General features: G+C 60.2%; 52 protein-coding genes (1 of these 52 running past the window's edge). 21 read left to right on the top strand and 31 right to left on the bottom strand.

Annotated elements, in window-relative coordinates; translation table 11 throughout:
* Positions 1 to 265 precede the first annotated feature (265 nt).
* The gene (locus tag M5J09_RS09570) at positions 266 to 1,744 is read right to left on the bottom strand and encodes an RNA-binding domain-containing protein (RefSeq protein WP_257157689.1); all 1,479 of its coding nucleotides are present in this window, start codon (positions 1,742 to 1,744) and stop codon (positions 266 to 268) included.
* Between the two features lie 179 nt (positions 1,745 to 1,923).
* Positions 1,924 to 4,107, bottom strand: coding sequence for an NADP-dependent isocitrate dehydrogenase (locus M5J09_RS09575; RefSeq protein ID WP_257157690.1), 2,184 nt, complete (start codon positions 4,105 to 4,107; stop codon positions 1,924 to 1,926).
* Positions 4,108 to 4,289: 182 nt separating this feature from the next.
* On the opposite strand from M5J09_RS09575, the gene M5J09_RS09580 reads away from it, so the two are divergent.
* Genes M5J09_RS09580 through M5J09_RS09605 form a run of 6 tightly spaced genes read left to right on the top strand, consistent with a single transcriptional unit; the run spans position 4,290 to position 9,664 of the window.
* A complete protein-coding gene (locus tag M5J09_RS09580; RefSeq protein ID WP_257157768.1) occupies positions 4,290 to 5,531 on the top strand; it encodes an MFS transporter in 1,242 nt (413 codons plus the stop codon).
* Between the two features lie 10 nt (positions 5,532 to 5,541).
* Positions 5,542 to 6,441, top strand: a complete 900-nt coding sequence (locus M5J09_RS09585; RefSeq protein WP_257157691.1) for an exodeoxyribonuclease III — start codon at positions 5,542 to 5,544, stop codon at positions 6,439 to 6,441.
* A 51-nt stretch (positions 6,442 to 6,492) separates the two neighbouring features.
* Positions 6,493 to 6,684 carry a hypothetical protein gene (locus tag M5J09_RS09590; protein WP_042529526.1) on the top strand — a complete coding sequence of 64 codons (192 nt, stop codon included), beginning with the start codon at positions 6,493 to 6,495 and terminating at the stop codon, positions 6,682 to 6,684.
* A 46-nt stretch (positions 6,685 to 6,730) separates the two neighbouring features.
* Positions 6,731 to 7,765, top strand: a complete 1,035-nt coding sequence (gene trpS, locus M5J09_RS09595; RefSeq protein ID WP_257157692.1) for a tryptophan--tRNA ligase — start codon at positions 6,731 to 6,733, stop codon at positions 7,763 to 7,765.
* 53 nt (positions 7,766 to 7,818) lie between these two features.
* Positions 7,819 to 8,901 carry a YhjD/YihY/BrkB family envelope integrity protein gene (locus M5J09_RS09600; protein WP_042529530.1) on the top strand — a complete coding sequence of 361 codons (1,083 nt, stop codon included), beginning with the start codon at positions 7,819 to 7,821 and terminating at the stop codon, positions 8,899 to 8,901.
* Between the two features lie 4 nt (positions 8,902 to 8,905).
* Positions 8,906 to 9,664: an RDD family protein gene (locus M5J09_RS09605; protein WP_257157693.1), complete on the top strand. Its 759-nt coding sequence runs from the start codon at positions 8,906 to 8,908 to the stop codon at positions 9,662 to 9,664.
* Here M5J09_RS09605 and M5J09_RS09610 read toward each other — a convergent pair.
* Positions 9,633 to 10,859: a D-alanyl-D-alanine carboxypeptidase family protein gene (locus M5J09_RS09610; protein ID WP_257157694.1), complete on the bottom strand. Its 1,227-nt coding sequence runs from the start codon at positions 10,857 to 10,859 to the stop codon at positions 9,633 to 9,635. The genes M5J09_RS09605 and M5J09_RS09610 overlap by 32 nt on opposite strands.
* 39 nt (positions 10,860 to 10,898) lie before the next feature.
* Between M5J09_RS09610 and M5J09_RS09615 the strand changes: the two genes are divergently transcribed.
* Positions 10,899 to 11,741 (top strand): adenosine deaminase, encoded by an 843-nt coding sequence (locus M5J09_RS09615; RefSeq protein ID WP_257157695.1) that lies wholly within the window; start codon positions 10,899 to 10,901, stop codon positions 11,739 to 11,741.
* Here M5J09_RS09615 and M5J09_RS09620 read toward each other — a convergent pair.
* The 3 genes from M5J09_RS09620 to M5J09_RS09630 are packed head-to-tail and all read right to left on the bottom strand — an operon-like array spanning position 11,738 to position 14,147.
* Entirely contained in the window at positions 11,738 to 12,976 is a 1,239-nt protein-coding gene (locus M5J09_RS09620) for a hypothetical protein (protein ID WP_070537844.1), read from the bottom strand. The genes M5J09_RS09615 and M5J09_RS09620 overlap by 4 nt on opposite strands.
* Positions 12,977 to 12,987: 11 nt before the next feature.
* Entirely contained in the window at positions 12,988 to 13,863 is an 876-nt protein-coding gene (locus M5J09_RS09625) for a C40 family peptidase (RefSeq protein WP_257157696.1), read from the bottom strand.
* The gene (locus M5J09_RS09630; protein WP_257157697.1) at positions 13,863 to 14,147 is read right to left on the bottom strand and encodes a hypothetical protein; all 285 of its coding nucleotides are present in this window, start codon (positions 14,145 to 14,147) and stop codon (positions 13,863 to 13,865) included. Before M5J09_RS09630 ends, M5J09_RS09625 begins: the two co-directional genes overlap by 1 nt.
* Before the next feature lie 61 nt (positions 14,148 to 14,208).
* Here M5J09_RS09630 and upp point away from each other — a divergent pair, with 61 nt between their 5' ends.
* The 3 genes from upp (at position 14,209) to M5J09_RS09645 (ending at position 17,627) form a co-directional block, all read left to right on the top strand.
* Complete coding sequence (gene upp / locus M5J09_RS09635) at positions 14,209 to 14,844, top strand: uracil phosphoribosyltransferase (RefSeq protein ID WP_042529542.1); 636 nt, start codon at positions 14,209 to 14,211, stop codon at positions 14,842 to 14,844.
* 118 nt (positions 14,845 to 14,962) lie between these two features.
* The gene (locus M5J09_RS09640; RefSeq protein ID WP_070537882.1) at positions 14,963 to 16,144 is read left to right on the top strand and encodes an amidohydrolase; all 1,182 of its coding nucleotides are present in this window, start codon (positions 14,963 to 14,965) and stop codon (positions 16,142 to 16,144) included.
* 58 nt (positions 16,145 to 16,202) lie between these two features.
* A complete protein-coding gene (locus M5J09_RS09645) occupies positions 16,203 to 17,627 on the top strand; it encodes an NAD(P)H-quinone dehydrogenase (protein ID WP_239180117.1) in 1,425 nt (474 codons plus the stop codon).
* A 47-nt stretch (positions 17,628 to 17,674) separates the two neighbouring features.
* On the opposite strand, the gene M5J09_RS09650 is transcribed toward M5J09_RS09645, so the two are convergent.
* Positions 17,675 to 18,982 (bottom strand): short-chain fatty acyl-CoA regulator family protein, encoded by a 1,308-nt coding sequence (locus M5J09_RS09650; protein ID WP_257157698.1) that lies wholly within the window; start codon positions 18,980 to 18,982, stop codon positions 17,675 to 17,677.
* 169 nt (positions 18,983 to 19,151) lie between these two features.
* On the opposite strand from M5J09_RS09650, the gene prpD reads away from it, so the two are divergent.
* The 3 genes from prpD to M5J09_RS09665 are packed head-to-tail and all read left to right on the top strand — an operon-like array spanning position 19,152 to position 22,772.
* Positions 19,152 to 20,663 carry a 2-methylcitrate dehydratase PrpD gene (gene prpD / locus M5J09_RS09655; RefSeq protein WP_257157769.1) on the top strand — a complete coding sequence of 504 codons (1,512 nt, stop codon included), beginning with the start codon at positions 19,152 to 19,154 and terminating at the stop codon, positions 20,661 to 20,663.
* Positions 20,664 to 21,596 (top strand): methylisocitrate lyase, encoded by a 933-nt coding sequence (gene prpB, locus M5J09_RS09660; protein ID WP_257157699.1) that lies wholly within the window; start codon positions 20,664 to 20,666, stop codon positions 21,594 to 21,596.
* Positions 21,597 to 21,623: 27 nt separating this feature from the next.
* Positions 21,624 to 22,772 (top strand): bifunctional 2-methylcitrate synthase/citrate synthase, encoded by a 1,149-nt coding sequence (locus M5J09_RS09665; protein ID WP_042529550.1) that lies wholly within the window; start codon positions 21,624 to 21,626, stop codon positions 22,770 to 22,772.
* Here the strand turns inward: M5J09_RS09665 and M5J09_RS09670 are convergent.
* Together M5J09_RS09670 and M5J09_RS09675 are read right to left on the bottom strand one after the other, a co-directional pair.
* Positions 22,769 to 25,204: a hypothetical protein gene (locus M5J09_RS09670; RefSeq protein WP_257157700.1), complete on the bottom strand. Its 2,436-nt coding sequence runs from the start codon at positions 25,202 to 25,204 to the stop codon at positions 22,769 to 22,771. The two genes, M5J09_RS09665 and M5J09_RS09670, sit on opposite strands and share 4 nt — an antisense overlap.
* Entirely contained in the window at positions 25,194 to 25,880 is a 687-nt protein-coding gene (locus M5J09_RS09675; RefSeq protein WP_257157701.1) for an ABC transporter ATP-binding protein, read from the bottom strand. Before M5J09_RS09675 ends, M5J09_RS09670 begins: the two co-directional genes overlap by 11 nt.
* Before the next feature lie 392 nt (positions 25,881 to 26,272).
* On the opposite strand from M5J09_RS09675, the gene M5J09_RS09680 reads away from it, so the two are divergent.
* On the top strand, positions 26,273 to 29,704 hold the full coding sequence (locus M5J09_RS09680) for a pyruvate carboxylase (RefSeq protein WP_257157702.1): 3,432 nt from the start codon (positions 26,273 to 26,275) through the stop codon (positions 29,702 to 29,704).
* 62 nt (positions 29,705 to 29,766) lie between these two features.
* On the opposite strand, the gene M5J09_RS09685 is transcribed toward M5J09_RS09680, so the two are convergent.
* The 4 genes from M5J09_RS09685 to M5J09_RS09700 form a co-directional block, all read right to left on the bottom strand.
* A complete protein-coding gene (locus M5J09_RS09685; protein ID WP_257157703.1) occupies positions 29,767 to 30,990 on the bottom strand; it encodes an ATP-binding protein in 1,224 nt (407 codons plus the stop codon).
* Positions 30,991 to 31,070: 80 nt separating this feature from the next.
* Entirely contained in the window at positions 31,071 to 31,628 is a 558-nt protein-coding gene (locus M5J09_RS09690; RefSeq protein ID WP_257157704.1) for an N-acetyltransferase, read from the bottom strand.
* A 464-nt stretch (positions 31,629 to 32,092) separates the two neighbouring features.
* Entirely contained in the window at positions 32,093 to 33,865 is a 1,773-nt protein-coding gene (locus M5J09_RS09695) for a biotin carboxylase N-terminal domain-containing protein (RefSeq protein ID WP_257157705.1), read from the bottom strand.
* Positions 33,866 to 34,006: 141 nt separating this feature from the next.
* Positions 34,007 to 34,867, bottom strand: a complete 861-nt coding sequence (locus tag M5J09_RS09700) for a sulfurtransferase (protein WP_257157706.1) — start codon at positions 34,865 to 34,867, stop codon at positions 34,007 to 34,009.
* A 279-nt stretch (positions 34,868 to 35,146) separates the two neighbouring features.
* Here M5J09_RS09700 and M5J09_RS09705 point away from each other — a divergent pair, with 279 nt between their 5' ends.
* Positions 35,147 to 36,205, top strand: coding sequence for a Cj0069 family protein (locus M5J09_RS09705; protein WP_042529559.1), 1,059 nt, complete (start codon positions 35,147 to 35,149; stop codon positions 36,203 to 36,205).
* Between the two features lie 179 nt (positions 36,206 to 36,384).
* A complete protein-coding gene (locus M5J09_RS09710) occupies positions 36,385 to 37,644 on the top strand; it encodes a DUF4282 domain-containing protein (protein WP_257157707.1) in 1,260 nt (419 codons plus the stop codon).
* Positions 37,645 to 37,724: 80 nt separating this feature from the next.
* Here the strand turns inward: M5J09_RS09710 and M5J09_RS09715 are convergent, their stop codons facing one another.
* The 14 genes from M5J09_RS09715 to M5J09_RS09780 form a co-directional block, all read right to left on the bottom strand.
* The gene (locus tag M5J09_RS09715; RefSeq protein WP_257157708.1) at positions 37,725 to 38,141 is read right to left on the bottom strand and encodes a DUF3151 domain-containing protein; all 417 of its coding nucleotides are present in this window, start codon (positions 38,139 to 38,141) and stop codon (positions 37,725 to 37,727) included.
* Positions 38,142 to 38,228: 87 nt separating this feature from the next.
* Positions 38,229 to 38,825, bottom strand: coding sequence for a nucleoside triphosphate pyrophosphatase (locus M5J09_RS09720; protein ID WP_257157709.1), 597 nt, complete (start codon positions 38,823 to 38,825; stop codon positions 38,229 to 38,231).
* 5 nt (positions 38,826 to 38,830) lie between these two features.
* Positions 38,831 to 39,025: an acyl-CoA carboxylase subunit epsilon gene (locus tag M5J09_RS09725; protein ID WP_257157710.1), complete on the bottom strand. Its 195-nt coding sequence runs from the start codon at positions 39,023 to 39,025 to the stop codon at positions 38,831 to 38,833.
* A gap of 8 nt (positions 39,026 to 39,033) precedes the next feature.
* Entirely contained in the window at positions 39,034 to 40,365 is a 1,332-nt protein-coding gene (locus tag M5J09_RS09730) for a carboxyl transferase domain-containing protein (protein WP_239180087.1), read from the bottom strand.
* Between the two features lie 48 nt (positions 40,366 to 40,413).
* Positions 40,414 to 42,027, bottom strand: a complete 1,614-nt coding sequence (locus M5J09_RS09735) for an acyl-CoA carboxylase subunit beta (protein ID WP_070537818.1) — start codon at positions 42,025 to 42,027, stop codon at positions 40,414 to 40,416.
* Positions 42,028 to 42,270: 243 nt separating this feature from the next.
* Positions 42,271 to 42,522: a hypothetical protein gene (locus M5J09_RS09740; RefSeq protein ID WP_257157711.1), complete on the bottom strand. Its 252-nt coding sequence runs from the start codon at positions 42,520 to 42,522 to the stop codon at positions 42,271 to 42,273.
* Positions 42,523 to 42,746: 224 nt separating this feature from the next.
* The gene (locus M5J09_RS09745) at positions 42,747 to 43,049 is read right to left on the bottom strand and encodes a hypothetical protein (RefSeq protein ID WP_042529573.1); all 303 of its coding nucleotides are present in this window, start codon (positions 43,047 to 43,049) and stop codon (positions 42,747 to 42,749) included.
* A gap of 11 nt (positions 43,050 to 43,060) precedes the next feature.
* Positions 43,061 to 44,350, bottom strand: coding sequence for an inorganic phosphate transporter (locus tag M5J09_RS09750; RefSeq protein ID WP_042529574.1), 1,290 nt, complete (start codon positions 44,348 to 44,350; stop codon positions 43,061 to 43,063).
* Between the two features lie 274 nt (positions 44,351 to 44,624).
* A complete protein-coding gene (treS, locus tag M5J09_RS09755; RefSeq protein WP_257157712.1) occupies positions 44,625 to 46,127 on the bottom strand; it encodes a maltose alpha-D-glucosyltransferase in 1,503 nt (500 codons plus the stop codon).
* Positions 46,124 to 46,309: a hypothetical protein gene (locus M5J09_RS09760; RefSeq protein WP_042529578.1), complete on the bottom strand. Its 186-nt coding sequence runs from the start codon at positions 46,307 to 46,309 to the stop codon at positions 46,124 to 46,126. The genes treS and M5J09_RS09760 overlap by 4 nt, the downstream gene beginning before the upstream one ends.
* Entirely contained in the window at positions 46,309 to 47,130 is an 822-nt protein-coding gene (locus M5J09_RS09765) for a carbohydrate ABC transporter permease (protein ID WP_042529580.1), read from the bottom strand. Before M5J09_RS09765 ends, M5J09_RS09760 begins: the two co-directional genes overlap by 1 nt.
* Before the next feature lie 4 nt (positions 47,131 to 47,134).
* Positions 47,135 to 48,109, bottom strand: a complete 975-nt coding sequence (locus M5J09_RS09770; protein WP_042529582.1) for a carbohydrate ABC transporter permease — start codon at positions 48,107 to 48,109, stop codon at positions 47,135 to 47,137.
* Between the two features lie 173 nt (positions 48,110 to 48,282).
* Complete coding sequence (locus tag M5J09_RS09775) at positions 48,283 to 49,575, bottom strand: ABC transporter substrate-binding protein (protein WP_257157713.1); 1,293 nt, start codon at positions 49,573 to 49,575, stop codon at positions 48,283 to 48,285.
* Positions 49,576 to 49,689: 114 nt separating this feature from the next.
* Entirely contained in the window at positions 49,690 to 50,679 is a 990-nt protein-coding gene (locus tag M5J09_RS09780) for an ABC transporter ATP-binding protein (protein WP_239180079.1), read from the bottom strand.
* 75 nt (positions 50,680 to 50,754) lie between these two features.
* On the opposite strand from M5J09_RS09780, the gene M5J09_RS09785 reads away from it, so the two are divergent.
* Together M5J09_RS09785 and M5J09_RS09790 are read left to right on the top strand one after the other, a co-directional pair.
* Positions 50,755 to 51,615: a biotin--[acetyl-CoA-carboxylase] ligase gene (locus M5J09_RS09785; protein ID WP_257157714.1), complete on the top strand. Its 861-nt coding sequence runs from the start codon at positions 50,755 to 50,757 to the stop codon at positions 51,613 to 51,615.
* Positions 51,616 to 51,901: 286 nt separating this feature from the next.
* The gene (locus M5J09_RS09790) at positions 51,902 to 52,345 is read left to right on the top strand and encodes a hypothetical protein (protein WP_257157770.1); all 444 of its coding nucleotides are present in this window, start codon (positions 51,902 to 51,904) and stop codon (positions 52,343 to 52,345) included.
* On the opposite strand, the gene budA is transcribed toward M5J09_RS09790, so the two are convergent.
* Complete coding sequence (gene budA / locus M5J09_RS09795) at positions 52,342 to 53,061, bottom strand: acetolactate decarboxylase (protein ID WP_257157715.1); 720 nt, start codon at positions 53,059 to 53,061, stop codon at positions 52,342 to 52,344. The two genes, M5J09_RS09790 and budA, sit on opposite strands and share 4 nt — an antisense overlap.
* Between budA and M5J09_RS09800 the strand changes: the two genes are divergently transcribed.
* Positions 53,047 to 54,324: a 5-(carboxyamino)imidazole ribonucleotide synthase gene (locus M5J09_RS09800; protein WP_257157716.1), complete on the top strand. Its 1,278-nt coding sequence runs from the start codon at positions 53,047 to 53,049 to the stop codon at positions 54,322 to 54,324. The two genes, budA and M5J09_RS09800, sit on opposite strands and share 15 nt — an antisense overlap.
* A 12-nt stretch (positions 54,325 to 54,336) precedes the next feature.
* Positions 54,337 to 54,837 carry a 5-(carboxyamino)imidazole ribonucleotide mutase gene (purE, locus tag M5J09_RS09805; RefSeq protein ID WP_070537803.1) on the top strand — a complete coding sequence of 167 codons (501 nt, stop codon included), beginning with the start codon at positions 54,337 to 54,339 and terminating at the stop codon, positions 54,835 to 54,837.
* Here purE and M5J09_RS09810 read toward each other — a convergent pair whose 3' ends face one another.
* The gene (locus M5J09_RS09810) at positions 54,838 to 55,728 is read right to left on the bottom strand and encodes a ribokinase (RefSeq protein WP_257157717.1); all 891 of its coding nucleotides are present in this window, start codon (positions 55,726 to 55,728) and stop codon (positions 54,838 to 54,840) included.
* A gap of 31 nt (positions 55,729 to 55,759) precedes the next feature.
* Here M5J09_RS09810 and M5J09_RS09815 point away from each other — a divergent pair, with 31 nt between their 5' ends.
* On the top strand, positions 55,760 to 56,233 hold the full coding sequence (locus M5J09_RS09815; RefSeq protein ID WP_257157718.1) for a YdcF family protein: 474 nt from the start codon (positions 55,760 to 55,762) through the stop codon (positions 56,231 to 56,233).
* Here M5J09_RS09815 and M5J09_RS09820 read toward each other — a convergent pair.
* Entirely contained in the window at positions 56,220 to 56,642 is a 423-nt protein-coding gene (locus tag M5J09_RS09820) for a hypothetical protein (protein WP_257157719.1), read from the bottom strand. The genes M5J09_RS09815 and M5J09_RS09820 overlap by 14 nt on opposite strands.
* Positions 56,643 to 56,680: 38 nt before the next feature.
* A protein-coding gene (locus M5J09_RS09825) for a ribonuclease HI (RefSeq protein ID WP_042529599.1) crosses the window boundary here: on the bottom strand, positions 56,681 to 57,671 show its 3' portion. The gene runs 50 nt beyond the window's last position; only the last 991 of its 1,041 coding nucleotides appear in the window; its start codon lies beyond the right edge, outside the window; the stop codon is at positions 56,681 to 56,683.

Consider the following 57,671-nt stretch of genomic DNA (forward strand, 5'->3'; position numbering starts at 1 on the left):
CGCGCCGACACAAGTTGTGCCAACGCCACCTATACAATGACCGAAAACAGAGAGCCCTACCACCTATCCGGAAAACCCCGACCAACTACGCGGATTGCCCCTACCAACTACGCCGAAACGGCATTCAAAGGATGAAAACGCGCGAAGTAAGGAGCGAGAAGCAAGAAACAGTCTAGAAAAAGTTCTCGCAGCTCAATGGGTAAAAATAGCGCCCACATGTGGTGTTGAGAGCCGGTTTGTGGCTAATGAAGCAAGAAAGCGGTTCCTAATTGCTCCAGAACGGAACATAACGCAATGACCGCGGGCCTGCGCTGGGATCGTAAGGGTGGATGAGGCCTTCCTCGACGGTGGCAGCAAGCAGGCGAGTGGCCTGAGCCGCTTGCGAGTCTCTCAGCCCGAAGCGCTGACGGATCGACGAATTGTTAACGGGAAGGTTCTCGAGGAAGCGAAGGCAAGCATGTTGATATACGGCTTGGGTCTTTTCCTCCATAGTCATCAGCGCGAATGGGCGGTAGGCGCTGAGGGACACTGTGGTACTTCCGTTGGCGCGGATGAGAGCAGGTGGGAAATGCTCCGCTTCGAGTGAAGAAACGATCTTGTCCCAGCCACTTCCGCGTTGTTCGACGAAGTGTGCCAGGCGCAAAGCCTCGCCAAGATAGGTATTGCGGGTGGTGGAAGCCGAGTCAATGAACCTTTGGGGATCGATGAGAGGGGTACCAGGGTTGGTTACTGCGACTCGATCGCTGAAAATCTCTACGGTCAAGAATCGGCCACGTTGCTCGAGATCCTGGTGCATGAGCGCATTTGCTAGGACCTCGCGGAAGGCTACCGTTGGTAGCAGTGGAGTTGCCACGCGCTTGCCGCTGGAATCAATATGTTCGCCGCCTGGGCGAATGGTGTTGAAAAGCGTGACTATGTGAGTGAAGGAAGATGCGTATCCTTCAGTGAATTCCCATTCACGTTCTACATCGGTGCGCGAGGTGCCTTTGAAATGCATGACGCGGGGAGCACGCTCGCGCAGCTCTGGAAAGTCCTGAAGGGAACGTGCGTACATGAGCGCGGACCATGCCGGAATATGCCAGCCTTGCTCGTGTGAGTAGGAGATGGCCTTAGCGGTTCGTAGCGTATCGATCAGGGCATCGCCGGTCGTGCGAGGGAGCTCTGGTCGGTTGAGGAAGAAGGCTTCGGGATCAAGAAGTTCGGTGATTGATTCGGGCTCAAGGTTCTCAGCAACTACAGTGTTTTCAAATTCGAACTGGTTGAGTTTCTGCCAGAGCTGACGTTCTTCATTGGGAAAATCCATGAGATTCTTGACATAGCTGCCCTTGCGAAAATAACGCTTTTCGCCGAAAGAATACGGGGAAGACAAGGCAGCTGGTATACGCAGAAGTACAACAAGGTGCCCATCAACCGTTACCTCGTCGAAGGTCAGATCAGGTGCTGGACTAATGACGCGGTTGAGCCAGGGGAGTAGGTCTTCGTTGCCTTTCCCTTTTGCGCGTTGCCAGTTAAACGACGTCCCAACGACTTCGTGGTCATCGTTTACTCCCCATATGAGGTATCCCGCTGGTTCATCGTGCAGACGCGCCGAGTTGCCTAAAGCGCAGGCATACTTTGCAATCTCCGAGCCAGAGGAAAGCCCGTTTACCTTGAATTCGAGCCACGGTAGCTCAGCAGGAAGTGCTGTAAACCGTTTTATGCGGGCAACAAGCTGTTCCTCGGGCGCAGAATTGATGGGAGTCATGCTTAGAGTATGCGCGAGAAGCAAGAAACAGTCAAGAAAAAGTTCTCGCAGCTCAACGGGTAAAAATAGCGCCCGAATCTGTGGTTTCGGGCCGGTTTGCGGCTAATGAAGCAAGAAAAGACCGCCTCGAACTCCAGGGAGGAGACGAAGCGGTCTTTTGTTAAGCGCCTAGCGCCGAATTACTTCTTCAGGCCGTCAATGATCTCGTTGAAGGCAGCGACCGGGCGCATGACCTCGGCCAGCTTCTCCTCGTTCGGGGCGTAGTAGCCGCCGAGGTCGACGGGGGAGCCTTGGACGTCGAGAAGCGCTTGCTCAATCTCGCCAGCCTTGGCCTCAAGCGCCTCAGCGACCGGCTTGAAGGCCTCGGCCAGCTCGGCGTCGTCAGTCTGCGCAGCCAGCTCCTTGGCCCAGTTGAGGGTCAGGAAGAAGTGGGAGCCGCGGTTGTCGTTCTCGCCGACCTTGCGGGACGGGGACTTGCCCTCATCCAGCAGGGTCTCGGTGGCCTTGTCCAGGGCAGCTGCCAGGACGCCGGCCTTGGCGTTGCCGTTGGTGTTGTGCTCGTGGCGGAAGGACTCAGCCAGGGCCAGGAACTCACCGAGGGAATCCCAGCGCAGGTGATTCTCCTCCTGGACCTGCTGGACGTGCTTCGGGGCCGAGCCGCCGGCACCGGTCTCGAACAGGCCGCCGCCCGCCATGAGCGGGACCACGGACAGCATCTTGGCAGAGGTACCCAGCTCGAGGATGGGGAAGAGGTCGGTGTTGTAGTCACGCAGAACGTTACCGGTGACGGAGATGGTGTCCTCGCCCTTGCGGATGCGCTCGATAGAGGTCTTGGTAGCGGTGACCGGGTCCTCGATGGAGATGTCCAGGCCCTCGGTGTCGTGGTCAGCCAGGTACTTCTTGACCAGCTCGATGAGATTGGCGTCGTGGCCGCGCTCCGGGTCGAGCCAGAAGATGGTCTTCATGCCGGACAGGCGGGCGCGGTTGACAGCCAGCTTGACCCAATCCTGGATCGGGGCGTCCTTGGTCTGGCATGCGCGCCAGATGTCGCCCTCCTCGACGTCGTGGGAGATAAGGGCCTCGCCCTTGGAGTTGCGGACCTCAACGGTGCCGGCTGCCGGGATCTTGAATGTCTTGTTGTGGGAGCCGTACTCCTCAGCCTTCTGTGCCATGAGGCCGACGTTCGGGACGGTACCCATGGTGGTCGGGTCAAAAGCGCCGTTGGCCTTGCAATCCTCAATAACAGCCTGGTACACGCCGGCGTAGGAGGAATCCGGGATGACGGCGAGGGTGTCCTGCTCCTCATCGTTCTTGTTCCACATGTGGCCGGAGGTGCGGATCATGGCCGGCATGGAGGCGTCAATGATGACGTCGGACGGCACGTGCAGGTTGGTGATTCCCTTGTGGGAGTTGACCATGGCGAGGTCGGGGCCGTCGGCAAGCGCAGCGTCGAACGCAGCCTTGATCTCAGCACCGTTGTCGAGCTTCTCCAGGCCCTCATAAATAGCGCCGAGGCCGTTCTCACCGTTGAGGCCAGCAGCCTCGAGCTCCTCGCCGTACTTCTCAAAGACGTCAGCGAAGAAGGCGCGAACAACGTGGCCGAAGATAATCGGGTCGGAGACCTTCATCATGGTGGCCTTGAGGTGAGCGGAGAAAAGAACGCCCTCCTCCTTAGCGCGGGCAACCTGCGCCTTGAGGAACTCATCAAGAGCCTTGGCAGACATGAAGGTGCCGTCGATGACCTCGCCGGCAAGGACCGGCAGCTTCTCCAGCAGGGTCTGCTCGCCCTCAGCGGTCTTCAGAACGATAGAGAGGGTGTCCTCCTCCGGCATAATGACGGACTTCTCGTTGTGGCGGAAGTCATCTGCCTTCATGGTCGCTACGTTGGTCTTGGACTCAGCGGACCATGCGCCCATCTTGTGCGGGTTCTTCTTGGCAAAGTTCTTGACCGCAATCGGGGCGCGGCGATCGGAGTTACCCTCACGCAGAACCGGGTTCACGGCGGAGCCCTTCACGGCGTCGTATTTCTCCTGCGCCTCTTCGTACTCCGGGAGGTCGAAGCCAGCGGCCTGCAGCTCAGCAATGGCCTTCTTCAGCTGCACGAGGGAAGCGGAGATGTTCGGCAGCTTAATGATGTTCGCTTCCGGGGTCTTGGCCAGGTCACCCAGCTCAGCTAGGGCATCAGACACCTTCTTGTCGCCCAAGCGCTCCGGGAACTGGGCCAAGATGCGGCCAGCCAGGGAGATGTCGCGGGTTTCCACCTCAATGCCCGCGGTGGAGGCGAAGGCCTCCACGACCGGCTTGAAAGAGTAGGTCGCCAGCAGCGGCGCCTCGTCGGTGCGGGTCCAAATGATCTTAGCCATGGTTCTCCTCTATACGTTGAAAACTGTTCAACCTCACAGGATACCTGTCTTGTTATCCCCGCGTGGCGGCCCCCCTGTGACTCGTGCCACCCGTGGGGGAGAGCTGTGTGCTTTGCACGGCCACCCCGTCTGGGCTTACCGCCCCAGCGGGGAAAGGACTAAGGTCTGCCCACGTGAAACCGATGAAGCCCGCCACGCGTATACAGCGCCGCCCCGTGCCCCGACAAACAGAGATCTCGTCCTCGCGCCGCACCATCGTCATGATTGCTATGGCTTTGGGTGCCTTCGCCATCGGCACAACGGAATTCACGTCGATGGGCCTGCTGCCGCTCATTGCGGATGACTTCGGGATTACGGAAGATAGGGCGTCGGTAGTCATCTCCGTCTACGCCCTCGGCGTCGTCGTAGGCGCACCGGTCATCGCAGCGTTGACGGGCAAACTTCCGCGCCGTCGCCTGATTATCCTGCTCATCGGCTTCCTTCTCGTGGGAAACCTGCTCACCGCGGTTGCCCCGAATTACGGCGTACTTCTCGCGGCCCGTTTCATTGCTGGTTTGCCGCATGGAGCGTACTTTTCCGTGGCAAATCTGGCGGCGGTGTCGATGGCGCCGCCCGGCCGTCAAGGTTTTGCCATGTCGATGGTGGGCATGGGCCTTTCCGTGGCCACCGTGATCGGTGTGCCCGCAGCCCAAGCACTAGGCCAGGGGATGGGCTGGCACGCGGCGTACTTCCTTGTCGTGGCCATCGCGGCGCTGACGATGGTGCTGCTGTTCTTCCTCTTCCCGCACATGACGCGCATGCCGCAGACGGACATGTTTACGGAGCTGGGCGCGCTGAAGAACAGTCAGGTCCTGCTCACCGTGTTCCTTGGCACCGTGGGCTTTGGTGGCATGTTTGCTGTCTACACCTACATCACGTGGACCATGACGGAGGTCGCCGGCATGGATCCGAACCTCACGTGGATAGTGCTTATGGCTTATGGCATCGGCATGACCACCGGAAACGTCGCCGGTGGCTGGTTGGCGGACCGCAACCTAGAATTCGGTATCATCTTCGCCCTCATCTGCATGGTCGGGGTATCGGTGACCTTCTATTTCGTGGCGCACAACGCGTGGGCCGGCACGATTGTCTTCGGCATCCTCGCCTTCTTCGGCTCGATTCTTGTGCCGTCGTTGCAGCTGCGCTTGGTCAACGTGGCGGGTGACGCCCAGACCTTGGCCGCGGCGCTCAACCAGTCCGCCCTCAACATTGCGAATGCGGCGGGTGCGGCTATTGGAGGCGTCGTCGTCGGCGCGGGATACTCCTATAACTCCACTGCACTCGCGAGTGCTGGTCTGGCTGTCGCGGGATGTCTGACCTGGTTCGTTACCCAGTGGGACAAGCGCCGGCTAGCCCCTTCCGTGAAGATTATTGAACACAGTTAGACTGACCTGCATGAGTTTCACCATCGCCTCCGTCAACGTCAACGGCATCCGCGCGGCCTGCAAACAGCGCAACGAGGACAATCTCGGTATGAATGCGTGGCTTGAGACCACGCCCGCAGACGTCGTCCTCATGCAGGAGGTGCGCGCCACCCCAGAGCAGACGCAGAAGGCCCTCGCCCCGGCGCTGGAGGCAGGATGGAACCTGGTCCAGGCCGAATCCGCCGCCAAGGGGCGTGCGGGCGTGGGCATCCTATCGAAGCATGCGCTTGGCGACGTCTCCGTGGGCTTCGGCTCCTTCGCCGAATCCGGCCGCTTCATCGCCGCGACTGTGGAAGGCGTGCGCGTGGCGTCGCTGTACCTGCCCTCCGGCGACACCGATTCCCCGAAGCAGGACGAAAAATACCTCTTTCTGGATGAGTTCTCCGAGGTGCTCGATGAGATGGCCGCGGCTCACGCCGAGGCCGTCATTGGTGGTGACTGGAATATCTGCCACCGCGCCCAGGACTTGAAGAACAACAAGCCCAACGAGAAGAAGTCCGGGCACCTTCCGGAGGAACGTGCTTTCATGGACCGCGTCTTCGGCTCCTTCCCAGATGATGAGCCACAGGAAAAGAAGGGGCTCGGGGACTGGCTCGGCGTGGTGGACTATGAGGCGAAGACCGCCTGGGAGGCGGCGGCGGACCCGCAGTGGTTTGACGTCGCCAGGCGCCTGCACCCAGAAGCAGAGGGGCCCTACACCTGGTGGACGTACCGTGGCCAGGCTTTTAATAACGATGCAGGCTGGCGCATCGATTACCAGGCGGCCACGAAGGCCATGCTTGAGCGCGCTCAGCGCACCTGGGTGGAAAAGGCTCCGACGGTGGAACAGCGCTGGTCCGATCATTCCCCGCTCATGGTCGAATACAAGTAGTGGTACGATAATTCCGAATTAAGACAGCTTTCTATTTCGCAGGAGATGCTCATGACCCGCGCACTCATCTACTTCGTCCTCGGCGCTATTCTGCTCGCCCTGGGTATCTGGTGGTGGACCATCGTTGGCCCGTCCTTCGCGTTCCTCGGCCCGATCATCGTTCAGGGCATCGGTGGCGCGTTCATCGTGGCTGGCTTCGCCACCGTGATGGACATTGTGAGCCCGACCTCCCGCAAGATTTAAGGCCGCAACGCCGCGCGGAGGCGGCGGCAGAGTAGAGTGGTCAACCATGACTGACTCCACTTCTGCATCGTCCTCCGCATCCCGAGTCCTTTCGGGCATCCAGCCCACGGCGGATTCCTACCACCTGGGCAATTACCTCGGAGCTCTCAAGCAGTGGATTGACCTGCAGGAGAGCTACGAGGCTTTTTATTTCATCCCGGACCTGCACGCCATCACGGTGGAGCAGAACCCGGAAGAGCTGCGCCACCGCACCATTGCGGGTGCCGCACAGCTCATCGCCCTAGGCATTGACCCGGCGAAATCCACCCTTTTTGTCCAATCCCACGTGCCCGCGCACACGGAGCTGACCTGGGTGCTGCAGTGTCTGACTGGTTTCGGTGAGGCCTCCCGCATGACCCAGTTCAAGGACAAGTCCGCCAAGCAGGGCCAGGACCGCACCACGGTGGGGCTGTTTACTTATCCCATGCTTATGGCCGCGGATATTCTTCTTTACTCCCCACACTATGTGCCGGTGGGCGAGGATCAGCGCCAGCACCTGGAGCTCACCCGTAACCTGGCGGAGCGCTTCAACAACAAGTACGGTGAAGTTTTTCGCGTTCCAGAGCCCTTCATTCCCGAGGGCTCGGCCAAGATCTACGACCTGCAGGAGCCGACCTCCAAGATGTCGAAGTCGGGCGCGAACCCGAAGGGCATTGTCAATCTTCTCGATGCACCGAAGACCTCCGCCAAGCGCATCAAGTCCGCGGTGACCGATGACCTGGGCGTCGTGGCCTTTGACCGTGAGAAGCAGCCGGGAGTGTCCAACCTGCTGGCCATCCAGTCCGCACTGACTGGCGAGGCTATCGACGCCCTCGTGGAGAAATACGCCGGCCAGGGCTACGGCCACCTCAAGGTGGATACTGCCGAAGCGCTGGAAGCCTTCACCACCCCGCTCAAGGCGCGCTATGACGAACTCATGGAGGATCGCGGAGAGCTGGAGCGCATCCTTGCTCAGGGTGCGGAGCGAGCCACGGAGATTGCGACCCCGCTCGTGGACAAGGTCTACGAGGCGGTTGGGTTCCTCCCCGCGCGCCGCGGCTGAGTTGGTTAGCATATGAAGGACGTTTAACTAACAACATAAAAAGGGGTGTGCCTGTGGCACCAACGACACGCACTGATGAGAAGAAGACTGATGAATACGGCATCGAGCGCGCGCATGCTGATGACCCAGGTGCAGTAGACAAGGTCCGTGAGAAGTCTGGCTTCATCGACCACATCATGAAGATGCTGGATCGCTATGGCAGCCAGGGCGGCAACCAGTTTGCCGCGGGTATTACCTACTTTTCGGTTCTGGCCATCTTCCCGATTTTCATGCTCGTGGTCGCTGGCGCAGCCACGGTGCTGGCTAACCGCCCGGACCTTATGCAGCAGCTTGAGGAGCAGATTGCGAATTCCGTGTCGGGTGACCTCGGAGATTCCATCACGGAGCTGCTAAAGACGGCCATTGATCAGCGCGGTGCAATGTACGGCATTGGTGGTTTGACCACGCTGTGGTCCGGCCTGGGCTGGATGAACAACCTGCGCATCGGTATTTCTGCGATGTGGAACCAGGATCCAAACGATGCTCCGGGTAACTTCGTGACGAAGAAGCTCAGCGATCTGCTCGGGCTCATTGGCCTGCTCATCGCCCTAGTTATCGCCTTCGGCGTGACGGCGGCCGGTTCCTCCGGCCTGACCCAGAAGGTCTTCGAGTGGGTAGGCATTGAGTCCTTCCCCGGGATGGATGCGGTGATTGTTCTGGCCGGTATTGTCATCGGCCTTATCGCCAACTTCCTTGTCTTCTGGTGGATGGTGGCTTTCCTGCCGCGCACCAAGGTTCCCACCAAGTCGGGCCTGAAAGGTGCGCTCATCGGCGCTGTAATCTTTGAGGTTCTCAAACAGCTCTCCACCGTCGTTATGTCTTCGGCAGCCGGCAACCCGGCAGGTGCCGTCTTCGGCCCGGTGATCGTCCTCATGGTGGTCATGTACCTGGTGTGGCGCGTCGTGCTTTACGTGTCTGCGTGGACGGCTACCACTGAGGAATCCCTAGAGCTGCTCGAGCCGCCGGTGCCGGATCAGGCGGTTATCCACGTCCGCAACGAAATCAAGAAGGGCCCGAACACGGGCGTGACCTTGGGTGCTGGTGCTGCCCTCGGTGCGGCCGCCGCTGGTGCCGTGGCCCTGCTGCGTCGAAAGTAGGCCCGTGCTTCCCACAACGCCCGCTCCGAACCTCTACACTCACTTCACCCTGGACCCGCGTGCGACGTCGCGCGAGCTTAGCGTGCAACTCGCGGCTGCCGACGCCCACCTCGAAGGCACCGGCTTCGTCCCCGAGGACCCCGAACGACAGGAACTCGCCGTCGCCGCGCGAATTCTGACGGAACCTTCCTCCCGCGCGACGTATGACCAAGGCCTCGAACGTGGAAACCAACCCACATGGGCCCAGCTGGAACAGTTTGCTGAGACTGGGCGCTGGGCCATGGAGCCGGAAGTCGACTCTGCTCGTCCCATGGGTACAACCGCGAGAGGCAGCGATAGCGCCCAGCGAGCTACCCCCGGCAACCGCGTCCTCATGGCGATCATCGATTACTTCTTCGCTGCTCTGATGGTGTCCTTTATCGTGAGCGTCAGCTTTATCGATCCTGACTCGCACAGCATGTGGATCGTCAGCATTTCTAGCCTCTTCACTGTGGCCTACTACCTTTTCTTCGAGGTGTACGCCGGTGCGACGCCGGCAAAGCTCATCGGCGGCTACACCGTCCGTGATACCACGACCCACGAGAAGCTCACGTGGCCGCAGAGCATCAAACGCAACTGGTGGCGCGTTGCCTCCCTCGTGCCGCTCCTTGGCCCGCTGATTGCTTTCTTTGGAGCCCTGTACGTGGTGACCACGATTGGCCCGAAGAACGCGCTGCGTGGTCAGCACGACATCATGGCTCACGCCGAAGTAGTGAAAAAGTAGCCACCGCGATGACCAGTAGGGCAACGAGCCCTGCCACCACCCAACCGATCCAGCCCTGCGAGTCCTCGAAGGATGAGCGGGGCTGCTCCGTTTCCGGGGCCTCTGCGGGGGTCGGAGGAGCAGGGGTAGGAACTTCTGTTGTCTCCTCCGCCGCTTGAGCTGAAAATTCCTCGAGCTGTCCTACGCCTTCGCCGGGGGCGACGTCGGAGGATTCGTCGAGAAGCATCTGCGCCTGCTCCCACGCCCGGAAGCCATGTTCGACGGTGGTATCCAGAATGACCGCTTGCAGGCGCCGCCCGCCGCGATTGACCGCACCGACGAACGTGTGGTGCGCGTCCTCGGTGTAGCCCGTCTTGCCACCGATGCCATCCGGATCATTGAGAAAAAGCCCGTTGTCATTCCAGAGCTCGTATCCAGGCATGTCACCCCAACCGGGGAAGTCCACGTGTTCAGTGTCGACGATGCGCGCAAATGTGTCATTGGCAAAGGCTGCGCGGTAGATGAGTGAGATGTCCGCCGCGGAGGTCGACATTCCCGCGGCATCCAGCCCGGAATAGCTCGCTGCGACAGTTGAGCGCGTTCCAATCTCCCGGGCTTTCTCGTTCACCTTGTCCAGAGCTGCAACATCCCCGCCGACGGCCTGCGCTAAGGCATGCGCGGCATCGTTGCCGGAAGCCATAAGCAGGCCCTCCAGCAACTGCTCCACGGTGTATTCACCATCCGGTCCAATGCCCACGGCAGAGCCTTCAACGGATGCGTCTTCCACCGTGGCCGTGATGCGCTGGTCAAGCGGTAATTCATCAATGACTACAAGTGCGAGCAGCGCCTTGATAATGGATGCAGGGCGGTATCGGCCGTTGGGATCTTTCATCGCGATGACTTCGCCGGTGTCAAGATCACTGACCATCCACGCCGAGGCAACGACGTCCTTGTTGACCCTGAAACCGCGCGGTGCGGTGACACCACATGCGGCCCCTTCCACCGCAGGCAGGGGAGTGGGGGTGGCTTGGCCGGGGGCGAGCTTCTCAGAGGTCGTGTTCGGCTCACCGGGTTTGAGGGAGTGCGGGCAGGAATCGGTGTCTGGCGCGGTGGTGCGTGTGATTGATGAGGACGCGTCCGTTTCAGACTCCTCCGCGAGTGCTGGTGGGGCAGCGGTGAGTGCGAGGACTGCGAGGAGCGTGGGGACATGTTTCATGATGTGCTTAATCCTAGACCCCGCCCTAGGATAAGTCCCATGCATGACGCACCTTTATTTAGCCCCGAAAACAAAGACTCCGGCGCTGAGATTTTCGCCAGCCTGCCCAAGGTCACGCTGCTCGCACCGCTGCCAACGGATGCCTCATCCCCGGAGGAGCTGCGCGAGGCGACCCGCTCTGTTGTGCAGGCGCTTGCCGACGACCACGTGGTCTACGCCGAGCTCCGCCTCATCACCGAGGCCTTCCCCTTCACGGCTGCCGATGCGATTGCTGCTGCTTCGGAAGGCCTCGCAGTGCCGGGAATCGATGCGCGTCTTGTTGTTGACGGCGATGCCTCCGACAAGGCTGCCGGTGTTGTTCTCACCGATCTCACGAAGGCTGCTGCCCTTCGGGAAGAGTTCATCCCTTGGGAATTCGACGCGACTTCGTACGAGGATGCTGTGGACGCCGTAAAGGCGGGAGCTACCCGCCTCGTCCATGCGACGGACCTTGTGGACGATTTCAGCGCCGACCTCGACGGTGTGCGCCCAGGTAAGGCTTCGGCGTGGGTACGTGATCGCCACATCGCTCTGACTTTTGCCCCGCTTGAGGAGCTCCCTGCCGAGGAGCTTCCGGACCACCCCTTGCCGTTGCTTCAGCAGCTTGGTTTTACCTGCACTGTGGCGGGCGACAAGCTCAGCGACGTGTTCCTCGCACTCAGCGAAACCTTCGGCTACGGCCTCGAAGAGTTCTTTGACCTGACGATCAAGGCCGTTGAAAACTCCTTCGCCAGCGAGGAGGACCGCCAGCGCCTCATCGAGCAGGAAATCCTGCCGGCCTATGAGAAGCTCGCGGATCCGGAGTTTGCTGAAGACGCGGAGAGTGACGAGGAGACTGACTAGAAGCGCGAGAAGCGCTTTGTGAGCATCTCCTCCAAGCCTTTCCAGGACTCCGCGTGCTCGGTGTAGGGCTTGGACGGAACGTAACCTGCGTGCTCGGTGGAGCCCAGCATGTAGCCCAAGTAATCCTGGAAGCGTGGGTTCTGAAGCATGTAGGAGTTGATGGAATCATCGCCGGACCAGTCGGCGGCATCGGCGCAGATTTCGTAGCAGCGGCTCATCTGGTCGGTGTCTACGGCCTCCGGGCCCTTCTCGATGTCACGGATGATGCCGTTGAAGGTGTACTGGTTATCCGGGTGAACGGTGACCTCCAACTCGCCAGCGTTGGCGGCGGCAACCACCTCTTCCCACGTGGAAACCTTGGCTAGGTCGTGGTCATCGTTTTCCATGATCCAGCGAACGAGCACCTTGGAGGTGGGGAAGGTAAAAATCTCGCCCCACTTGCCCAGGAACACAGGCTTGCCATCGAGGTAGGTACGCAGCGTGTAGACCGACTTTTGATTAGCGGTGATCTTGACCGGGTCAATACCAGCGGCAGCCCACGGGGAGCTGTCGTACGGATCGGCAGCAGCTGCAGCAGCCTTGCGTTCTTCTTCGGCCTTCTTGCGGGCCTCGGCGGCAGCCTCCGTCGCCGCGGAAATGCGGGTGGCGGCATCCGTCGTTGCATCCTGGCTAAAGTCTGCTGACGGAACGACCTTGACCACCTTGTCAAGGTCCTCAATAACGCCACGCCAGTTTGCGTGAATAACGCTGCCGACACCGGACCACTCGCTCATGCCCTGTTCACCGGCGTAATGGTCTGCGCCGCGGGCCGGATTGCGCAGGATGGAGTGGGAAGCGAAGAAGATCACGGTGTGCTCTGCGGCGGAAACCTCCGCCAGTGCGCGAGCAATTTCCAGGTTGCGTGCTACCGAGGACACGTTCTCGTGGCTCGGGCGGCCAGCCAGGTACTTCGGCACTGCTACGAGGTCGTACACGTGCTTCTTCTCCGGCACGACGCGGTCTGCCGGCTGGGAGTTAAACACATCCCACTTCGGGTGGTCGAGCAAGTCATGCTTCTTGCCGGACTCGAGGAAGCAGAGCATTTCGGCTTCGGTGTGGAAGAGGAGGACGGAGTCATCATCGCCAAGAAAGGCTTGCCACTCGGAACCGTTCTGACGCCACTTCGGCGCCCACAGGGTGTAGAAATCGCCCTCAGACAGGGAGAGCTGGACGGGGACAATCGCGCGGGTATTCATGGGGAAACAGTCTACCCTGTTGGCCTCCAGAAGCCTTTGAAAGCCATCCCCATATTGTTCGTGCGCAGTGGGCCGGTTTGAACAGGGCTGCCTGCTTCCACGATCTGGCCATCGCCGGAATACATGGCCACATGCCCATCCCACACCACAAGATCGCCGGGCTGAAGGTCCTCAGCACTCACCTGCCTGCCCACCGCTTGGCTCTCGGCAGTGCGGGGAAGCTCTACCCCAGCCTGACGCCACGCCCACTGTGTAAGGCCAGAGCAGTCAAAGCTGCCATTACCGGTTCCTCCCCAACCATAGGGCGTTCCCACCTGGGATAATGCTGCCTGTGCTGCGGCCTGCCCCTGCTTAGAGCCACCCTCAGCAGCAGGTGCGCGCAGCGCGTGACGGGCCACGCTCACCTCACCGGCATCATGATCATGCCGCCCGCGCACTGAAGGGCGAACCGCACGTTGACCAATAGGCACGAGCGGTGCAGCAGCTCGAAGCAACTCGCCAGCGAGACGCTTCACACGCAGTATGGCTTTGCTCACGTACTCCATCGCTAGGGCGTGCAAGGCAGAACGTGCTGCGGCTTGTGCTGCCGGATTCGGAATGAGCAACCCGAGAGCGAGTGGAATGCCTCGCTGCACTAACTCGAAACCCAGCCCCACGAGATCCCGGATGGTTGCTGAAATCAAGTTCCGCGCTGAACCTAGCGTTGAGTGCACGGTGGAAATGTCCTCGCTGGCTTGGCGGGCGACAGCGAAAAGCGCACTAGGATCGCCGTGTGCAATCTCAGCCAATGGGCCCGCTGCGGTGAGATCTGGCACAGTAGGCAAGCTCACGTCGGGAAGCTGCGCGGGCTGCAGGCGCGCGATCTGCGCGATCGCTGACTCCAACATCACAGACCCCCGCACGCGCTCGCGAGGGCATGGTCGGCGTCCTCGGCTTCACGGGCCATAAGGAAGCTAGACTCCGCGACCGCCACTGCATCGGCCCTGACCTGGGTAAGTCGTGCGGAGAGGTTCTCCACGGCGGCAGCTAGAGCACTGGTAAAGCCCTCCAAGGCAGGGTCGTTCGGCAGTTCCGGAGGGGGAGTGGGGGAGGCCTGGGAGGCGTCGATAAGCTCGTGCGCCAAGCGGCGCGCCTGTTCTGTGTCAATGGAAAAGGTCGTGAAGTCAGTCATGTCCTATTAGACTGCCGAACCCGCCGATCGGTTCCCGCCCAACTCTTATACAGTGGTGGGCATGGATATCCACGTTGTAGACCACCCTCTCGCCACGTCCCGCCTCACGCTCATGCGCGATGCCCGCAGCGACAACGCAGCATTCCGCGCCGCCCTGCGCGACCTCGGCGCCATGCTCGTCTACGAGGCTGCCCGTGACCTGCCCGTCGAGCACTTCGACTGTGCTACTCCTGTCTCCACTGCAGACGGCACCCGCCTGCAGGATCCCCCCATCATTGTGCCCATTATCCGCGCTGGCCTGGGCATGGTTGACCCGGCCCTGTCTATGATTCCGGATGCCCAAGTGGGCTTCATTGGTATGGCCCGTGATGAAACCACGCACCAACCGGTCCCTTACCTAGAGGCTCTGCCGCAGGATCTCAGCGGCCGAAGCGTCTTCGTAGTGGACCCCATGCTGGCCACTGGTGGCTCGCTCCTGCACTCTCTCAAGTTGCTGGCGGACCGCGGTGCCACAGACATCACGGCGATCTGCATGGTTTCCGCGCAGCCAGGCGTTGATGCACTGGCCAACTCCGGTTTGCCGGTACGCCTTGTCACTGCGGCTATTGACCCCTCGCTCAACGATGACGCGTACATCGTTCCGGGGTTGGGTGATGCCGGTGACCGCCTGTATGGCCCGCGCAATATCGACCTCTAGGAGCGAGCCGGGCAACTCCAGACCGCTCAGTATATCTGGCAGCTGACCTGCCCGACTAACTGAACCGCATGGTCTAGTTGTAGACTCTTCCCCATAGAAAACCATGGAGGAGGACGCAGTGATCTCGGAATACGTGAGTGAGTGGTTCACAAACCACCGCGCGGAGGTCATCGCGTGGCGCCGTCATATTCACCGCCACCCGGAGACTTCCAACAACGAAGTGGAAACTACTCGTTTCCTTGCCCGTACCCTCCGCGAATACGGCCTTGAGCCGCAACTTTTTCCCGAAACGGGTCTCATGGTGGACATCGGGCCTGACACGGAGCTTGGTCGCCTCGCATTCCGTGCTGACATTGATGCGCTTCCCGTCACTGAAGTTACTGGTCTCGAATACACCTCTGAGGTACCTGGTGTCATGCACGCGTGCGGGCACGATATCCACACGACCATCGCACTGGCCACCGCGTGTGCGTTGGCTGATTTCCACCGTGAGCACGACCTCGATTGTGGAATTCGCGTGATTTTCCAACCTGCCGAGGAAGTATGGGTGGGCGGTGCCACCGATGTCATTGAGTGGGGAGCCCTCGAGGGCGTGAACTCCATCTTTGCCGTCCACGTGGAGCCGAAACTGCGCGTCGGCCGTATTGGCGTGCGTGCAGGTGCCATTACGTCCGCGACTGACGTTGTAGAAATCAACGTCACTGGTCCGGGTGGGCACACGTCGCGCCCACACTTGTCGGCGGATGTGGTTTATGCGCTGGGTAAGCTTCTCACGGATCTGCCGGGGCTGCTCTCGCGCCGTGTTGACCCTCGTACTGGCACAGTTCTTGTGTTCGGCCAGGTCAATTCCGGCTATGCCCCGAACGCGATCCCGGAGACGGGCTCGGTATCCGGCACCATGCGCACGGCGGATATTGGAATTTGGCGTGAAATGCAGACCCTCTTCGCGGAGCTTGTGGAGCAAGTCCTTGCGCCGCTAGGGGTTGAGCATGAGTTGGTCTATCATCGGGGGGTTCCGCCTGTGCTTAACGACGACGTCTCCACCGCCCTCCTTGCTAGCGCCGCCCAGGCCATCGATCCCCAGGCTGTCGTCCAGGCCCCGCAGTCGTCGGGCGGCGAGGATTTCTCGTGGTACCTGGAAAAGGTTCCGGGTTCCATGGCCCGCCTTGGCTGCTGGTCAGGTGAAGGTGAGCAGCATGATCTCCACATGGGAGATTTGGCTCCGGATGAGCGCGCTATTGGTGTCGGTGTGAAACTCTTCGGTTCCGTGGCTGAGCAGTTTGCCAACGTGGAGGATTAGGCCCCCAACCATTACACTGTGACACGGATTTCCCAGAAATTTTATAGAAGGAGCGACAGTGTCACAGGAAGCCCCCCGCATCGTAATCATCGGCGGTGGCCCCGCAGGCTACGAGGCTGCGACCGCCGGCGCTAAGTATGGCGCGCACATTACGTTGGTTGAGGAGCAGGGCCCCGGTGGCTCCTCCGTTCTTTTGGACTGCGTTCCTTCGAAGTCCTTTATTGCCGGCGCTAATCTCCGCACTGACTTCCGCCGTGCCGATGACATGGGCCTGAACAACCAGCTCAGCTCGCTCCAGCTTAACCTGCAGGCGCTTAACGGCCGTGTGCAGGCACTGGCTGGCAACCAGTCGCAGGACGTTCGCGTGGGCCTAGAGAAGATCGGCGTCAAGGTGATCGACGGCCGTGCAGCTTTCTCTGAGGACCAGCATGGCGTTAAAGGTGCTGCTCACCGCATCGATGTGAAACACAACGATGGAACCACTGAGACCCTCGATGCGGATCTTGTTCTTGTCGCTACCGGTGCCACTCCACGTATCCTTCCGGGTGCGCAGCCTGATGGTGAGCGCATCCTCACGTGGCAGCAGGTCTACGACCTGAAGGAGGAACCGGAGCACCTCATCGTGGTCGGTTCTGGTGTCACGGGTGCCGAGTTCGTCTCTGCTTTCGCCGAGATGGGCGTGCGCGTGACCATGGTGGCCTCCCGTGACCGCATCCTGCCGCATGATGACGCCGATGCTGCGGACGTTCTCGAGACCGTCCTGGCTGAGCGCGGTGTTGAGCTGGAGAAGAACTGCCGCGTGGAAACCGTCTCCCGAACTGAGGACGGCAATGTGGTGGTCAAGACCCAGGACGGTCGTGAGATTCACGGCTCTCACGTCATCATGTCCATCGGTTCCATCCCGAACACCAAGGACCTGGGGCTTGAGCACGTCGGCGTGGCCACCACCAAGTCCGGCCACATCGAGGTCGACCGCGTCTCCCGCACCAACGTGGCCGGTATCTATGCCGCTGGTGACTGCTCCGACCTGTTCCCGCTGGCGTCCGTTGCCGCGATGCAGGGCCGTATCGCCATGTACCACTCGCTGGGTGAAGGCGTGTCTCCGCTGCGTCTGAAGACCGTTGCCACCGCCGTGTTTACCCGCCCGGAGATTGCTGCCGTGGGCTTTACCCAGGCAGAGATCGAGGCTGGCGAGGTTGCTGCCCGCACCATCATGATGCCGCTGAGCACCAACCCGCGCGCCAAGATGCGCTCCCTGCAGCACGGCTTTGTCAAGCTCTTTTGCCGCGCTACGTCCGGCCGCGTCATTGGTGGCGTTGTCGTCGCCCCCACCGCTTCTGAGCTCATCCTGCCCATCGCCGTAGCAGTCACCAACCAGCTCACGGTGAACCAATTGGCGGACTCCTTCGCGGTTTACCCGTCCCTGTCCGGCACCATCACGGAAGCGGCCCGCCGCCTCGTTGCCCACGACGACTTGGAGTAGCGCGCCACACCTTCACTAGGTCTTCGAGTGTCCCGTGGTGCTTCTCTCTAGCCGGTGGCGTAGGCCGACTCTGGCGAGGTATTGAGGTCGAGGCTGACGGGTCTTCCGGCCTGAGGGAAGGCGCGCTGTGGGCACGCGGGCCGTGGGCAGGCGGCACAGCCGGGGCCGATGGGGGTTGCCTCGGACGGCGAGTGGTTAAGCGCGTCGGCGTAGACGACGCGATCGGCCTGAGAAATATCGCAGCCGAGGCCCACGACGAATTCCTTGCGCGGAGTGCCCCAGGCCTGCGCTTGGCCTTGGACGAAGCGCGCGATCCACAGGTAGGTGTGGTCATCGGGCATCGAGGCCACTTGGCGCGTGATGCGGTTGGGGGTTTCGAAGGCTCGGTGCACGACCCACAGGGGGCAGGAGCCGCCGCTGCGGGCGAAGTGAAAGGCGGTAGAGGAGTGTCGCTTGGAAATGTTGCCCGCACGGTCGGTTCGGATGAAGGAGAAGGGGACACCGCGGTGGCCGGGGCGCTGTAACGTCGACAAGCGCTGCGCCGTGGTTTCGAAGCCAGTTCCAAATGCGTTGGCGATGACGTCAATGTCATAGCGCGTTTCTTCCGCAGTGGTGAGGAACTGCGTGTAGGGCATGGTCACGGCGGCAGCAAAGTACTGGGCAAGGCCGAGGGTGCCGATGGTGCGTGCTTCGGCAGTAGGGAGCTCAGCGACGAGTTCGGCGCAGTGCTCTGGGTAAGCCAGGAGGCAGTATTGGAGTGCCATCTCAAAGACGAGTTGGGCCTCGGAAAGGCCGGCCCGAAGGTGGAGCTCGCGGTTGTGGAAGGTGCGACGTCGCGGGGAGGGCGAGGAAAAGCGGGTGGTGACCCCGAAGTCCTCTTGGAGGAGCGAGGCGAGGCGCCCCCGGCGCAGGACGCGGTCACCAAGGCTCTCTGCTAGTTCTTCAGCGGCAATATCGAGGCTGTGGACGTAGTTGTGAGCATCGTAGAAGAAGTCACGCACAGACTCGAAGGAGCTGGTTTCAGCGGGGGTGTGGGCGGCAGCGGCAACAAGCCGGGGCAGAAGTTCAGGGAAGCGGCCGCTGAGATCGGTCAGGGTGGCTTCGGAAGCTTCGGGGAAAAGCTGGCGCAGCTCGGCAAGTGCGCGGAGGTCACGGTCTCCCGCGAAATAGGTCGGGTCCACGTCGAAGCGCTGGGTGAGTTGCATGAGGACGGTGACGGTGAGTGGGCGCTGGTCGTTTTCCAGCTGGTTGAGATAGCTCGTGGACAGGCCGAGTTGTTTGGCCATGGCGGCCTGGGTGAGGTCACGTTCCTTGCGTAGCGCGTGGATTCTCGCCCCCGCGTAGTGCTTAGTCATGCTCCTATTCCTCCCAGAACCCGCTCTGAACTCGGGCTTCCACAACATTTGCACGTAACGCAAATACGTGCAACAGATATACGCAGTTTACACATGTGGCGGGCCACACGGAACGCGAATTAATGTGATGGCTATCGCACTCAAAGTAGTCGCCCAGGAGGAGAACACGTTGATTAACCACGAAGTACGGACCCACAAGTCCGCTGAGAATTTCCCCATCGAAGAACACCTCGCCCACAAGATTGCTAAGGTAGCCGCCGATCCGGTCGAGGTTCCGGCCGAGACCACCGAGATGATCATTAACCGCATCATCGACAACGCCAGTGTTGCTGTGGCCTCAGCTACGCGCCGTCCCGTGACCTCGGCGCGAGTGATTGCGCAGGCCCATGAGACGTCGGAAAGCGGCGCCACCATCTTCGGAGTGGACGGCACCTACTCCGCCGAGTGGGCAGCACTGGCGAACGGCACTGCTGTTCGTGAGCTGGATTACCATGACACCTTCCTCGCCGCTGACTACTCCCACCCGGGTGATAACATTCCGCCGCTTCTCGCCGTGGCTCAGCAGAAGGGCCTGACCGGCAAGGACCTTATCCGCGGCATCGCCACCGGCTACGAAATCCAGGTCAACCTGGTCAAGGGCATCTGTCTTCACGAGTGGAAGATTGACCACGTGGCACACCTTGGCCCGTCCGTCGCAGCGGGTATCGGCACCATGCTGAACCTTGACGTGGACACCATCTACCAGGCCATCGGCCAGGCGCTGCACACCACGACCGCCACGCGCCAGTCCCGCAAGGGCCTCATTTCCTCCTGGAAGGCCTACGCCCCAGCGTTTGCCGGCAAGATGGCCATCGAAGCAGTGGACCGCTCCATGCGCGGCGAGGGTGCTCCGGCCCCAATTTGGGAAGGTGAGGACGGCTTCATCGCCTGGATGCTGCACTCCCCAGAGCGCACCTACACCGTCCCCCTGCCGGCGGAGGGTGAGGAAAAGCGCGCCATCCTGGACACCTACACCAAGGAGCACTCCGCGGAGTACCAGGCACAGGCCCCGATTGACATGGCCTTCGCACTCAAGAAGACACTGGCTGACAAGGGCCTGAAGACCGAGGATATCGAGTCCATCGTCCTGCACACCTCGCACCACACCCACTACGTCATCGGCACTGGCGCGAATGACCCGCAGAAGATGGATCCGAACGCCTCCCGTGAGACCCTGGATCACTCCATCATGTACATCTTTGCCGTGGCCCTGCAGGATGGCGAGTGGGACTACGAGACCTCCTACTCCGACGAGCGCAAGCACCGTCAGGACACCATCGACTTGTGGCACAAGATTTCCACCGTTGAGGATCCGGAGTGGACCCGCCGCTACCACTCCAACAACCTGGAGGAGAAGGCTTTCGGTGGCAAGGCCGTCATCACCTTTAAGGATGGCACCGTGGTGGAGGATGAGCGCGCGGTTGCCGACGCCCACCCGCTCGGCGCCCGCCCCTTCGGCCGCGAGGAGTACATCAACAAGTTCAAGAAGCTTGCTGCCGGCAAGGTGTCGGAAGAGGAGCAGGAGCGCTTCCTTAAGGCCGCGCAGAACCTGGAGAACCTCACGGACCTTAGTGAGCTCAACGTTCGCCTCACCGACGAGGCCATCGCCACCGCACCCGAGACCCCGAAGGGACTGTTCTAAATGGCTGGCCTGTTTGGTTCCACTATCAGCAGCGCGGACAAGCGCAAGAGCTTCCGCGAGGCGCTGAACGCTCCAAAAATCACCACGCTGCCGGGCGCGTTTAATCCGCTCACCGCGCGCCTCATCCAAGACCTCGGCGGTTTCGGTGGCGTGTACGTTTCCGGCGCAGTTCTGGCCAATGATTTGGGTCTTCCGGACATTGGCCTGACCACTCTCACCGAGGTAGCGCAGCGCTCTGGGCACATTGCCCGGGCCACGGATTTGCCGGTGCTTGTCGACGCTGACACGGGCTTCGGCGAACCCATGTCCGCCGCCCGTACCGTCGCCGCGCTGGAGGACGCTGGCTTGGCCGGTTGCCACTTGGAGGACCAAGTCAATCCGAAGCGCTGCGGCCACCTCGATGGCAAGGAAGTGGTGCCAACGGATCTTATGGTTCGCCGCATCACCGCCGCTGTCAATGAGCGCCGGGATGAGAACTTCATCATCTGCGCCCGCACCGACGCCGCCGGCATCCACGGCATTGATGACGCCATCGAGCGCGCCAAGGCCTACGCCGATGCTGGCGCGGACCTCATCTTCACTGAGGCCCTGTACTCGCCGGCGGACTTTGAAAAGTTCCGCGCCGCCGTGGATACCCCGCTGCTGGCCAACATGACGGAGTTCGGCAAGACTGAGCTGCTTTCGGCCAAGCAGATTGAAGACTTGGGCTATAACGCCGTCATCTGGCCGGTGTCCACCCTGCGCGTGGCCATGGGCGCTACCGAAGAATTCCTGCGCGACATGCAGGAAACCGGCCTGCAATCCGAGGAATGGCTCGAGCGCATGCAGCACCGCTCCCGCCTTTACGAGCTTGTTCGTTATGACGAGTACAACGCCTTCGATCAGAGCGTGTTCACGTACTCCAAGGACAGCTACAAGCCCACTTTTGACTAACCCCCACATCCGCAAAGGAGAAATACCATGTCTGAGACCCCAGAGATTCGCAAGGGCCTGTACGGCGTTGTCGTTGATGAGACCGCCATTTCTAAGGTGGTTCCGGAGACCAACTCCCTGACCTACCGCGGCTACCCAGTGCAGGAGCTGGCCCGCTACTGCTCTTTCGAGGAGGTTGCCTACCTGCTGTGGAACGGCGAGCTGCCGAGCCAGGGTGAGCTGGTGCGCTTCTCCGCCCGTGAGAAGGCATTGCGCCACCTGGACCGCCACCTCATTGACCTGATTACCTCGATGCCGAAGTCTTGCCACCCGATGGACGTTCTGCGCACCGCAGTGTCCTTCATCGGTTCCCAGGATCCGGAGGAGTACACCAAGGACTCCGAGCACATCCGCCGCACCGCACTGGAGCTCATGGCCAAGCTGCCGACCATCGTGGCACTCGATATCCGCCGCCGCCGCGGCGAGGGCTACATTGAGCCCTCACGCAAGAAGGGCTTTGCGGAAAACTTCCTGTGGATGGTCTTCGGTGATGAAGAAGGCTCCCCGGCTACGTCCCGCTCCGACATCGAGGCTTTCGATAAGTCCCTCATCCTCTACGCTGAGCACTCCTTCAACGCGTCCACCTTCGCTGGCCGCGTGGTGACCTCCACGATGTCGGATACCTATTCCGCCGTCACCGCTGCTATCGGTGCGCTCAAGGGCCCGCTGCACGGTGGTGCGAATGAGGCCGTGATGAAGAACTTCCTCGAGGTCGGTGACCCGGCCAAGGTTGAGGAGTGGACTCTAAACAAGCTCAAGAACAAAGAGCTCGTCATGGGATTCGGTCACCGCGTGTACAAGAACGGTGACTCCCGTGTTCCGACCATGGAGGCTGCCTTCCGCGAGCTGGCCAAGGACCACGGCCAAGAGCAGTGGGTGGAGATGTACGAGGTCATGGCCAAGACCATGTACGAGAACACCTCCATCAAGATCCAGCCGAACCTGGATTTCCCGGCTGGCCCCGCCTACCACATCCTGGGCTTCGACATCGAGTTCTTCACCCCGATCTTCGTGATGGCCCGCATCACCGGCTGGACCGCACACATCGTGGAGCAGAACGAGAACAACTCCCTCATTCGCCCGCTGTCTGCCTACAACGGCAAGGAGCAGCGCTCCGTTCCGCCGAAGGAAATCTAGCGAGCAACTGCGCTTGACGACGGGCGCTGTGAGTAGCGAAGGCATGACATGCCAACGCCACTTGCAGCGCCTAGTGCTATTGCGCCTGCAGCCACAAAAAGAGCCGTCCAATCGATGGCAAAAGTGAGACCGTCTCCCATTGCGAGGGCTATGCCAGCAAGGGGGAGGATTCCAGCCATACAGCCAGTAACGATTGCAGCACATGCCAGTGCGGTCGTCGTGAGCACAACAATTTTTAGGTGCCATGAAGATTCGAGACCCAGTACCTTGAAGGCGGTCCGAATTGCTTCGGTAGCGCGAGCAAGGTGCCGCGAGAAAACAAAGGTTACGGCTAACGCGCTGAGCAGCGCGGCTGCCAAACTGATGTAGAACGCCCGCGGTGTCGAAGAGGTTTGAACCAGCGGTAGCAGTACGAGCTCGTGGGGGATACGGGCTTGCGCAGCGCTATCAAGAAAGCGCTTTTCTGCTTCTTCGTTGAGTTCCGTAAAGACCCACTGTGTCCCACGTGCCGGTGCGTTGAGTTTCTGCGCCGTGGATTCGAGGATAAACCCTCCAGCTAGTTTCTCCCAGTGAGGTCCGAAATCCGTGCTCAGCGCTGGAAGTGATGTGAGACCTGAGTTTTTGCCCGTGGTGATTGAAACGTGCTCATGGTGGATGAATCGGTTATCGCGGACCAAAGCTCCGGTCTTAAGAACATCTTTTTCACGGTCCGTGAGCTCTCGGCCTAAGAGCTGTTCTACGTCATGAACGGATTCGACGGTCAGTACGCCATAGGTTCCCGACATCTCCGTGGGCATGTCTAGCGTGGCTTGGACATAAGAAACTCGAACTGGGGCGGGCACACCCAAAGCGTGGGCTACGTGCTGAACGGAATCAGCGTTTGTAGCTAGGCCATCATCTGTCTTCTCTAAAACGTGTGCCTGGTTTGGGGCGATCGTTGACGTCAAACTGTCATTCTCACTGGCTGTGAAGCTGGCTGACATTGAGCTACTGAACACCGCGGTTCCCATGCACAGGACCAACAACGTCAGACCCGTGCCAATGAGTTGACGGTGTTTCTCTGCAAATCTTAGGGCCACGCCCGCTGGAGTGTAGGGCCGGCTGGTTCGCGGACAGCGTGCGAGAAGAAGAGAAAAGACGATACACAATGCCACGGTTGGCGCTGGTGCCCATGTTTCGAACACGTCGGGCCCCAGCAGTGCTGCAGTGAACGTGAAGAGGACAGCGACAAGGACAATAACGACTGCACCCCAGCGTAAGAATGATGCCGATGGGGTCGGTGTCGGGAAGTCCTTCCAGAACGGATGAGGTTGAGCCGACGGTGCGGTGGCAATAGCACCAATCAGGAGCGCCGTCAGCGAGCTAGCGAGAAGAAGCACTAACCATTTCCATGGAATCAGGACTCCAGGATCAGGCAAACCTGCACGTCCTGAAATGAAAGGGCGCGCACATTGTGCCAGGCCTGAACCTACAACGAGGCCTAAGACGGAGTACATCAAGGCTGAACGAAGCAGGATGAATGCGCTGGACTTCCACAACAGGAAGGGCGAGATTCCTAGCTCGAAAAACCGCTGGCTCAACGGGCGAAGTACCTGGTAGGTAATCCGCCACAGGAAGAAGATCAAAGCGCATGGGATGACAACGGCGAATAGGCCGAAGAAGAAGGAATAGCTATCGGCGAACCCTGAAGGTGGTGTTGCGAGCAAGCTTTCTTGGGTGAGAAGAGATGCCGAGAAGGCGTCGTCAAGCGCTGCATGATCGACGAGGTCTGCATCCCCGATCTGACTCCTAATGAACTCGGTGAGGGCTGCAGGAGTCTTTCCTTCGGAACCGAAAACAATTGGCCGGACCGAAGCGGAGGTCATGGAATAAGCGTCAGCGTCGATGGTGTTCCACGTTCCCGACGCGCCGTACACAGCTTCTTCATGCTTGTGGAAGGAATTCGATGCAACGCCAACGATACGGAGAGGTAGCGTGCCGTTGAATGCAGTTGTGTTCTCTCCAAGACTAAGGTTCACGTCCTCGGTGACTACTACCTCGCCAGGAGCGCTAGGCCAATGGCCCTGAACCAATGCCAACCCAAAATCGGGAGCTTGCTCTTCCCAGTGAGACTCCTTGTAGACAAGGGAAGTTGAAGGATCGCTATCGATATAGAGATCGTAAGTCTCGAGTTGGGCAGTAAATCCCCGCTCTGGGGAATCAAGTTGTGGCAGCGTCTGCTCAACCACGCCCGCCCGCGTGTACACAGGCACGTCCACGCGCACGGCGTTGTTCCCCAATTCTGACTGCGCCTTCTGCTGCGGGGACAACGTCATGAAGAGATCGGCCGAGACAGCAAATGCGAATAATCCTAAGCACACTGCGATTGCCGCTGCGCCGAAGCGGTACCGTTTCGAAGAATGCACGATTTTCGTAATCAGTTCATTGAGCATGCGGGGCTGCTTTCCCAAGCTGGCCGTCGATCAGCGTGTAGGCCGTGCTGCAATAGTCCAGCATGATGGGATCGTGGCTGGTTGCTATCACGGTTGTGCCAGTTGATGCGAGCTTTTTGAAGAGTTGAAAAATGCCATGGGAGTTCTCGGAATCGAGCGCAGCAGACGGCTCATCAGCCAAGAGAATTCGCCGGTTCCCAGACAGTGCTCGGGCGATTCCGACTCTTTGACACTGGCCGCGCGACATCTCTGCGGGAAACCGTTGAGCAAGTTCTGCTAGTCCTACCTGGGCTAATGCCTTGGAAGCCTTGTTGTGTGCCGTCGTTTCATCGACACCCGCTGCGGCAAGCACAAGCATGACATTTTCGAGCGCGGTGAGTTCATTCATCAACAGGTCGTCTTGATGAACGAAGCCGATTGTGCTGCGGCGCAAGGCGAGTAGTTCCTTGGGAGCAGCGGTGGATACACAGGTATCGAAGACCGAGATTGAGCCTTCATCGATAGGTAGAAGACCTGCAACCGCGCGCAGGAGAGTTGTTTTACCAGAGCCGCTCTTTCCCGAAATTCCGAGAAACTCGCCGTTATTGACCTCTAGACTTGCGCCCTTGAGAACATGCGTGCGCTGGGCGCCTTCGCCCAAATACTTGTGAACGTTAGAAATGGTGACTGAATTCATGAGCGCTATACAGCAGAGAAGAACACGCCAAGGTCGTCGACCGAGGTCTGAGCGGGAACAGGAATGGCTGGTGGCGAGGCCACAGCCTACAGCTGGTATCCGTCTCCATCATGAACCCTTCAAAAGTGGAAGATGAAGCTGGTACGTGAACTTTATCGAAGACTAGAAGCGGAAAAGAGTCATGTCAAGAGGTTTTTATTTTTTCAATAAGAAAGTACTTTTTCGGCTTCGGTTCCGAAGTGACATGGGGTGGGGCGTTTAGAGGTATGCATGGTGTGTTTAGCGAGAAACTGAGCAATTTCTGTTGGCCTATCTGTCGATTTCCGCCCGCGTGAGCACCAAGACCACTAACCTGAGATCTGTATCGTGCTCATCTGAAAGGATTACACCCAGTGTCTGATACCGCCCACAAATCCTTTTCTAAGGTCTTGGTAGCCAATCGCGGTGAAATTGCCGTGCGTGCCTTCCGTGCCGCTTTTGAGGTTGGTGCCAAGACGGTCGCCATTTATCCCAAAGAGGATCGCAACTCCTTCCACCGTGCGTTCGCCAATGAGGCAGTGCGCATCGGTACTGAGGGCCAGCCGGTCAAGGCATACCTCGACATTGATGAGGTTATTCGTGCCGCCAAGAAGTCTGGTGCGGATGCAATTTACCCAGGCTATGGCTTCCTGTCGGAGCGTGCTGACTTGGCCCGCGCCTGCCGCGATAATGGCATTAAGTTTATCGGTCCGACGCCGGAAACTCTTGATCTGACCGGTGATAAGTCCGCAGCAGTGACCGCCGCCGAGGAGGCGGGTCTGCCCACGTTGAAGGACTCTAAGCCGTCGACGGATGTGGATGAGCTGGCTGAGTACGCCAAGGACTTTAATTACCCCATCTTCGTAAAGGCAGTTGCCGGCGGCGGCGGCCGCGGTATGCGTTTCATTGAGAATGAGGCAGAGCTAAAGACTAAGTGCGCTGAGGCGTCCCGTGAGGCAGAAGCCGCCTTCGGTGACGGTCACGTTTACCTTGAGACCGCCGTCATCCGCCCGCAGCACATCGAGGTGCAGATTCTGGGCGACTCGCAGGGCAACGTCATGCACCTCTATGAGCGTGACTGCTCCGTACAGCGTCGCCACCAAAAGGTTGTGGAGATTGCCCCGGCACCGACGTTGGATCCGGAGCTGCGTGACCGCATCTGTGCGGACGCCGTGAAGTTCTGTGAGCACATCAACTACGAAGGCGCCGGTACTGTCGAGTTCCTCGTGGATGAGAAGGGCAATCACGTCTTCATCGAGATGAACCCGCGCGTGCAGGTGGAGCACACCGTGACCGAGGAGATCACGGGTGTGGACATTGTGAAGTCTCAGATGCAGATTGCCGCAGGTTTCTCACTCGAAGAGCTTGGCCTCAAGCAGGAAGAGATTCACATCAACGGTGCGGCCCTGCAGTGCCGTATCACCACCGAAGATCCTTCCAACGGCTTCCGCCCGGATACCGGTACGTTGACCCAGTACCGTTCCCCGGGTGGTGCGGGCGTGCGTCTTGACGGTGCAACGGCTGTCGGTGCGGAGATTTCTCCGAACTTTGACTCCCTGCTGGTCAAGATGACCTGCCGCGGCGCGACGTTCGAGCAGTCTGTTGCTCGTGCCCAGCGTGCGCTGAACGAGTTCACTGTGGCCGGCGTGGCCACTAACATTGGCTTCCTGCGTGCTTTGCTACGCGAGCCGGACTTCGTCAACACCCGCGTTGACACGAGCTTCATCGCGGAGCACCCGGATCTGCTCAAGGCCCCGCCGGCCGTGGACGAGTCCGGCCGAATTATCGACTACATCGCGGACGTTACCGTGAATAAGCCAAATGGCGAGCGCCCGACCACCCTGCGCCCCTTCGATAAGCTGCCGGATCTGGACTTTAACTCCGAGCTGCCACGCGGTTCCCGCGATGACTTGCTGGAGCTCGGCCCGAAGAAGTGGGCTGAGAAGATCCGCAAGCAGGACGCCCTGGCGGTCACCGACACCACCTTCCGTGACGCGCACCAGTCCCTGCTGGCTACCCGCGTGCGCGGAACCGCGTTGGTCACCGCTGCTGAGGCTGTGGCCCGCATGACCCCGGAGCTCTACTCCGTTGAGGCATGGGGCGGTGCTACTTACGACGTCGCTATGCGCTTCCTCAAGGAGGACCCGTGGGTGCGTTTGGATATGCTGCGTGAGGCCATGCCGAATCAGAACATCCAGATGCTGCTGCGCGGCCGCAATACCGTGGGCTACTCGCCCTACTCCAACGATGTGTGCACCGGCTTCGTGCAGGAAGCAGCCAAGTCCGGAGTCGATGTCTTCCGTATCTTTGATGCACTGAACGATGTCACCCAGATGCGCCCGGCTATCGACGCCGTCCTGGAGACCAACACGACCGTGGCCGAGGTTGCCATGGCCTACTCCGGCGACATGTGCTCCCCAGATGAGAAGCTCTACACGCTGGATTACTACCTCAAGCTGGCGGAAGAGATCGTCAACACCGGCGCCCACGTCTTGGCCATCAAGGACATGGCGGGCTTGCTGCGTCCAGAGTCCGCGTCCAAGCTGGTTATGGCTCTGCGCAAGGAATTTGACCTGCCGGTCCACGTCCACACGCACGACACCGCGGGTGGCCAGCTGGCGACCTACTACGCCGCGGCTCTGTCCGGTGCGGACATCGTCGATGGTGCCTCCGCGCCGCTGGCGGGTACCACCTCCCAGCCCTCCCTGTCCGCCATCATCGCGGCGTTCTCGAACTCCGCTCGTGACACCGGCATCTCGCTCAAGGCCGTCTCTGACCTTGAGCCCTACTGGGAGGCCGTGCGCCAGCTCTACCACCCGTTCGAGAAGGGCATTCCTGGCCCGACCGGCCGCGTCTACCGCCACGAAATTCCGGGCGGCCAGCTGTCCAACCTGCGTGCGCAGGCAACCGCACTGGGCTTGGAGGATCGCTTCGAAATCATCGAGGACACCTACGCGGCCGTCAACGAGATGCTGGGCCGGCCGACCAAGGTCACTCCGTCCTCCAAGGTGGTCGGTGACCTCGCCCTGCACCTCGTGGGCGCCGGCGTGGATCCGGCTGACTTTGAGGCTAACCCCACCAAGTACGACATCCCAGATTCCGTCATTGCCTTCCTCCGCGGTGAGCTTGGTACCCCTCCGGGCGGCTGGCCGCCGCTGCGTGACAAGGTCCTTGAGGGCCGCACGCCTGGCGACGTCGCCGTCAAGCCCGTCCCAGAGGAGGAGAAGGAGCACCTCTCATCGGAGAACTCTGACGAGCGCCGTGCCTCCCTCAACCGCCTGCTCTTCCCGAAGCAGTTCGAGGAGTTTAACGAGTTCCGCCGCAAGTTCGGTAACACCGAGGCGCTGACGGACACTGTGTTCCTCTATGGCTTGGAGGAGGGCAAGGACTACATCGTCCACTACTTCCCAGAAGGCTCCACCGATCGTGCGGATCTCACGCCGGTCACCGTGCGACTCGACGCAGTGGGTGAGCCGGACGAGAAGGGCATCCGCAACGTTGTGTTGAACGTCAACGGCCAGATTCGCCCGCTAAAGGTACGTGATAACAACGTTGAGTCCACCGTCGCCACCGTGGAGAAGGCCGACCCGTCTAATGACGGTCATGTTGCCGCACCGTTTGCCGGCGTGGTTAACCCGACCGCCAAGGTCGGTGACGAGGTCAAGGCCGGCGATCAAATCGCCGTCATTGAGGCCATGAAGATGGAAGCCTCCATCTCCGCCACCAAGGATGGCACCATCGAGCGCGTCGCCATTGGCGTCGCCACCAAGGTTGAGGGCGGCGACCTCATCGCCGTCATCAACTAGAAAAACCGCTGAACCCTCCTGCTGAGATAGAACATCCAAGCAGGAGGGTTTAGTTTCTGTATTTAAGGGGTTAGGTCTTGTCCGGCCAAGAACGCAAGGCCATCGACCCAATGGACGTGGCCTGTCGGCGGTGGAAATCGGTCTAGCGTGATGAGTATGCAGCGTGAGCCAGCCGGGGTATGCGCGAACGGGGCTAATTCTCGTTCCAGTGTAGAAGGTTCTGAGGTGGCGTAGGCTACCTGCACGTAAAAGGTGTCATCCCCACGAGTTGCGATGAAATCTATTTCCCCGTCTGGGACTGAGCCAGTGGACACCTCATAGTCTCGGCGAAGAAGCTCGAGAAACACCATATTCTCAAGGTCGTGGCCCAGGTTGAAATCACGGGAACCAAGTACGGCATTACGTAATCCAGGATCTACGAAGTAGTACTTACCGTTGCTTCTCAGCCATTGTTTTCCCTTAGTATCACGGCTGCGACAGCGGTATAGTAGGTGGGCGTCCTCCATCAACTCGAGGTAGCGATCGATGGTTTCAGAGGAGCTAGCGTATCCATCTGCTTTAAGAACTCCGCGGATTCGGCGGGTGGATAGTTCTGAACCAGAATTATCGAAGATGAATTGAGCAAGCCGCAAGAACGTTGATGTATCACGGATTTGGCCACGAAGAGCGATGTCTCGGGTAAAAATTGAATCGAAAAGCGCACGATTGAAATCTGAGGCAACTCCGACATCGTTTGCCAACACACTTGCAGGGAACCCGCCGATTCGCATCCACGCGGAAAAGTCTTCGGCAGTCGGTATCGTTGGCCGTGATTTTTCACGGTGGGTGAAGGCAGTGAACTCGCTTAATGACAAGGGGAGCATCCGAAGCTCTATGTAGCGGCCGGCAAGATATGTCAGGGATTCGCCAGCAAACATAGAGGCATTTGAACCAGTGAGAGTGATTTCGAGATCATCATTAAGCCTTAGCGAGTTAATGATTCTTGCCCAGTCTTCGAGCTCTTGCACTTCGTCGACATGGAGATAGCGAAGCCCTTGGTCTAGGGCTTCCTCGACGAAAGCATGAAAGGCATGCGGCTCACGGAGCCGATCATTACGTGCGTCCTCAAAATTGATGACGAGAATGTCTTTAGCAGGCACTCCCGAGTTGAGGAGATCCTGTCGATATAAGGAAAGCAATGCGGACTTTCCGCAGCGACGCACGCCCGTGACTATACGCACAAGGTTGCGATCCTCGATCGCGTGTAATTTTGCAAGATAGCTTGGGCGAGGAATGAGGTCAGCCATGGCGTCGAGTATAGTCGACACTTCTAGGAAAAAACGAGCAAGTGTCGAGTATAGTCGACACCTGTTGTTGGCATGTGCCGCTAGAAACGCTTGAGCATCACGTGGGCATCCGGGCGGCCTGGGACGTCGATGTCGACGAAGCCTTCGGATTCATACAGCGTGCGGGCGCCGGTGTTTTCTGGCTCAATCCATAGCGATACGGCTGGAGCTTCCTGTGCCTCGGCGAGGTCGCAAGTGTTGCGCAGAAGGCGTCGCCCAGCGCCTAAGCCCCTGTAGCGGGATTCCACCGCAAGGAAAAGCTCGGGGATCTCCTCCGGATCGAGGTCCGTGGCCCACTGGGACTCATCAAAAGGATCAGCCTCCGGATTGCCGGTGTAGGCAGCGCCTTTGGCTTCTGCGGTGTAGTAGCGCAGCCACGCACCGCCGACGGGGACTCGGTGGCTGGAGACTGCGATGACACCGCCGTCGACATGCGGGGACCATTCATCGATGTACAGCCCCACATCAGGCGTGTGGAAATCCCCAATATGGGCGTCCTCGTCACCGAGGACATCGGCGAGGAAGAGGAGACGGGAGAGGTAGGTGCGGTCGTGCTCCTTGGCTAACCGCACGCCGAACTCAGAATCGTTAGCGCTCATGCCTTACGAGGCTACTTGATCTCTGAAGTTAGTCACTCGCTGAGTGGTTCGAGGGGAGTTGGTGGATTCTCTATGGTCCGGAGAAGGGTACTCGTGGCGGTGGTATGGCGTGTAAGCGGCGGGTTCAGTAGCGCCTCGACCTTCAAGATTGAGCGGAAGGCATGAAGGGCCTCCCTGCGACGTCGTGAGCTAATGCAGCTTCGTCGTCTTGATGGGCAGCACAAAGAAATGGCTCCCAACGCGGTGTTGAGAGCCATTGCGTAATCCACTGGCTATCCTGATGCGCCACTGCTGCATCCCCCAAAGTGACAAGTCAGCACCCCGGCAAGTAGTACTCAGCGGGTCAGTAACCCGGAGCAGAGCTCCACCGGGGTATCACGTCACAGAGTACTCAGCAGCGCTAATCGAGGCAGGGTTTGTCGCAGTTTCGTGCCGCTTTCTGCCGGCATGGAAGCATTAGCGAACTATTTAATCTCCAGGATTGGCTCGCCCTTGTTGATCTGCGCGCCGGTGGCCACCTTGAGGTCGGTCACGGTGCCGGACTTGTGGGCCTTGACGGGGTTTTCCATCTTCATGGCCTCGAGCACTACGACGACCTCGCCCTCTTCCACTTCCTGGCCCTCTTCGACGGCGACCTTGATGACGCTGCCTTGCATCGGCGCGGTTACGGTGTCGCCGGACACGTTCGCCGCCGCGCCCTTTCCGCGACGCTTCTTCGACTTTTTGCGCTTGTTGCCACCGCCCAAGAGCAAGTTGCCCGGCAGAGCCACCTCGATGCGGCGGCCGCCCACCTCGACGACGAACTTCTGAGCTGCCTCTTGTTCTTCGTCCTCGGGGGTTTCGGCGGTGTCGGTGTATTCAGGAAGCTCGTTGACCCACTCTTCCTCGATCCACTTGGTGTAGACCTTGAAGTTGCCGTCCTCGGCGGCGAAAGCGGGATCAGTGAGAATGGCTTGGTGGAAGGGGATAACCGTGGGCAGGCCTTCGATGCGGTACTCCGACAGCGCGCGGCGGGCGCGTTCGATAGCGGTGGCGCGGTCGGGGCCCCACACGATGAGTTTGGCCAGCATGGAATCGAACTGGCCACCCACGACGGTGCCTTCACGCACGCCGGAATCCATGCGCACGCCAGGGCCGGATGGCTCGGAGTAGCCCACGATAGTGCCCGGAGCCGGGATGAAGCCTGCGGCTGCATCCTCACCGTTAATACGGAACTCGAATGCATGGCCGCGTGGGGTTGGGTCCTCGGAAATGGAGAGCTCACGGCCCTCAGCGATGCGGAACTGCTCGCGTACCAAGTCGAAGCCTGTGGTCTCCTCAGTGACGGGGTGCTCCACCTGGAGGCGAGTGTTGACCTCAAGGAAGGAGATAAGTCCATCAGAACCGACGAGGTATTCAACGGTGCCCGCGCCGTAGTAGCCGGCCTCACGGCAGATCCGCTTGGCGGACTCGTGAATAGAGGCGCGCTGCTCATCGGTGAGGAAGGGGGCAGGTGCCTCCTCGACGAGCTTTTGGAAACGGCGCTGCAGGGAACAGTCGCGCGTGCCCATGACGACGACGTTGCCGTGCTGGTCCGCCAGGACCTGGGCCTCGACATGGCGGGCCTTATCCAGGTAGCGCTCCACAAAACACTCGCCGCGGCCGAAGGCGGCGGTTGCCTCGCGGGTGGCGGACTCGTACAGGTCCGCAATTTCCTCGCGGGTGTGGGCCACCTTCATGCCGCGACCACCACCGCCAAAGGCAGCCTTGATAGCAATGGGAAGTCCGTGTTTATCAGCAAAAGCTTCAACCTCAGCGGCGTCCTTCACTGGATCCGGTGTGCCGGGGGCCATGGGGGCGTCGGCACGCTCGGCAATGTGGCGCGCGGTGACCTTATCGCCGAGATCCGCAATAGATTGCGGGGACGGGCCGATCCAGATGAGTCCGGCATCGATGACCGCTTGAGCGAACTCGGCGTTCTCAGAGAGGAAACCATAGCCGGGGTGGATAGCATCGGCGCCGGACTTAGCGGCGGCGTCGAGAAGCTTGGTGAAGTCGAGGTAAGACTCCGCGGAGGTCTGGCCGCCGAGCGCAAAGGCTTCATCGGCCAGCGTGACGAATGGGGCGTCGGCATCGGGCTCGGCGTAGACCGCTACAGATGCAATGCCCGCGTCGCGGGCCGCCCGGATGACGCGGACCGCAATCTCACCGCGGTTGGCCACGAGGACCTTGGTGATGTTCTTGGTTTCAACTGCCACGGCAGGAACCCTCCTCCATGATTTCTGATAGGACTGCATACTATTCTTGCACAGAAAAACATGAGGATACCTTCACATCTTGGTTTCGTGTCAAAAAATAAACCCGCACCAGCAAGGATGCGGGCTCATTTCGGCGTGTTGCTAGCGCTCAACCGGCATGCGCACCATGTTGCCCCACTCGGCCCACGAACCGTCGTAGACGCGCGGGTTGTTGAAGCCAAGCAGGCACTTGAGGACGAACCATGTGTGGGCTGCCTGGGCACCAACGTGGGAATAAAGGATGGTCTCGGTCGCTGGCTCGAGTTCACCGTAGTTCACCTTAAGCTCGCTGAGCGTGCGGAAGCAGCCGTTGGGGTAGACTGCGCGGTCCCATTCAAGATTGACAGCGCCAGGGATGTGACCGTAGGTCATCGTGGTGCCGTAGGGAGACTCGCCGTTGCCGGATTCGCGAGTGGCCTCACCGCAGAATTCTTCTGGGCTGCGGGTGTCCACCAACGAGGCGGTGGACGAGCGCAGCTCATCGACGAAAACGCGGGCTGATTCATCGCGGCTAACCTCCGGGTAGGAGGAGGTGGTGGGGTCGGGGACCATGAAGGAGGTATCGCGTTCCTCGGACATCCAGGCATCGCGGCCGCCGTCGAGAAGGCGCACATCTGGGTGGCCGTACAGCTCAAAGACCCACAGGGCGAACGCAGCCCACCAATTGGACTTGTCTCCGTACAGAATCACGGTGTCATCGCGTTCAATGCCCTTGGAGCGAAGGAGCTCGGCGAAGGCTTCCTCATCAATGAGGTCTCGTGTGGTGCTATCGAGCAGCTCCTTCTGGAAATTAATGCGGATAGCAGTCGGGATGTGGCCAATGTCGTAGAGGAGAGAATCCTCATCTACTTCGACGACGCGTAGGCCATTGACGCCCAGACGCGCGGACAGCCACGGGGCGGAAACGAGACGCTCGGGGTGCGCGTACTCTTGGAAAGGGGGATTCGGGTCGAATTCGGCCACGGTCCACCTGCCTTTCTCGTTGAGAGGGGGACGGTCGCCTCAACTTTAGCGCGCTTCGCTGATACGTGGTCACTCAAGAGAAACTTTTGTGGTGTTGGATACATTTCTCTAGAGATATTTTTTACGGCACAGGCACTGGTTATAACAAGAGTGCAGGTCAGGGTAGCTCCGTAGCGGGTGAGCACGCCTTTTTGGGGTGGGGGCGCTTGCTCAGCACGGTTGGCAAAGCTGGGTTATTTTAGGGGGTGACCCACAAATACCCAACGAAAGGGAAACGCTGTGCACAAGGCAATCGTCGTCTTCGAGGTCGAGGGCGGATCTGACAAGCAGTTCAACGGCCACCGCAAGGACACCATGCCCATCGTCGACAGCATTAAGGATGCTGGCTGGCACGCAGAAGTGGTCTTCTACCGTCCCGAGTGGTCCGAGAAGCTCTTCGAGTACGTCTCCGAGAACTTTGATGCCTACATCTCTCGCGTGAATCCGGGCAACATCCCGGGTGGCGAGAAGGGCTACTTCGACCTACTCACCAAGCTCGCTGAGGCAGGTCTGGTTGGCATGTCCACCCCGCACGAGATGATGGCCTATGGCGCCAAGGATGCCTTGGTGAAGCTCAATGACACCGACCTGGTGCCGTCCGATACCGCTGCGTACTACGACGTTGAGTCTTTCCACAACACCTTCCCGACCTCCCTGTCCTACGGTGAGCGTGTTCTCAAGCAGAACCGTGGATCCACCGGCTCCGGTATTTGGCGTGTGCGCTTGGCCGATGAGAAGCTGGCCGAGTCTGTAGAGCCGGGCAGCGCACTGCCGCTCGATACCAAGCTCAAGTGCACCGAAGCTGTGGACAACCACACCGAGGAGCGCGAGCTCGGCGAGTTCATGGACTTCTGTGACCAGTACATCGTGGGTGACAACGGCATGCTCGTGGACATGCGCTTCATGCCGCGCATCGTTGAGGGCGAGATCCGTATCCTCCTCGTTGGCCCGGACCCGGTCTTCGTTGTTCACAAGAAGCCGGCTGAGGGCGGCGACGCCTTCTCCGCCACCCTGTTCTCCGGTGCGAAGTACACCTACCAGAAGCCGGAGGAGTGGCAGGAGCTTGTTGACATGTTCGCTGAGGTCCGTCCGGTCATCGCCGAGAAGCTCGGTGGCGATAACATTCCACTGATTTGGACCGCAGACTTCATGCTTGCTGACGGCGAGAATGGCGAAGATACCTACGTCCTCGGTGAGATCAACTGCTCGTGCGTTGGCTTCACCTCTGAGCTGGACATGGGTATCCAGGAGAAGGTGGCTGCTGAGGCCATCAAGCGCGTCGAGGCAAAGCACGCCTAAGCGCTTTTCGACGAATCCCTCGCTTTTGCGGGGGATTTTGGCGTTTGAAGCCTCATTGTGTGGGGCGTGTTCCCCAATGAGCGCTGCCAGTGAGCCGGATCTCAGGTACCTTCGGAGAAGTAAAAATTACACGGATGTGTACTGCTCTGCGAACTTCACTGTGAAAGGACTACCGAGCGATGACCAACCCCAACCAGTTCGGCGAGAACGGCAACAACAACGATCCTTCTAACCAGGGTTTTGGCGGCGGCTTCGGCAGCGGCTTTGGCGCTGACTACACCCCGAATAATTCGACCCCAAATAACGCGGGCGAGGACTCCTCCACACCAGAGAACGGCACGAACAGCGGTGCTTCCCAGCAAGGCTTCGGCGAGGGGTTTGGTGGAGGCTATGGCAGCGATAACGCCTCCACAGGTTGGGGTAACCCGAGCGCGCCGTCCAACTCCGGCTTTGATTGGGGTGGCCAGGCGGGCTACGGCGATTACTCCGAGCCGCACACTGAACCGGCGCAGTCGGCTGAATCAACTGCCTCCACTGAGTCTTCGTCTTCGTACTCTGCGTCCACCCAGGATTCTGCTTCGTCTGAGGCTGGCTCTGCTGTACCGGCCTCTGAATCCTATGGCTCCTCCCAGGACTCCACCTCGGGCTTTGGCGCTGACAACACGAGCTATAGCAGCTCCGCTGACCAGGGCAATGGTTTTGGCCAGCAGCAGTCGGAAAGCTTCGGTGCGCAGGCTTCCCAGAACTCCCAGTCCACAGAGTACTCCCAGCCTGAGCAGAATTATCAGAACTCTGGCTTCGGCGGCTACTCCCAGCAGAACCAGGGATTTGGTGCTCAGAACGCGGGCTTCGGCCAACAGGACCAAAGCTTCGGCCAGCAGCACCAAGGCTTCGGCCAGCAGCACCAAGGCTTCGGTCAGCAGGACCAAGGCTTCGGTCAGCAGGAGCAGGGCTTCGGTCAGCAGAGCCAGGGCTTCGGTCAGCAGGAGCAGGGGTTTGCCACACAGAACCAGGGCTTCGGCGATCAGAACTCGCCCTTCGGTGCTCCCGCGATGCAGCAGTACCCGCAGCAGAACAACCAAGGCCAGGGCACTGCCTCCAAGGGCTCTGGTTTCTTCAAGGCGCTATTTGACTTCTCTTTCAGCGAATTCGTCACCTTGAAGTTCTCGTCTTTCATTTATATGCTTCTGGTCTTAGTGTCTGGTGTCGCATGGGTCGGCGCGATTTTGTTCTCCCTGGTAGCCTTTGCCGATAGTTTCCTTATGGGACTCATGTCCCTCCTAGGCGCAGTGCTCATCGGAGGAATTACCTTCCTGTTCTACATCATCCAGTTCCGACTGATTCTGGAGTTCTTCGTGGCTAATATCCGCACTGCACAGAACACCGGCACGCTGGTCGAGCAGGCCGATGCCAACAGGGACGCGACGAATAACGACTAAGGTTCCTCAGCCCGTCAGCACCTAAGAATCCCGCAACCTTCTCGACGAGGTTGCGGGATTGTACTGATCTATGCAGCTGGTTAGTCCAGGAGCGTGGCTACGGATTCAGGGTCGGCGTCGGACAGCATTTGGCGGATGCGGTCATACTCTTCGTTCTCGCCGATGGCTTTCGCAGCGTGGCCCAAAGCGGCGATGGCGCGCAGCACGCCCTGGTTGGGCTCATGGGAGTAGGGGACTGGGCCCCAGCCCTTCCAGCCGTTGCCTCGCAGGCGGTCGAGGCTGCGGTGGTACCCGGTGCGGGCATATGCGTAGGCCGTGATGAAGGCGGTGGGCTCGGCGTCCTTATGTTGATCCAATTCCTGCTCCGCGAGCAGCGCCCACAGCAGCGGCGAATCGGGGTGAGCGACGATTCCTGCGGTGAGATCAGAGGTACTCTCAGCGCCCGGATCGGCCGGAAGCTTGATGGGCTTGGGTGCGAGCATGTCTTTCATTTCCATGCCGCCCCACTTTAGCCATGTGGCGCCACGGTCACCAGAGGGGCGAACCTGGAAAGGTTCGCCCAAAACTAGAGGGTTCGCCCGAAACTAGGGCTTGGTCCAGAAATCGGCGACGTTGAGCCCAAAGGAGTAGAGTGCTCGGCGCAGCACCGGGAGCGAAAGCCCGATGACGCTGGAGGGGTCGCCCTCAATGCGGTCGATGAACCAGCCGCCGAGGGCCTCCAACGTAAAAGCGCCGGCGCATTCGAGTGGCTCGCCGGTCCGGGCGTAGGCCTCGATATCGGCGTCGGAGGCTTGAGCAAAATGTACCGTCGTGCGCGAGGCCTCGACGAAGCGTTTGTCGCCGTAGAGCACGCAGTGGCCGGTGATGAGCTCAGCGGTGCGGCCAGCCTGCGCATGCCAGCGCTCAACGGTGGCCTCAGGGGTATGGGGTTTGCCTTGGAGGGAGCCGTCGAGAAGCAGCATGGAATCCCCACCCACCACGACGTCCTCGGGATAGCCGGGGGCGATGGCCTCGGCCTTAGCCGTGGCAAGGGCACACACGATGTCCTCGGGGTCTTCTCCAGCGAGGCGCTCTTCAATGGTGCGTTCATCCACGTGGGCCGGGGCAATAATGGGTTCGACGCCAGCACCGCGAAGGATGGACGCCCGGGAAGGCGATTGGGATGCTAGGACAATGCGCATGGCGGCTAGTAGTAGCGGACGTTGCGGAAGGCCGTCGGGTTGAACACATCTCCCGGCTGGCCCCACAGGTTACGCTCAGAGTGGATATCCGCAGCCTTGGCGCGTGCCTCGGAGTCGAGCTGGCTGAGCACCGTGGATAGTGCCGCGAGCTCCGCGTCAGTAGGGTTGCCGCGCAGGACGGTAAAAAGGGAATCGGACATGGATACCTTTACAAAACGATGTTGCCGTGCTTCTTCGGCAGGGTTGGGACAATCTTGCGGTCCAGCAGGCGAAGTCCTTCGATGAGGGAACCACGCGTGGCTGCTGGCGTAATAACGGAGTCGACGAGGCCGCGCTCAGCTGCCTGGTAGGGGGTCAGGTAGTCGGCTGCATCTTCCTCGCTGAGCTCCAGCTCAGAGGCCAGCGCAGGGCCGTCGGCCACGGCAATCTCTGCTGTTGGCCACGCATACGAAAGGTCTGCGCCAAGGTCCTTGGAACCGAAAGCGATGTAACCCGTGCCGTGAGCGCGGCGCACAATGACGCTGATTTTGCCCACGTCGGCAGCTGAGTACGCATGGACGAGCTTGGCCAGGGCGGCCTTCTCCACCTCGAGGGCCGGGGAATCGACGAACTCGATGATGGGGGTGTTGAAAGCATCACACAGGCGGATAAAACGCGCGGCCTTGGCGGCGGCAGCAGCATCGACCGTGTCACGGTTAGCAATGATGCCCACCGTACGTCCCTCAATGCGGCCGAAACCAGTGAAGATGCCACGCACCTGGGATGTGAGTTCATAGACATCCTCACAGGTGGCAGTGACAACATCAGCTAGGTCAATGGTGCCATCGTCGGCCACAAGGGTATCGAGTGCGCGGTCGGCCTCGTTAATGTTGGCCTCGACCGAACCGGAGACGATGGTGGCCTCAGTACGGGGAGCAGCTGCGCGGTTATTCGAAGGCAGGTAGGAGAGCACGCGCTTGACGACGTTCACCTCGTGCTCACCTTCAGCCTGGAGATCGCCGTCGGGAGCAATGACGATATCGGAGAGCGCTGCGATGAGTGAGGCATCCTTCGTGTCCGCGTAGACCGCAGTGACCTGCGGGATGAGGCCGGATGCCGTGGTGGCACGAGCAAGAATTCGCGCCTGCATGGCTGAGGACACAATGCCTTCCTGAGCGCGCGGCTTATCGCTAGCGACGAGCGCGACGATAGGCACGCCGGTTTTAATTGCCAGGTCATAGAGCTTGGTGACCTTTTCGCCGTAAACCTCGCCCATGGTGCCGTCGAAAAGCGAGGCGTCCTGGGCGTAGGCGCAGACCTTGCGCCCATCGACGGTGCCGAAACCAGTGACGACACCATCGGTGTAGGGGCGGATGTGCTCACGGCCGAAGTCGGTGGAGCGGTGGCGTGCCAGCGCGTCAGTCTCCACGAAGGAGCCGGCATCAAAGAGTGCCTCGATGGCGCTGCGGGCAGCGGGAACCTCTCCCTGCGGCGCGCGGGACTCGGTAAGCTTCGCGTCCAAGTCCTCGATCTTGCCAGCGGTCGTCTTCAAGTCAGTCATGGGACACTAGTGTAATACAGCGCAGCCGTGCGCTTTAAGGCGTGCCGTTTACAGTGGAATGTTGCCATGCTTGCGAGACGGGCGTGGCACAGTCTTATCCGCGAAGAAGCGCAGATTCTTGGCGATGGTGCTGCGGGTTTCGGAGGGGAGAATGACGGCGTCGAGAAGCCCACGCTCTGCAGCCTTATAGGGGTTGAGCATGTGATCCTCGTACTCGCGCTCGAAGGACTTGGTGAGCTCAGCCACGTCGAGGCCTTTCTCGTGGGCGGCCTTGATCTCCTTGCGGTAGATAAAGCCGACGGCACCTGCCGCGCCCATGACTGCGATCTGGGCGGTGGGCCAGGCCAGGTTGACGTCTGCTCCCAATCCCTTGGAACCCATCACGCAGTAGGCGCCGCCATAAGCTTTGCGCAGGGTGACGGTGATCTTTGGGACAGTGGCCTCGGCATAGGCGTAGAGCAGCTTAGCGCCGCGACGCAGGATGCCATCGTGTTCCTGATCAGCACCGGGAAGGAAACCAGGGACGTCAACCAACATGACGATGGGGATATTAAAAGCATCACAAGTGCGCACGAAACGGGCAGCCTTCTCTGAAGAATCGATATCCAGACAACCGGCGAAGACCTGCGGCTGATTGGCCACGAAACCTACAGTGTGGCCCTCAATGCGGCCAAAAGCAGTGACCACGTTATCGGCACGCTCGGCTTGAATTTCCAAGTAATCGCCGTCATCCGTGAGCGCCTCGATGACCTCCTTGACGTCATAGGGCTGGTTCGGGGAATCTGGGATGATGTCATCCAGCCTGAGGTCATCGACGGTTTCTTCGCCGAGCTCATCATAGGGCTCCGCTGGAGTTAGCTGCCGGTTGTTGGAGGGCAGATAGGTCAGCAGATCATGGACCCAGTCCAAGGCTTCTTCATCGGTGGCCGCGGTGTAGTGCGAGGTGCCGGATTTGTGCATGTGGACGCCGGCGCCGCCGAGTTCTTCCTGGCTGACTTCTTCGCCGGTGACGGTCTTAATGACGTCCGGGCCAGTGACGAACATCTTAGACTTTTTGTCCACCATCACTACGAAGTCAGTAAGAGCAGGGGAGTAGGCATTGCCACCGGCACAGGCGCCCATGATGACGGAGATTTGGGGGACGACGCCGGAGGCCTTGACGTTCTGGTAAAAGGTCTTGGCAATCCAGTCCAGGGACACGGCGCCATCTTGAATGCGAGCACCAGCCCCCTCGTACAGGCCGATAAGGGGGCGGCCGGTGGTGATGGAGAGCTCCATGATTTTGATCATTTTCTCGCCGTAGACTTCGCCGAGAGCACCGCCGAAGACGGTTCCATCCTGGGAGAAGATGCAGACTTCGCGGCCGTCGATAGTTCCCCAGCCGGTGACGATGCCATCGGTCAGCGGGCGCTTCTTTCCCATGCCGAAGTCCATAGTGCGGTGAACGGCGAGCATGTCGGTCTCCACGAAAGAACCTTCATCGAGGAGGTAGTCCAAGCGCTCCCGGGCAGTGAGGCGGCCTTGTGCGTGGACCTTCTCGTGGGCTTTTTCGCCCATGGGTTGGGCCGCTGCTTCACGACGCCTCTTGAATTCAGCGATCTTGCCTGCGGTGGTGTCGGCGCTGAGGGAATCCAGCTCTGACAAATGTGAGGAAATAGTCATGTTCGGCAGTGTAGAAAAGTTTTGGGTAGGAACGTATAGTGGCGCGCGAGTGATTTGCCTCACAATTCTCGTTTGTGCAGGTTATGGCGGTGCGAAAGATGAGGTTTTCCTCGCGAATGGCGCGTTGAGTTCATTGTGTCAGTGTAATGAGTGTGGTTTGGGGGGTGACGGGCGTTGGTGGAAAGGGGAAAGCCTCGACCTAGGAGGTAGGCCGAGGCTTCAGGTTGTGTATTTCTCGTGGGGCTACGCAAGCCAGCCGAAGCTATGAAGGAAGAGTTCTGCCTCGGCGAGGTCACCCTCGCGGGGGAAGTCTCCCGCGAGCGCTGCGTAGGTTTCTTCGATATCGGTGCGGGTTGCAGGGATTAGGTCGTGCTTGAGTAGATCCTCGGCAATCATTGCCGGGAGGGGGGTGGCGGCAATGGTGTCAAGGCCGGTGCCGGTGGCACTCTTGAATGTGTTGGTGATGGCTGAAATAAATCCAGTTAAGGCATTCATGTGTACTCACCTCTCTCTTATTTGTGTTGTAATGATGCGCCTCTCCGTATCATGGGGATGCACCCACTATATCGCTGAACGGGCTAGAATGCTACATTTGGTTCACGTGTAGTTAACTTTTAGTTCATCTTACTTGGGTGTGACATGCATAACGAAAGGGCGACCGCGCCTCCTGCAGAGTGGGGAGGAGCGGCCGCCCTTGGCGGCGAGCGTCGGTAGGGGGGTTAGTGTCCGCCCTTGAGGCCCGGGAAGAGTTCAAGCCCAAAGTAGTGGTGGATGGAGTCCTTGGCAATCCATGTAATGGCCACGAGGATGAAGAGGGCAAGGACCGCGTAGACGGTCCAGCCTAGAAGCTTCATCTGAGGAGATGCTTCGGTGTCATCGATGACGACACCTTCGGTGTTACGAATCGGATCGCCGGTCATACAGCGCATGCCCAACGCAAACAGGAGCGGGATACCTGCGCCAAATGCCAGAGCCAGAGCGGCAACGCGAATGATGGCGGTGAGAATTTCTAGTGCGGTCATGATCGGGATCCTTAGCTGTCCTTGAGGGTGGAACTGTCATCGACGACATCGTTGACGGCGTTGGCGGCGCCAGGAGAGTTTCCAACCGCGGCGCCAGCGGCGACCTTTTCGCGCGGGGACATCGAGGAATCGACGGACTCGGCCTCGGCATCCCAATCATCGTTGACGTTCTTGGCGTCGACTGGGTTGCGGCGTGCGCGCATGAGGATAAGGGCGACCATGCCGAGGAGGAGGACGAGGTCAACAATGGCACCGACCATTGTGGTGGAAACGGTGGAGACGCCTTCAGCAATCCACCAGGTGGCGAATCCAACGAACGCTGCACACGGCAGAGTGATGAGCCATGCGGCAGCCATGCGCATGGCCACACCCCAGCGAACCTGTGCGCCCTTGCGTCCCAAGCCGGTACCCAGAATAGAGCCTGTGGACACGTGGGTTGTCGACAGTGCCATGCCGCCGGTGGCGGAGGTCAAAATGATGGCAGCAGACGTTGCCTCGGCGGCCATGCCCTGCGGGGATTCGATCTCAACGAGGCCCTTGCCCAGGGTGCGGATGACGCGCCAACCGCCAGACATCGTGCCGGCTGCAATGGCTACGGCACAGGCGATGATAACCCACGTCGGAATGCGTGCATCAGAGTTGGCCTCACCGGCAGCGACGAGGGCGAGGAAGATAACGCCCATGGTTTTCTGGGCATCGCCGGTACCGTGCGCCAGGGAAACCAAGCAGGCGGTGACGATCTGGCCGTGGCGGAAGTGTTCGTTCTTAACTTTTTCGGGGATGGTATTCGTTACCCAGTAGACCAGTGCGGTGCCGCAGGCCGAAACCATGGCGGCAATGAAGGGGGAGGCAACAGCTGGGATAATGATCTTGCCGACGATGGAAGACCATGCCACACCGCCCGTGCCGAGGGCTGCGAAGGCGGCGCCGATGAGTCCGCCGAACAGAGCGTGGGAGGACGAAGAAGGCATTCCCAGCAGCCAGGTGAAGAGGTTCCAGGAAATGCCGCCAATCAGGCCGGTAAAGACAACCATGAGGAGGGCGTCGCCATCGGCAGGGACAGACATATCGTAGGAATCGAGATTCACAATTCCCTTGGCCACCGTCGCAGCAACGTTCACGGACAGGAACGCGCCGACGAGGTTAAGGACTGCGGAAATGGCTACTGCTGTAAATGGCTTAAGGGCACCGGTGGCGATGGATGTGGCCATGGCGTTGGCGGTGTCATGAAAACCATTGGTGAAGTCAAAGGCCAAGGCGGTAATCACCACGATGGCGAGAATGATGAGTGTCGCTGACACGTGCGGGAGCCCTTTCAGGACTAGGGGACCAATCTACAAAAAGGCCAGCGTGTGGTGCACTCGTTGCAGAAGGTGGTGCCTCGAAATGCATGCTAACCGGGGAAAACACTAGTCCTAACGAGGTGGTGGGCCAACTATGATGGTTATAGGCCCCTACCTGCGAAAACACAAATTATGTTTGATTAATTGGTCATAAAGCTATATAAAATTTTGAAAGTTTACGCATCCGTACATGTAGAGTTTACTGTTCATTTACCGAACGTGGGTGAGCGGGTTAGACCTCCACAGGAAGCCACGCATAACCAAAAGGTCCCAGATCCACGGGTCCCAGATCCACAGTGTGCTCGGTGAAGTTATGCAGACACAGTAACTCGCCGCGCTGGAAACCCAACACACCAGCATGGCCCGTTTCCACCGCCTCGAAAGGCGCGGTGCCGAGTTCCGGATGTGCCTTGCGCTGCTGAACGAGACCGCGCAGGCGGTGGAGGAGAGAGGCGTCGTCGGCAAGCTGCTCCTCCACCGAAATCCCCACGCCACCGACGATGGGACGGCGGGTGTGCGCGGCTGTACTGAAACCAGCGCCCTCGCCCGGCTCCCACTGCATGGGTGTGCGTACTGCATCTCGGTCGGGCAGCTCGGGGGCATCGTTCATGCCGATCTCATCGCCGTAATAGAGGAACGGTGCGCCCGGCAGCGTCATGAGCAGTGAGTAGAAGAGCTCAATCTTGCGGTAATCGTTGCCTAGCAAAGGAGCTAGGCGCCGAGCGATGCCCACGTGGGCACGCATCTGATCATCTGGCAGATAGTGCCCGTACATGATGGCGCGCTGGTCTTCACTGACCATCTCCAGTGTCAGCTCGTCATGGTTGCGCAGGAACGTGCCCCACTGGCAGCCCTGTGGCAGCTCGGGGAGTTCATCCATGATGTCGTACACCGGGGTGGCGTCGCCAAGCGCTAGCGCCTGGTACAACCGCGGCATCACCGGGAAGTTGAACACCATGTGGAAGCGATTGCCCGAGCCATAAAACTCCATGGTCTCTTCCGGCGGCTGGTTGGCTTCCGCGATCATGATGGCCTCGGGATAGTTCTCATCGAGGAAGGCGCGGACCTTTTCGACAAACTCGACTGTTTCAGGGAGGGACTCGCCGCCCAACCCATCGCGTTCATAGAGATACGCAATCGCATCGAGGCGGAAGCCGTCCACCCCCTTGTCCAACCAGAAGGAGAGGATGTTGAAAACTTCCTCGTGCACCTTCGGGTTGTCATAGTTGAGATCGGGCTGGTGCGAGTAGAAGCGGTGGAAATAATACTGCTTGCGCTCCGGATCCCACGCCCAGTTGGAGGTCTCAGTATCGGTGAAGATGATCCGGATTTCGGGGTAGCGCTGCGGGTCATCACCCCACACGTAGTAGTCACCGTAAGGCCCGTTCGGGTCGGTGCGGGAGGCTTGGAACCACGGGTGATCGCTCGATGTGTGGTTGAAGGCCAAGTCCGTCATGAGACGCATGCCGCGCGCATGGAGCTGGTCGACGAGCTCGTCGAAGTCATCCATCGTTCCATAATCCGGGTGGATGGAGTAGTAATCAGCAATGTCATAGCCGTCGTCCCGCAGCGGCGAGGCGTAGAACGGCGAGAGCCACAGGCAATCGACGCCCAACCACTTGAGGTAATCAAGCTTCTCAATGACGCCGCGCAGGGTGCCGACGCCTTCGCCGTGGGTATCTTTGTAAGAGCCCACAAGGGCTTGGTAGAAGATGGCGTTATGGTGCCAGCTCATCGGAGATCCTTTTGTTTAGCCCGCCATAGGAGGTACTCCGCCAGCACGAGTGCGCCGGCAAGGAACCCCGGCCAGAGGGCGGGGGAGGGCTGGAAAAGATTGAGAACTGCCTGCACAAGCGCGAGGAAGGCGAAGAAACCGATGAATCCTAGCGCGGTGTCCCAGAGCAGTGCACGGCGCATTAGGCCTTGACACCTCCGGCGGTCAGGCCAGCGACGATGCGGTGCTGGAAAATGAGCACCATGATGATGAGCGGAATCGTCACCAATGCGCCGGCCGCCATCGTGGCAGCGTAGGGGTACTCGAAGGCCGAGGGGCCAGAGAAACGTGCGATGGCCACGGTGACGGGCTCTGTGCCGGTCGTTGACAGCTGCTTGGCCAGCATGAACTCGTTCCACGTCGTGATGAATGCGATGATGGCGGTGGTGAACAGCGCCGGCGCGGCGAGGGGTAAGAGCACGAGGCGGAAGGCCTGGCTTCGTGAAGCCCCGTCCACCCGCGCGGCTTCCTCCAATTCCCATGGCAGCTGGCGGAAGAAACTCAGGAGCGTATAGACCGTCAGCGGCAGCGCGAACGAGATATTCGGGATGATCATCGCGCGGTAGGTGCCAATCCAGTTGAGGTCACCGAACAACTGGAAGAGCGGGGTAACCAGAGCAATGGCGGGGAACATGGAAGCGGCCAGGATAATGCCTGTGACCACACCTTTTCCGGGAAAGTCATACCGCGCCAAGGCATAAGCGGTAAACACGCCAATGAGTACGGCCACCGCGGTGGTAGCTAGGGAGATGAGCAGGGAGTTACCTAGGGCATTGAGGAAGTCATTGCCCTTATCCGTTGCTAGCGCGTCACGGAAGTTATCTAGGGTGACATGTGTGGGCCACGGCGTGGTGTCGAAGGTGTGGGCCTTATCGCGCAGGGCGGTGACGACCATCCAGTAAAACGGTGCGAGGCCCCAAAACATGATGAAGAGGATGCCAAGGTAGTGGCCAAACTTTTTCATGGGGTTACTCCTTATCCTTCTTCTCACGGGTAGCTCCTGAGATATCAGCGCCCAGGAAGCGCACGAGAATGAATGCCACGGCGAAAATCAAGAGGAAGATGAGCGTGGACAGAGCGGAAGCCGAGTTGAAATGGCCCTGGCGCATATCCTCAACAACGAGCTGAGAAATCGTGGCGGTGGGGGAATTGGAGGACGCCGAAATCATGATGACAGGTAGGTCGTACATACGCAGCGCGTCGAGGGTACGGAAGAGAACCGCCACCATCAGTGCCGGCTTCACCAGTGGAAGGGTGATGGTAAAGAAGGTCTGGATACGGGAAGCGCCGTCGACACGGGCGGCATCATAGACATCCCGCGGAATCATTTGCAGGCCCGCCAGGATGAGGAGGGCCATAAACGGCGCAGTCTTCCACACATCCGCGATGATGACTGCGAGGCGTGCGTAGAAAGGGTCCGTTGTCCACGCAATGCGCTCACCAATGAGCGAGTTGACGATGCCATCCGGGGCAAACATGAACTGCCACAGCTTTGCCGTCACAGCGGTTGGAATGGCCCATGGGATGAGCACGGCCGCGCGAACGAGGCCGCGACCGCGGTACTCGCCGTTCATGACGAGCGCCATGAACATGCCGAGGACGGTCTCCAAGGCCACGGTAACCACGGTGAAGAAAAGCGTAATTTTCAGTGCCGGCCAGAAGTCTGTGGCAATAACACCATCCGGGCACGTCGTAGCCTGGCCGGTGGCGGACATGCATTTGTTTGAGATCCAATAAAGGTAGTTCTCGAGGCCCGCGAAGGAGCCTTCCTCAAACACGCCCGTGGTGGGGTTGAGACGCTTATTGCCCTGGAAGGACAACATGACAGCGCGCACGATGGGGTAGCCGATCACCACGGCCAACGCAATGAGCGCTGGTGCAATGAGCCCGGCTGCTTGCAGATACTGCTTGCGTGATTGCGCAGTACGCGGTGTACCAGCCATGCGATGCCTGCCTTTCTACGTTGTGAAGTTTATCGGGAATATAAGGGGGTAGTTGTGGAAATCATAGCGGGTGACTCGGACATGATGCTCAAGGCCGCTGTGCACCCAGATCGCAGAAAGGGGCGCGGGCAAGTCTCAGCGGACTCACTCGCGCCCCAAGCTCGCGGGCAGAATTAACCCTGCGACGCTGCCTCGATAGCGGCCTTCATGTCCTTCGATGCGTCATCGACGGACTTGCCGGCGGTCAGTGCGGCGTAGGCGTTATCCTGCACGGCCTTGGAAATGGCGGTGTAGAACGGGGAGACTGGGCGCGGAGCTGCATTCTCCAGGGACTCCTTCAGGGCTGGGAGGTACGGGAATTCCTCGACCAAGGAGTCGTCATCGTAGATGGACGCCAGCACCGGCGGGAAGGAAGCCTCGGCGAAGGACTTCTGGTTCTCCTCGTTGATGATGAACTTCATGAAGTCCAGGGCCGTGGCCTTGTGCTCGGAGTTGATGTTGATGCCGTTGTTGTAGCCACCCAGGGTGGAGACACCAACACCATCTTTGCCCACCAGCGGCTGGACCTCGAACTTGATGCCCTTTTCCTCAGCGTTGGTGTACATGTACGGCCAGTTGATGGCGAAGGCCGTCTTGCCCTCGGTGAAGGCCAGGTTGGTCTCCTCTTCCGTTGCGGCGGTGGAGTCCTTGGAGATGGTGCCGTCCTCGTAGGCGTCAACAAGCGCCTGCAGGCCCTCCTTGGCCTCATCCGAATCGACGGTGACATTGCCCTGCTCATCCAGAATGGAGCCGCCCCAGCCCTCGATGAAGCCAGCGGTATTCACAGTCAGGCCCTCATACTGCTTAAGCTGCGTGGTCAGGCAGGAGGTGTTCTCCTTGAAGGCCTCACACGCGGAGGTGATGTCGGCGAACTTCTCCGGAGCCTTGTCAGCCAAGTCGGTGTTGCGGAAAAGCAGCTGGCCGTTGGTGTTCTGCGGCAGAGCGTAGAGGGTGCCGTTGTAGGTGGCGGAATCCACGGTGGGCTGCAGAAGGTCAGAGGTGTCAACCTCAAGGTCACCGGTCAGCGGGGCGAGCCACTGGTTAGCAGCAAAGTCAGCGGTCCACACGACGTCGAGCGCCATGACGTCATAGTCAGAGTTTCCTGCCTGCAGGGACTGCACGAGGGTTTCGCGCTGCGCGTCTGCCTCGCCAGCGAGCTCCTTGAGTTCAACCTTCTCATCCGGGTGCTCGGCGTTCCATGCCTCAATGATGGGCGTGATCTTGTCAGTATCGTTCTTGCCCATGGCAAAGGTGATCGGGCCGCGGCCGTCACCGCCGTCCGTGGAGGCGGCCTCGGAGCCAGTGCTTGACGACGATCCCTCATCGCTCGACGAGCAGCCCGTCAAGGTCAGTGCAAGTGCTGCTGTGGTGACGACGACACCGCGACGGACAGTGCGCAGGGAGCTGTGGAGAAACGGCTTCTTCATAGAGTATTCACCTTTCGGAAAACTTCTGGTGACTTCAAAATAGGGGATCAGATCCACTCCGCAAGCGGTTTTGACATTTATTTGACTTTCCGCGGGGGTGAAAGCTACCCCCTGTTAGTTGTTAATGCGATCCCCAGTCTCGGGGTCAAAGCGGTGTGCCTCGCGCGGGTTGAAGCTGAGCACGACTTCTTCGCCGCGTGTCGGAACCTCCCCGCGGGCACGAGCGACGAAGCGCTGTTCGCCCACGGTGACATACACGAAGGACTCCGCTCCAAGCTCTTCGACGAAATCCACGACACCAGGGAAGCCCAGTGGGCCCTTGTTGATGAACATCTTCTCCGGGCGCACGCCGATCCGGCCGCCGTTGTAGTTAAAGATGTTCATGGCTGGCGAGCCGATAAAACCGGCGACGAACTCGTTAGCGGGAGCATCGTACAGTTCACGCGGCGGGGCTACCTGTTGGAGCACGCCGTCCTTGAGCACAGCGACGCGATCCCCCATGGTCATGGCCTCGACCTGATCATGCGTGACGTAGACAGTCGTGGTGCCGAGGCGCTGCTGGAGGCTGGCCAGTTCCGCGCGGGTTTGCACACGCAACTTGGCATCCAGGTTGGAGAGCGGCTCGTCCATGAGGAAGACTTTGGGGTTGCGCACGATGGCTCGGCCCATGGCCACTCGCTGGCGCTGGCCGCCAGAGAGATCCTTAGGCTTGCGCTTGAGGTATTCGGTCAGACCGAGGGTCTTCGCGGCTTCCTCCACTTTGGCTTTGATCTCTGCCTTAGGGCGCTTGGCCAGCTTGAGGGCGAAGCCCATGTTTTCCGCCACGGTGAGGTGCGGGTAGAGCGCGTAGTTTTGGAAGACCATCGCGATGTCACGCTCGCCCGGCTCGAGACCGGTGACATCCTTGTCATCGATGAGGATGCGGCCGCTGGAGACCGGTTCCAAACCGGCCAACGCGCGCAGCGTGGTGGATTTACCGCAACCAGAAGGGCCGACGAGGACCAGGAACTCGCCATCGGCGATCTCCAGGTTGAGGTCCTTCACCGTGGGGTTCTCGGCACGCGGATAGGTGATGCCGACGTTCTCAAAAGTGACCTTTGCCATGCAGTAACCCTAACACTCGGCACGGACACCACGGCGCAGGTTCGAGCTGTGAGGCAGCGAGTAGGATCAGGCAGCATGACAGCTTTAGATATGGATCGTATCCGCGAAGCCTTGGCGGAAGACTTCGCCGTCATCGAGTACACCGAGTCCACTGGCTCTACCAATACCGACCTCATGCAGGCGGACAAGGTGGCTGATGGCACGGTGCTGCTAGCTAATGAGCAACTTGCTGGCAAAGGCCGCTTGGGCCGTCACTGGGTCAGCCCAGCCGGCTCGCAGCTCATTTTCTCTGTACTTATTCTTCCGGATTCGCTCGACCACTTGGGCACCCTGCCGCTGGCAGCGGGCCTCGCTGTGACCGACTCCGTCGACGGTGCCGTCCTCAAATGGCCGAATGACGTGCACATCGACGGCAAGAAGCTGTGCGGCATCCTCGCTGAAGCCGGCCCAGTGGGCGAGGCCTTCAAGTCCGCGCCGAAGACTGAGGTCTCCAAGGCTGAAGTGTCGAAGGCTGAGGTCGCCAAGGCGGAAATCAACAAGGCCGAGGTGGCACCCAAGACCCAAGCGGCTACCCCGCCGTCCGCGCGCGTTGTCGTGGGCATGGGCATTAACGTCACCCTGAGTCGCGAGGAGCTGCCCATCGAGGCTGCGACCTCCCTAGCGCTCGAGGGACGCGACACCGACCGCACGGAGCTCGCCATCACCGTGCTGAAGAACCTACACCGCCGCATTAGCCAGTGGGAGAAGCAGGACCCGCAGCTCATGGCGGACTATCGCACGGTGTGCTCGTCCATCGGCCAGGAGGTCCGGCTCGAGGCTCCAGCCGGTAACGTCACCGGCACCGTTGAGGGTGTGGCCGATGATGGCCGCATCAATGTTGGTGGCGAATACTACTCCGCCGGCGATGTCATTCACCTGCGGCCCGCTGCGCAGTAGCTTTGGTCGGGCGGGGCGTCGTCAAGCACGCGTCCTCTCTATGAGGCATTCGCTCAAAGGCATCTCTCAAAGGGCGTTTTCTTTCCTTAAAACGCCATATGGAGACCCCACAAGGCGTTTTTAGAGGTAAAAATGCCCTTTGACTGATGCCGTTTAGAAGATGCCCTGTAGAAGATGCCCTGCGGAAGATGCCCCGCGGGAGGCGCTAAGCAGGTGCCCCTCTGCACCACCATGAACTGAGTGCCGCACAGTCGGCTTGTGTGAGCAGGTGGGTATCATGAGCCCCATGAACCTCATGCAGATGGGCCGCGGCGAAGTGGTCCGCGCAGATATGACAGCACCGTTTCGCACGCTGCTGTTCCCGTTTCTTGAGCTCATTGTGGTTACAGGCGTGGCGTGGATTGCCATCGGCTGGTGCGACTATAACGGCATTGACTTGGCGCTTCGCAATGGTTTAGTAGTTATCTGGGCCCTGCTTGCTGCCTGGCGCTTTGTCCTCCCCTTGGTGAAAGCCCGCCGTAAGCGCTTCATTGTGACCAACCTGCGCGTCATCGCCCGCGACGGCAAGCGCGTAGATTCCATCCCTCTCACGGATATCCGTGGTGCCCGCCGTCGCCGCGGTGGGATTTCGCTGGCACTTCACGGATACGAGAAGCCGATGTATTTCCCGTCCATCCCCAAAGCCAGGCGCGTCGAGGACATCCTCAACGAAAAACCGGTCTGGGGTTAGTCCTTAATCTCCGTTGTGTGTAGCTGCTGGTCCAGGTCATCAGGGGCCAGGTTGGCGGAGCGGAACTCGTGGGTCAGCGGCAAGCGCAGATCGAGGTCCGTGCCGGGGCAGAGCTCAATGGTGGCCTCATCCACCGTGTAGTCCAGCACGTGTCCACCGGAGGTGCGCTCGGCGTCGATAAAGTGCACGTGGCATCCGGGTACTGAAATTCCTTTTTCAAAGACCGGGGTGCGGAAACCGCCGATGGTGCCTTCAACGTCGCTAAAGCGCAGCTCCTTATCGCCGCCCACCGCTTGTTTCAACGGGGGATAGGGCTTGCTCTGCTTGACCACCGTGCGGGTAACCACGTTGCTGAACCGTCCGGTGATGCGCACCGCGTACATGAAGTTGGCGGAGGGCTCGAGCTCATCGATGAAGGCGGAGAGCTCCTCGCGCTTCAATCCCTTGGGTGCGGCCACCTTAATACGGGGGGCAAAGTTCGTGGCCACTGCGAAGGGGGTTCCTTGGTCCAGATCGGCGACCGTCGCAGTACCGTCCCCGCGCAGTTGGTAGCAGACGCCGTCGAGGATAATCATCTCTCCATCCAGCGCATCGAAGGTGCCGATGCCGAAATTGCCCTTGCCTAAGAGCTCACCGATGGTCATCTCGCCGTCATAAATGCCGTCCAACAGGGCGGTCATGAGGGAGTTCTGAAAGATGGTATGCCGGACGATCATGGCCTCAAGGCTAGTATTGAAGGGGTGAGTGAACAACATAAACCAACCGTGACTGTTTTTGGAGACGGCCAGCTTGCGCGCATGATGCAGCCGGCCGCCGCTGAGCTCGATATCCATCTGCGCCTCCTGACATCCGCGCCGGATAAGTCCGCCGCGCAGGTCATCCCGGACGTCGTCCTCGGTGACTACCACGACTATGAGGTGCTGACGAAGGCTGCCGAAGGCGCCGATGCTGTGACCTTTGAACACGAGCACGTGCCGACGGAGCATGTGCGCGCGCTTATCGACGCCTCCTACAACGTCCAACCTCAACCTTCCGCCCTCCTCTACGCGCAAGACAAGCTGCTCATGCGCCAGAAGCTCTCCGACTTGGGTGCCCCGGTGCCGCGCTTCGCCGCCATCGAGTCGGTGGAGGATGCCCGCGCTTTCGCCGAGCTGGTCGAAGGCCGCGTGTGCCTCAAGGCCCGCCGCGGTGGCTATGACGGCCACGGCGTGTGGTTCCCCTCTGCCGAGGAGCTGGAACCGCTGGTAGAAGAGCTTCTTTCCGCGGATACTCCGCTCATGGCCGAGGAAAAGGTCGCTCTGACTCGGGAGCTGTCTGTGCTCGTGGCTCGCCGCCCCTCCGGTGAGGTGAAGGCATGGCCGGTGACGGAGTCTGTGCAGCGCGAGGGTATTTGTGCCGAGGCTTTTGCCCCAGCCCCGAACCTCTCGCCGGAGCTGACCGAGCGAGCTCTGCAGGTCGGTATCCAGGTTGCCACCGAGCTCGGAGTGACCGGCGTTCTGGCCGTTGAACTCTTCGCTTTTGGTGCTAAGCAGGATGCGGGCGCCATTATCGCGTCTGCCTCCGGTGCCCCCGGCATGGTGGTGGAGGAGGATATCGCCGTTAACGAGCTGGCCATGCGCCCGCACAATACTGGCCACTGGACCCAGGATGGCTGCGTAACCTCGCAGTTTGAGCAGCACCTGCGCGCGGTTTTGGACTTGCCGCTGGGCTCTACCGAGCCGCTGGCTCCGATTACCGTCATGTCCAACGTGCTGGGAGCCGACGAAGACCCGGCCATGTCGATGCCCGATCGCGTCCGCAACGTCATGGAGCGCTACCCAGAGGCCAAGGTCCACCTCTACGGCAAGGACCACAAGGCTGGTCGCAAAATTGGCCACGTCAATGTCGTCGGCGAGGACGTCGAAGAGACACGGCGTCGTGCGCACGACGCCGCCCATTTCCTCGTCCACGCGCAGTGGGCGGAGGATTCCAACGTTTAAAGGAGAGAAGTCATGGAACCGCTCGTTGGCCTGATCATGGGCTCTGATTCCGACTGGCCCACAGTTAAGCCCGCAGCTGAGGTGCTCGCTGAATTCGGCGTCCCCTTCGAAGTGGGCGTGGTGAGCGCTCACCGCACCCCGGAAAAGATGCTGGCCTATGCCAAGTCCGCGCACGAGCGCGGGCTGAAGGCCATCATCGCCTGCGCAGGCGGTGCCGCGCACCTGCCGGGCATGGTCGCTGCGGCCACGCCGCTGCCGGTCATCGGCATCCCGCGTGCGCTCAAGGACCTTGATGGCCTCGACTCCCTGCTCTCTATCGTGCAGATGCCGGGCGGCGTGCCGGTAGCTACCGTGTCGATTGGCGGTGCCAAGAATGCCGGCCTGCTTGCCGTGCGTATCTTGTCTGCTGGTGACCCAGCATTGGTGGACAAGATGCTTGCCTACCAGGAGAACATGGCCGCCGAGGTGGAGAAGAAGGACGCGAACCTGCGTTCTCAGCTTCTCGGAGAGTAATTAGCTGGGCAGCTCTGCTTCACGATGAGGGTAGGAGGCCTGGGCGCCCGAGCCCGTCACGGCGAAGGCCCCGACCCGGGTGGCATAGCGCGCTGCCTCCACCAGCGAATCTCCCTTCAGAAGTCGCGCGCACAGCGCGCCAGCGAAGGCATCGCCCGCGCCCGTCGTATCCACGGGTGTGACCTGCGGTGAAGCAATCTCTGTGAGGTCATCGTCTGCCACCAGCGCGCCGCGCGCGCCGAGCGTTAACACGACTGACGCGAACCCGGCATCGCGCAAACGCTGCGCCAGATCCACGGGCGAGCCCTCAGCACTGAAACCGAGCTGCTCCAAGATGAGCCCTGCCTCATGTTCATTGGCCAGCAGGGGATCGGCACGCAGAAGTGCCTCGTTGTCCACTTCCACGACCGGCGCGAGGTTTACCACAACCCTGCCCGTGGCCAGCGCGATGGCCTGGGCAAAACCATCAGCGGGAATTTCGCCCTGCAGCAGAACCAGCTCCGCTGCGGCGATGGGGGAGGAGTGGGTGGTGACGAAGGGGGCGTCGACAAGCGCATTGGCTCCCGGCACCACGATGATGGTGTTCTCACCCTGCTCGTCCACAGTAATGACGGCCAGGCCGGTCACCTCGTCTGTGCGCGCAACATGCTCGAGGTTCACGCCGCTGGCCTCAAGGTAATGCATGGCAGGTGCTGCGTAGGCATCGCTGCCCACCGCGCCCACAAAGCTGACACGAGCGCCCAATAGCGCGGCCGCTACCGCCTGATTCGCGCCTTTGCCACCTGCATTAATCTCGCCGCCATGGCCCAGGAGTGTTTCGCCCGGCTTGGGATGCCGCGAGGTATGGACCACGAGGTCTGCGTTGATGGACCCGACTACGCACATGTTCATGCTGACCAGTATGCACGCTAAGCTAGCAGCCATGCAGTTTCCGGTTCTGGTGTTGGGCGCGCGCGTCGAGGGCGGCGAGCCGGGTTCTCTGCTACGCAGCCGCCTCGACCGCGCGGTGGTGGCGGCCCGCATGATGCCGGATGAGCCTGTCATCGTATCCGGCTTCGGGGAAGCAGAGCCGATGGCGCGCTACCTCATCGCGCGTGGAGTTGCTGCTGGGCGAATCCTTGTGGAACCGATGGCGACCAGCACGAATGAAAACCTCGAACGCGCCCATGCGCTGTGCCCGGAGTATGCGTATTTTCGTGTCGTGACGAATGACTTTCACGTTCTGCGCACGCGTATCTGGGCCTGGCACCTGGGGATTCGCGTTCGTGTGCACGGAGTTCGCACTCCCAAGGAAGCGCGGGTGTGGAACTACCTGCGTGAAGTGGTGGCGACTCCGCACTCGCTGCTGCGGATTGTCTGGCGGCGCGTGGTGGGACTAAAGACTAGCTGCCGATAATGATCAGCAGAATCGCGATGAGCCAAATGACGAACCAGTGGCGCTTCTGCGGCTGGGTTGGGTTGGCTTTTTGCTGCAGGGACTTGATGAAGTACCAGGCACCGGGCAGGCCAAATCCGATGCCCCAGAGCACTTCGGTTTCACCAATTGCGTTGAGACCAATGAGAACCGAGAAAGCACTCAGGGCGGCTTTGACGAAAGAAAATTGGTGAATTGAGCCCGCTGAGGCCGGGGCTGGGTCTGCTGCTGGGGCCGGGGCTGGGGTGTGGTCCGATACAGGAGCAGGTGTGTCGGTACGCTGCGGCTCTTCGAGAGGCTCCGCATAGGACTCGGCGAAAGGATTAACCCCGCGGCCACGAGAAGGCTCGTCCAACTCCTCGAAGGGGTTTGAGTCAAAGGGATTGGTCATACGGTTCACCCTAGGCTAGGGGCCGGCCACACCCCGAATTAGAGCTTCGACAGGGCTTTGGTGATGCCCTCCTTGAGCGTGGGCTGCGATTGTTTCCGGGGATGTGCGATGGCGCGCAGTCCCATGTACGCAATCTGGTCGGCGGCCCGGTTGAGCGGGTCGCCCGCATGGCCCAGTACGCGGCGAATCGTGACATCGCAGACGCCCTCAACATCTTTCCAGGCCTGCTGGAAGCGCGAGCGCGAACCCGAGGAAAGCCCGCGCCACACGCCCCGCGAACGCACTGCTTTTGAGCCCTTTGTCCGAATTTGCTTCACCGCGTCGAGGGCGGCAACGGAGTCAGACTCGATGATGGCCTTGGTGGCGCCGACCTTGAGCAGGTATTTCAGCGCTAGGGTGAGGGATTCGAGCTCCAGCTCATCGGTGCTCGCAGAGGTTTCGCGGGTGCGCAGGCGGTAATCGCCGTTGCCCGCCACGAAGCACATCGAGCCTTTGAACACGGTGTCGGAGGATGCGTCCGTCGCGATGCGCACCGTGGCGCCGTCCGGCCACGAGGAGGCCGTGGAAAAATTCGGCCACCAGTGTGCCTTGGGGGTCTCCACCTTTATGGCTTGCTTCTTGCGGGGAGCCTCGCCTTCCTTCTTGGCTCGGCGCGCGGTGATGCCTGCCTCTTTGCGTCGTACGGAGCTCGCGCTTCTCGACGCCCTATTCTCCTCCGCAAAGCTTCCCGTCACGCTATAGCCGCGCTCCTCGAGCGCGGAGCGCAGAGCGGTTTGACGGCGTCCCGTGACGATCCACGTGCGGCCCTTGATGTTCTTCGTGGCCTTCTCAAACTCGCGAACGGCTACCTCAACGATGTCGCCCTGGCGAATGTTCCCCTTGCGCACGAAACGGGTGTCTTTGGTGTTGACGGCGATGACCCAGCCGTCGATAGTCCCGCCCTCCGCGGAATCCCAGCGTTCATCCCACAGGGCGATCGCCACGTGCACCGGCGCCGAGACCATGTCTTTGGTGATCTTGCGGGTGCCG

It is taken from the genome of Corynebacterium sp. BF-R-2, assembly GCF_024586525.1.
Classification (GTDB): Bacteria; Actinomycetota; Actinomycetes; order Mycobacteriales; family Mycobacteriaceae; genus Corynebacterium; species Corynebacterium singulare.

Coding starts and splice junctions, on each gene's coding strand:
- M5J09_RS09775 (WP_257157713.1), bottom strand. CDS start 49,575: ATGAAGAAGCCGTTTCTCCACAGCTCCCTGCGCACTGTCCGTCGCGGT.
- M5J09_RS09685 (WP_257157703.1), bottom strand. CDS start 30,990: ATGGCTGACCTCATTCCTCGCCCAAGCTATCTTGCAAAATTACACGCG.
- budA (WP_257157715.1), bottom strand. CDS start 53,061: ATGATCGTCCGGCATACCATCTTTCAGAACTCCCTCATGACCGCCCTG.
- M5J09_RS09725 (WP_257157710.1), bottom strand. CDS start 39,025: ATGTCCGATTCCCTTTTTACCGTCCTGCGCGGCAACCCTACTGACGCG.
- M5J09_RS09715 (WP_257157708.1), bottom strand. CDS start 38,141: ATGGAAATGAAAGACATGCTCGCACCCAAGCCCATCAAGCTTCCGGCC.
- M5J09_RS09710 (WP_257157707.1), top strand. CDS start 36,385: ATGACCAACCCCAACCAGTTCGGCGAGAACGGCAACAACAACGATCCT.
- M5J09_RS09585 (WP_257157691.1), top strand. CDS start 5,542: ATGAGTTTCACCATCGCCTCCGTCAACGTCAACGGCATCCGCGCGGCC.
- M5J09_RS09800 (WP_257157716.1), top strand. CDS start 53,047: ATGCCGGACGATCATGGCCTCAAGGCTAGTATTGAAGGGGTGAGTGAA.
- trpS (WP_257157692.1), top strand. CDS start 6,731: ATGACTGACTCCACTTCTGCATCGTCCTCCGCATCCCGAGTCCTTTCG.
- M5J09_RS09820 (WP_257157719.1), bottom strand. CDS start 56,642: ATGACCAATCCCTTTGACTCAAACCCCTTCGAGGAGTTGGACGAGCCT.
- M5J09_RS09675 (WP_257157701.1), bottom strand. CDS start 25,880: ATGAATTCAGTCACCATTTCTAACGTTCACAAGTATTTGGGCGAAGGC.
- M5J09_RS09780 (WP_239180079.1), bottom strand. CDS start 50,679: ATGGCAAAGGTCACTTTTGAGAACGTCGGCATCACCTATCCGCGTGCC.
- M5J09_RS09590 (WP_042529526.1), top strand. CDS start 6,493: ATGACCCGCGCACTCATCTACTTCGTCCTCGGCGCTATTCTGCTCGCC.
- M5J09_RS09575 (WP_257157690.1), bottom strand. CDS start 4,107: ATGGCTAAGATCATTTGGACCCGCACCGACGAGGCGCCGCTGCTGGCG.
- M5J09_RS09690 (WP_257157704.1), bottom strand. CDS start 31,628: ATGAGCGCTAACGATTCTGAGTTCGGCGTGCGGTTAGCCAAGGAGCAC.
- M5J09_RS09630 (WP_257157697.1), bottom strand. CDS start 14,147: ATGACTGACTTCACGACCTTTTCCATTGACACAGAACAGGCGCGCCGC.
- M5J09_RS09790 (WP_257157770.1), top strand. CDS start 51,902: ATGAACCTCATGCAGATGGGCCGCGGCGAAGTGGTCCGCGCAGATATG.
- M5J09_RS09815 (WP_257157718.1), top strand. CDS start 55,760: ATGCAGTTTCCGGTTCTGGTGTTGGGCGCGCGCGTCGAGGGCGGCGAG.
- M5J09_RS09580 (WP_257157768.1), top strand. CDS start 4,290: ATGAAGCCCGCCACGCGTATACAGCGCCGCCCCGTGCCCCGACAAACA.
- M5J09_RS09765 (WP_042529580.1), bottom strand. CDS start 47,130: ATGAAAAAGTTTGGCCACTACCTTGGCATCCTCTTCATCATGTTTTGG.
- prpB (WP_257157699.1), top strand. CDS start 20,664: ATGGCTGGCCTGTTTGGTTCCACTATCAGCAGCGCGGACAAGCGCAAG.
- M5J09_RS09785 (WP_257157714.1), top strand. CDS start 50,755: ATGACAGCTTTAGATATGGATCGTATCCGCGAAGCCTTGGCGGAAGAC.
- M5J09_RS09570 (WP_257157689.1), bottom strand. CDS start 1,744: ATGACTCCCATCAATTCTGCGCCCGAGGAACAGCTTGTTGCCCGCATA.
- upp (WP_042529542.1), top strand. CDS start 14,209: ATGGATATCCACGTTGTAGACCACCCTCTCGCCACGTCCCGCCTCACG.
- M5J09_RS09650 (WP_257157698.1), bottom strand. CDS start 18,982: ATGACTAAGCACTACGCGGGGGCGAGAATCCACGCGCTACGCAAGGAA.
- M5J09_RS09665 (WP_042529550.1), top strand. CDS start 21,624: ATGTCTGAGACCCCAGAGATTCGCAAGGGCCTGTACGGCGTTGTCGTT.
- M5J09_RS09760 (WP_042529578.1), bottom strand. CDS start 46,309: ATGCGCCGTGCACTGCTCTGGGACACCGCGCTAGGATTCATCGGTTTC.
- M5J09_RS09625 (WP_257157696.1), bottom strand. CDS start 13,863: ATGTTGGAGTCAGCGATCGCGCAGATCGCGCGCCTGCAGCCCGCGCAG.
- M5J09_RS09740 (WP_257157711.1), bottom strand. CDS start 42,522: ATGAATGCCTTAACTGGATTTATTTCAGCCATCACCAACACATTCAAG.
- M5J09_RS09735 (WP_070537818.1), bottom strand. CDS start 42,027: ATGACTATTTCCTCACATTTGTCAGAGCTGGATTCCCTCAGCGCCGAC.
- purE (WP_070537803.1), top strand. CDS start 54,337: ATGGAACCGCTCGTTGGCCTGATCATGGGCTCTGATTCCGACTGGCCC.
- M5J09_RS09620 (WP_070537844.1), bottom strand. CDS start 12,976: ATGAATACCCGCGCGATTGTCCCCGTCCAGCTCTCCCTGTCTGAGGGC.
- M5J09_RS09615 (WP_257157695.1), top strand. CDS start 10,899: ATGCATGACGCACCTTTATTTAGCCCCGAAAACAAAGACTCCGGCGCT.
- M5J09_RS09745 (WP_042529573.1), bottom strand. CDS start 43,049: ATGACCGCACTAGAAATTCTCACCGCCATCATTCGCGTTGCCGCTCTG.
- M5J09_RS09610 (WP_257157694.1), bottom strand. CDS start 10,859: ATGAAACATGTCCCCACGCTCCTCGCAGTCCTCGCACTCACCGCTGCC.
- M5J09_RS09810 (WP_257157717.1), bottom strand. CDS start 55,728: ATGAACATGTGCGTAGTCGGGTCCATCAACGCAGACCTCGTGGTCCAT.
- treS (WP_257157712.1), bottom strand. CDS start 46,127: ATGAGCTGGCACCATAACGCCATCTTCTACCAAGCCCTTGTGGGCTCT.
- M5J09_RS09730 (WP_239180087.1), bottom strand. CDS start 40,365: ATGACTGACTTGAAGACGACCGCTGGCAAGATCGAGGACTTGGACGCG.
- M5J09_RS09670 (WP_257157700.1), bottom strand. CDS start 25,204: ATGCTCAATGAACTGATTACGAAAATCGTGCATTCTTCGAAACGGTAC.
- M5J09_RS09770 (WP_042529582.1), bottom strand. CDS start 48,109: ATGGCTGGTACACCGCGTACTGCGCAATCACGCAAGCAGTATCTGCAA.
- M5J09_RS09720 (WP_257157709.1), bottom strand. CDS start 38,825: ATGCGCATTGTCCTAGCATCCCAATCGCCTTCCCGGGCGTCCATCCTT.